Origin of the sequence: Anabaena sp. CCY 9402-a, from assembly GCF_963920945.1 — a bacterium.
In the GTDB taxonomy this organism is placed as follows: Bacteria; Cyanobacteriota; Cyanobacteriia; order Cyanobacteriales; family Nostocaceae; genus Trichormus; species Trichormus minutissimus.
On record NZ_CAWUDL010000052.1, the window covers coordinates 1 to 46,726 of the forward strand.

At 42.0% G+C, this 46,726-nt stretch carries 39 protein-coding genes; 26 read left to right on the top strand and 13 right to left on the bottom strand.

Annotated elements, in window-relative coordinates; all coding sequences use genetic code 11:
- Positions 1-718 precede the first annotated feature (718 nt).
- Positions 719-2,314 carry a S8 family serine peptidase gene (locus tag ACM0OR_RS18575; protein WP_414577922.1) on the bottom strand — a complete coding sequence of 532 codons (1,596 nt, stop codon included), beginning with the start codon at positions 2,312-2,314 and terminating at the stop codon, positions 719-721.
- Positions 2,315-2,488: 174 nt separating this feature from the next.
- Between ACM0OR_RS18575 and rpe the strand changes: the two genes are divergently transcribed.
- Positions 2,489-3,196 carry a ribulose-phosphate 3-epimerase gene (rpe, locus tag ACM0OR_RS18580; RefSeq protein ID WP_190706910.1) on the top strand — a complete coding sequence of 236 codons (708 nt, stop codon included), beginning with the start codon at positions 2,489-2,491 and terminating at the stop codon, positions 3,194-3,196.
- A 187-nt stretch (positions 3,197-3,383) separates the two neighbouring features.
- Here rpe and ACM0OR_RS18585 read toward each other — a convergent pair whose 3' ends face one another.
- The 3 genes from ACM0OR_RS18585 to ACM0OR_RS18595 all read right to left on the bottom strand — a co-directional run bounded on the left by ACM0OR_RS18585 (position 3,384) and on the right by ACM0OR_RS18595 (position 8,387).
- Positions 3,384-5,933 (bottom strand): CHAT domain-containing protein, encoded by a 2,550-nt coding sequence (locus tag ACM0OR_RS18585; RefSeq protein WP_414577924.1) that lies wholly within the window; start codon positions 5,931-5,933, stop codon positions 3,384-3,386.
- 107 nt (positions 5,934-6,040) lie between these two features.
- Complete coding sequence (locus tag ACM0OR_RS18590) at positions 6,041-7,222, bottom strand: DUF1822 family protein (protein WP_414577926.1); 1,182 nt, start codon at positions 7,220-7,222, stop codon at positions 6,041-6,043.
- A 4-nt stretch (positions 7,223-7,226) separates the two neighbouring features.
- Positions 7,227-8,387 (bottom strand): sigma-70 family RNA polymerase sigma factor, encoded by a 1,161-nt coding sequence (locus ACM0OR_RS18595; protein ID WP_414577928.1) that lies wholly within the window; start codon positions 8,385-8,387, stop codon positions 7,227-7,229.
- 263 nt (positions 8,388-8,650) lie between these two features.
- Here ACM0OR_RS18595 and ACM0OR_RS18600 point away from each other — a divergent pair, with 263 nt between their 5' ends.
- The 8 genes from ACM0OR_RS18600 (at position 8,651) to ACM0OR_RS18635 (ending at position 17,622) form a co-directional block, all read left to right on the top strand.
- The gene (locus ACM0OR_RS18600; RefSeq protein WP_414577929.1) at positions 8,651-8,833 is read left to right on the top strand and encodes a DUF1559 domain-containing protein; all 183 of its coding nucleotides are present in this window, start codon (positions 8,651-8,653) and stop codon (positions 8,831-8,833) included.
- Between the two features lie 220 nt (positions 8,834-9,053).
- Positions 9,054-9,278: a mersacidin/lichenicidin family type 2 lantibiotic gene (locus ACM0OR_RS18605; protein WP_414577931.1), complete on the top strand. Its 225-nt coding sequence runs from the start codon at positions 9,054-9,056 to the stop codon at positions 9,276-9,278.
- Between the two features lie 138 nt (positions 9,279-9,416).
- Positions 9,417-9,644 (top strand): mersacidin/lichenicidin family type 2 lantibiotic, encoded by a 228-nt coding sequence (locus tag ACM0OR_RS18610; protein WP_414577933.1) that lies wholly within the window; start codon positions 9,417-9,419, stop codon positions 9,642-9,644.
- A 221-nt stretch (positions 9,645-9,865) separates the two neighbouring features.
- On the top strand, positions 9,866-10,090 hold the full coding sequence (locus ACM0OR_RS18615) for a mersacidin/lichenicidin family type 2 lantibiotic (RefSeq protein ID WP_414577935.1): 225 nt from the start codon (positions 9,866-9,868) through the stop codon (positions 10,088-10,090).
- Positions 10,091-10,228: 138 nt separating this feature from the next.
- On the top strand, positions 10,229-10,447 hold the full coding sequence (locus ACM0OR_RS18620) for a mersacidin/lichenicidin family type 2 lantibiotic (RefSeq protein ID WP_414577937.1): 219 nt from the start codon (positions 10,229-10,231) through the stop codon (positions 10,445-10,447).
- Between the two features lie 120 nt (positions 10,448-10,567).
- Entirely contained in the window at positions 10,568-13,882 is a 3,315-nt protein-coding gene (locus ACM0OR_RS18625; RefSeq protein WP_414577939.1) for a type 2 lanthipeptide synthetase LanM family protein, read from the top strand.
- 6 nt (positions 13,883-13,888) lie between these two features.
- Positions 13,889-16,117 carry a peptidase domain-containing ABC transporter gene (locus ACM0OR_RS18630; RefSeq protein WP_414577940.1) on the top strand — a complete coding sequence of 743 codons (2,229 nt, stop codon included), beginning with the start codon at positions 13,889-13,891 and terminating at the stop codon, positions 16,115-16,117.
- Between the two features lie 20 nt (positions 16,118-16,137).
- The gene (locus ACM0OR_RS18635) at positions 16,138-17,622 is read left to right on the top strand and encodes a biotin/lipoyl-binding protein (protein WP_414577942.1); all 1,485 of its coding nucleotides are present in this window, start codon (positions 16,138-16,140) and stop codon (positions 17,620-17,622) included.
- A gap of 254 nt (positions 17,623-17,876) precedes the next feature.
- Here ACM0OR_RS18635 and ACM0OR_RS18640 read toward each other — a convergent pair whose 3' ends face one another.
- Positions 17,877-19,709 (bottom strand): ATP-binding protein, encoded by a 1,833-nt coding sequence (locus ACM0OR_RS18640; protein WP_414577944.1) that lies wholly within the window; start codon positions 19,707-19,709, stop codon positions 17,877-17,879.
- Positions 19,710-19,741: 32 nt separating this feature from the next.
- Complete coding sequence (locus ACM0OR_RS18645; protein ID WP_414577946.1) at positions 19,742-20,089, bottom strand: PAS domain S-box protein; 348 nt, start codon at positions 20,087-20,089, stop codon at positions 19,742-19,744.
- Between the two features lie 448 nt (positions 20,090-20,537).
- Between ACM0OR_RS18645 and ACM0OR_RS18650 the strand changes: the two genes are divergently transcribed.
- From ACM0OR_RS18650 to ACM0OR_RS18680, 7 genes are all read left to right on the top strand, one after another.
- Complete coding sequence (locus ACM0OR_RS18650) at positions 20,538-21,653, top strand: response regulator (RefSeq protein ID WP_414577948.1); 1,116 nt, start codon at positions 20,538-20,540, stop codon at positions 21,651-21,653.
- Positions 21,654-21,906: 253 nt separating this feature from the next.
- The gene (locus ACM0OR_RS18655; RefSeq protein WP_414577950.1) at positions 21,907-22,566 is read left to right on the top strand and encodes a response regulator transcription factor; all 660 of its coding nucleotides are present in this window, start codon (positions 21,907-21,909) and stop codon (positions 22,564-22,566) included.
- A 342-nt stretch (positions 22,567-22,908) separates the two neighbouring features.
- Positions 22,909-23,142 (top strand): hypothetical protein, encoded by a 234-nt coding sequence (locus ACM0OR_RS18660; RefSeq protein WP_414577952.1) that lies wholly within the window; start codon positions 22,909-22,911, stop codon positions 23,140-23,142.
- Positions 23,143-23,232: 90 nt separating this feature from the next.
- Positions 23,233-26,784 carry a filamentous hemagglutinin N-terminal domain-containing protein gene (locus ACM0OR_RS18665; protein WP_414577954.1) on the top strand — a complete coding sequence of 1,184 codons (3,552 nt, stop codon included), beginning with the start codon at positions 23,233-23,235 and terminating at the stop codon, positions 26,782-26,784.
- Positions 26,785-26,894: 110 nt separating this feature from the next.
- Positions 26,895-27,767 (top strand): Rpn family recombination-promoting nuclease/putative transposase, encoded by an 873-nt coding sequence (locus ACM0OR_RS18670; protein ID WP_414577956.1) that lies wholly within the window; start codon positions 26,895-26,897, stop codon positions 27,765-27,767.
- A 97-nt stretch (positions 27,768-27,864) separates the two neighbouring features.
- Positions 27,865-30,216: a CHASE2 domain-containing protein gene (locus ACM0OR_RS18675; RefSeq protein WP_414577957.1), complete on the top strand. Its 2,352-nt coding sequence runs from the start codon at positions 27,865-27,867 to the stop codon at positions 30,214-30,216.
- 27 nt (positions 30,217-30,243) lie between these two features.
- Positions 30,244-31,050 (top strand): DUF928 domain-containing protein, encoded by an 807-nt coding sequence (locus tag ACM0OR_RS18680; protein WP_414577959.1) that lies wholly within the window; start codon positions 30,244-30,246, stop codon positions 31,048-31,050.
- Between the two features lie 137 nt (positions 31,051-31,187).
- Here the strand turns inward: ACM0OR_RS18680 and ACM0OR_RS18685 are convergent, their stop codons facing one another.
- The 4 genes from ACM0OR_RS18685 to ACM0OR_RS18700 form a co-directional block, all read right to left on the bottom strand.
- Positions 31,188-31,709 (bottom strand): hypothetical protein, encoded by a 522-nt coding sequence (locus ACM0OR_RS18685; protein ID WP_190701580.1) that lies wholly within the window; start codon positions 31,707-31,709, stop codon positions 31,188-31,190.
- Between the two features lie 89 nt (positions 31,710-31,798).
- Positions 31,799-32,239: a hypothetical protein gene (locus tag ACM0OR_RS18690; RefSeq protein ID WP_323267802.1), complete on the bottom strand. Its 441-nt coding sequence runs from the start codon at positions 32,237-32,239 to the stop codon at positions 31,799-31,801.
- A 183-nt stretch (positions 32,240-32,422) separates the two neighbouring features.
- Positions 32,423-32,605, bottom strand: coding sequence for a CsbD family protein (locus ACM0OR_RS18695; RefSeq protein WP_190701575.1), 183 nt, complete (start codon positions 32,603-32,605; stop codon positions 32,423-32,425).
- A gap of 517 nt (positions 32,606-33,122) precedes the next feature.
- Positions 33,123-33,611 (bottom strand): hypothetical protein, encoded by a 489-nt coding sequence (locus ACM0OR_RS18700; RefSeq protein WP_323267801.1) that lies wholly within the window; start codon positions 33,609-33,611, stop codon positions 33,123-33,125.
- Between the two features lie 368 nt (positions 33,612-33,979).
- Here ACM0OR_RS18700 and uvrB point away from each other — a divergent pair, with 368 nt between their 5' ends.
- From uvrB to ACM0OR_RS18715, 3 genes are all read left to right on the top strand, one after another.
- Complete coding sequence (gene uvrB / locus ACM0OR_RS18705) at positions 33,980-35,977, top strand: excinuclease ABC subunit UvrB (protein WP_414577961.1); 1,998 nt, start codon at positions 33,980-33,982, stop codon at positions 35,975-35,977.
- Positions 35,978-36,200: 223 nt separating this feature from the next.
- The gene (locus tag ACM0OR_RS18710) at positions 36,201-36,698 is read left to right on the top strand and encodes a putative signal transducing protein (protein WP_414577963.1); all 498 of its coding nucleotides are present in this window, start codon (positions 36,201-36,203) and stop codon (positions 36,696-36,698) included.
- A gap of 236 nt (positions 36,699-36,934) precedes the next feature.
- Positions 36,935-38,575, top strand: coding sequence for a protein kinase domain-containing protein (locus ACM0OR_RS18715; RefSeq protein WP_414577965.1), 1,641 nt, complete (start codon positions 36,935-36,937; stop codon positions 38,573-38,575).
- Between the two features lie 143 nt (positions 38,576-38,718).
- Here ACM0OR_RS18715 and ACM0OR_RS18720 read toward each other — a convergent pair whose 3' ends face one another.
- Both ACM0OR_RS18720 and ACM0OR_RS18725 read right to left on the bottom strand, forming a co-directional pair.
- Complete coding sequence (locus tag ACM0OR_RS18720; RefSeq protein WP_323267797.1) at positions 38,719-39,060, bottom strand: hypothetical protein; 342 nt, start codon at positions 39,058-39,060, stop codon at positions 38,719-38,721.
- 1 nt (position 39,061) lies between these two features.
- Positions 39,062-39,640 carry a phycobilisome protein gene (locus ACM0OR_RS18725; RefSeq protein WP_414577966.1) on the bottom strand — a complete coding sequence of 193 codons (579 nt, stop codon included), beginning with the start codon at positions 39,638-39,640 and terminating at the stop codon, positions 39,062-39,064.
- A 123-nt stretch (positions 39,641-39,763) separates the two neighbouring features.
- Here ACM0OR_RS18725 and ACM0OR_RS18730 point away from each other — a divergent pair, with 123 nt between their 5' ends.
- Both ACM0OR_RS18730 and ACM0OR_RS18735 read left to right on the top strand, forming a co-directional pair.
- The gene (locus ACM0OR_RS18730) at positions 39,764-40,423 is read left to right on the top strand and encodes a HEAT repeat domain-containing protein (RefSeq protein ID WP_414577968.1); all 660 of its coding nucleotides are present in this window, start codon (positions 39,764-39,766) and stop codon (positions 40,421-40,423) included.
- A 210-nt stretch (positions 40,424-40,633) separates the two neighbouring features.
- A complete protein-coding gene (locus ACM0OR_RS18735) occupies positions 40,634-40,840 on the top strand; it encodes a hypothetical protein (RefSeq protein ID WP_190701594.1) in 207 nt (68 codons plus the stop codon).
- On the opposite strand, the gene ACM0OR_RS18740 is transcribed toward ACM0OR_RS18735, so the two are convergent.
- Positions 40,830-41,648, bottom strand: coding sequence for a pentapeptide repeat-containing protein (locus ACM0OR_RS18740; RefSeq protein WP_414577970.1), 819 nt, complete (start codon positions 41,646-41,648; stop codon positions 40,830-40,832). The two genes, ACM0OR_RS18735 and ACM0OR_RS18740, sit on opposite strands and share 11 nt — an antisense overlap.
- Positions 41,649-41,777: 129 nt before the next feature.
- Here ACM0OR_RS18740 and ACM0OR_RS18745 point away from each other — a divergent pair, with 129 nt between their 5' ends.
- From ACM0OR_RS18745 to ACM0OR_RS18765, 5 genes are all read left to right on the top strand, one after another.
- Positions 41,778-42,374, top strand: a complete 597-nt coding sequence (locus ACM0OR_RS18745) for a phycobiliprotein lyase (protein ID WP_414577971.1) — start codon at positions 41,778-41,780, stop codon at positions 42,372-42,374.
- A 171-nt stretch (positions 42,375-42,545) separates the two neighbouring features.
- A complete protein-coding gene (pgl, locus tag ACM0OR_RS18750) occupies positions 42,546-43,268 on the top strand; it encodes a 6-phosphogluconolactonase (protein ID WP_414577972.1) in 723 nt (240 codons plus the stop codon).
- A 309-nt stretch (positions 43,269-43,577) separates the two neighbouring features.
- Positions 43,578-44,468, top strand: a complete 891-nt coding sequence (locus ACM0OR_RS18755; protein WP_414577974.1) for an FHA domain-containing protein — start codon at positions 43,578-43,580, stop codon at positions 44,466-44,468.
- A 123-nt stretch (positions 44,469-44,591) separates the two neighbouring features.
- Entirely contained in the window at positions 44,592-45,335 is a 744-nt protein-coding gene (locus ACM0OR_RS18760) for a M50 family metallopeptidase (protein ID WP_323267810.1), read from the top strand.
- Between the two features lie 172 nt (positions 45,336-45,507).
- Complete coding sequence (locus ACM0OR_RS18765; protein WP_414577976.1) at positions 45,508-46,653, top strand: SpoIID/LytB domain-containing protein; 1,146 nt, start codon at positions 45,508-45,510, stop codon at positions 46,651-46,653.
- The last annotated feature ends 73 nt before the right edge of the window (positions 46,654-46,726 follow it).

Genomic DNA, 46,726 nt, shown 5'->3' on the forward strand with positions numbered 1-46,726 from the left:
TTGGCGAATTCCACCTTGATTATCGCTCCTTAATATTTAGATGCGTTCGCCCTGCGTTTAATAGGCATCGCAGACCAATTTTGTAATTATTTTCCGTCAAGAATAGCTCTCAAAAGACACATTCAGGGCATCATAGAGGAAGTGCAAATTTTTCGGCAGGGCTTATCCCGGATTTCTCACCAATTATTGCAACCTCAGTCCAGAGTCCGTAGGGGCGGGTTGATTGAAATATTCGTAAATAATTCGAGCATATCTGTGAACCCGCCCCTACAGTTTGTGAGAAATGCGGGTTATCTGAATATGGAATATCTAATCTTATTCATGTCTGTAATTATCTTAAAATTGATTTAACAGAAGCACAACAAGAGATACTACAATATTGCATTAAAGAGATTACATGAACCCGATAAATAGGGAAATATTATAGTGTTTTTCTTTCGAGTAAGGTACAAGAAATCCAGTCCTCATCCCCTCCCAACTTACGAGGCTACGGTGTACACACAAGTCTAATAACCTAGTCCTACAAAGTTTTGATCCCCCCTAACCCCCCTTAAAAAAGGGGGGAACTAGAATCAAAGTTCCCCTTTTTAAAGGGGATTTAGGGGGATCAAACCACATTTTGCAACCAGCACAAAGATGTGCATACACCGTAGGTTTACGAGGAGGGGATTTACATAAATCAAAAAAAATAATTAAAGAATAGCCATTAAATCATTATTCATTTACTAGAAACAGTCCACCATGCCAAACTATAGGCTTGAATTGGTTCGTTGACTTGCTGACGGAACTGCACACGGATTTTGTAGTTACCAGTAGCAGGAACGGGGCAAAAAATGTGTTCTACACTATCAACGTCACTCATTGAAGAACAAATTGTGCCAGCATCGGGATTTTTATTATCAGCTTTGACGAGATAGAGGTCTAAATTATTCAAACTGCGATCGCTAAATTTCTCTCCTAAATCATACATTTGGTTTTTGTTGGTATCTTGGAGTTCCACCAAACGATCCCAACTCAAAGTAATAGAGACAAAACTTCCCTGATTTAAGGGTTTTGCTAGGGTATAGTCAACAGATTTACTAGCATCTACTTGTCGATAATCCCACCCAACAGCCGGGATAGTAGCAGTCGGTAGCCATTGACCGGCACTAAATTGCTGATAAGCGCGAAAAACATTTAAATGACCCGTTCCCATTTGAGAATCCAAAGGAATTTTTGGGTTTTTATAAGCATCAGAACCTAGCCAATCTTGGTTTTGTTTATCAATCAGCGTCCGCGTCATCCCCAACAGTAAACCATCACCCTTATCTTGGATTTTCTCTGCGGAATTAAGTAACACAGCTTTCATCACTTGATGACGGCGACTATCAACACTCCAATTTGGTTGTTTGGTGCGTAGTTGTCTGTCGCCAAATTCTTGGAGTAAAGCCACCGTAGCGGTGACATGAGGTGCAGCAAAGCTTGTACCTGTAACCTTATTTAATTTGCCATCGGGATTAAGCAAAGGAATATTACTACCTGGTGCAACTATACCTATAGAGCGTCGCCCATCCAAATTAAATTCCTTGCCAGCCAATCGACCACTAACCCCTTGATTCAAACCCGCCAGATTAGAAACATCGACTTTATTAAAAATACCCCCACGACGGGATGAAAAAGCCACGTTTAATCCGTTAAAATTGTCTGTAGGGATGGGAATACCACCTTTACCCTGATTGCCTGCGATCGCGTACAAAACATCATGAACACGACTAGACCAGTCAACACATAACGTTAACAAAGCTTTGCCATCTAAAGTAGCATCTGGTCGGGGGTCGCGGTTGAGAGGTTCACCAAAGCTAAAGTTAATGGCACGAACATCACCAGTATTTTGCAAAGCTATATGTTGAGCTGATAAACACTCTTCCGGTTGACCCGTATTTCTTGTAGAACCGACAGCAGAAGAATAGAGTCTCGCTTGCGGCGCAACTCCAGGTAAACCTTTATCTCGACTGACCATAACCCCAGCTACATTATAAGCATGGGGGTCAACGCTGTTATTAGACTTAGCTGGCGCATTGCGTAAAAAAACCCCCGCCAAGGATAAAGAGCGATTTTTAGACACCGCCTTATCCCAGCCAAACATACCCGGACGACCAATTTCCACCTGACCGATCGCAATTTTCCGCCCCAGCAAATTATAAGGAGGTTGATGTAGCTTCAAAACATCAATACCATTAGTTCCTAAAGAACTTGGTAAAGCTGAAGCCAACACCGGCAAACTCAAACAAGAAGCACCTAAACCCCAAATTATCCAGCTTAATTTTTTATTCATAGTTAATAGTCAATAGTTATTAGTCATTAATTTGTCTATCTTGTATTCTTCCCTATCCCCTGTCCCCTGTCCCCTGTCACCTATTCCCTATCCCCAATCCTAAAAATTCTCAATATTTTGTTACCTATTTTGTTACAATACTTACAGACGAGGACGCTTAAGAACCCACTAGCCATGACCCAAAACCAATCTCAAAAACCCATTGTTATTTCTCCATCTATCCTATCAGCCGACTTCAGTCGTTTAGGTGACGAGATTCGCGCTGTAGATGCAGCTGGAGCTGATTGGATTCATGTTGATGTAATGGACGGTCGATTTGTACCTAATATTACGATAGGCCCTCTGGTAGTGGAGGCGATTCGTCCGGTTACAAATAAGCCTCTGGATGTCCACTTGATGATTGTCGAACCCGAAAAGTATGTAGAAGGCTTTGCCAAAGCGGGTGCTGATATTATTTCTGTACATTGCGAGCATAATGCTTCCCCACATCTACACCGCACTCTCGGACAAATCAAAGAACTCGGTAAGCAAGCTGGGGTCGTACTTAACCCTGGTACTCCTTTAGAACTGATTGAATATGTTCTGGAACTGTGCGACCTCATACTAATTATGAGCGTTAACCCCGGTTTTGGTGGTCAAAGCTTCATTCCTGGGGTAGTGCCAAAAATCCGCAAACTACGTCAAATGTGTGATGAGCGCGGTTTAGACCCTTGGATTGAAGTAGACGGTGGACTTAAAGCTAATAATACTTGGCAAGTGTTAGAAGCTGGCGCAAATGCGATCGTGGCTGGTTCTGCTGTATTTAACGCCAAAGATTATGCTGAGGCTATTACTAATATTCGCAACAGCAAACGTCCTACACCAGAATTGGCGAAAGTTTAAGGTTCGTAGTAAGGACTTTAGTCCTCAGAAAAATCAGGACTAAAGTCCTCTCTAAGAGACGCTACGCGAATACGACAAACTTGCTTATCCCTCAATTCAAATTTGATGACCTAGTAGTTTGCATTAATTGAAAAAGCATAAACAGTGTTAGGGTAGGAAATTTCCTACCCTAATTTTTTGTTGTTGCTTACAACCAGTTACCAACTAATACATAAGCAGCCCAATAAGCAGGGCGACTATAATTAGGATACTTTGTTAATAATTTTACTTGAGCGCGACGCAAGGCTTCTGCTTTAGTCACTTTACTATTGACTAATTCATTGTAAAATTCACCAATTAAGATGGCAGTAGATTGATCATCGATGTGCCACAGTGAAGCGACTGTGCTACGTGCGCCTGCTTTTATAGCTGCACCTGCCAAGCCTAATGTAGCACGATTGTCACCGGTGGCAGTCTGACAGGCACTCAAAACTAATAATTCTATGATTTGTGTATTAGTGTCACTCTGAGAGCGGAGTAAGTTATCGAACTGTAAAACATTGATAGAACCATCATTGGCTAGAATAAAAGTATCTTCCGGGCGAGAACTAAATTGTCCGTGAGTCGCCAAATGTAAGACATTAAACGGCACAGTATTGACATTTTTTTCTAGAGTGCTGCTGGTAAAGTCTTTATCTAGTAGTTTTTTGGTAGATGCTCCTGTTTGAGCAATGAGGTCAAATTCTAACTTGATTCCTGGTAAGGGTGGGAATGAGGAATACTCCGGCGGTGGTTGCACTAAACCCGCAGCCAGTACACTCACAGGTTTTTCAGCCAGAGCTTTGGGCGTTAATAGCTGAAGTCCTAAACTGAGAGCAACAGCGTATTTTTCTACTAAATATTTCTCACCGTCGTAAAGCGCAGTTAGGGGAATATTTTTTAATGCTCCGTCTAGTACAAATACCAGTGTATTAACTTGATTTGTGGTTAAATCAGATTCTATAGGTTTAATTAACCAGTTATAGACTTCTTGGGAAAGGGTTTGTACTTCCGCAGTTCTATCCGGTTCTAAAATATATTCCCGTAGTTCTGCTAAGGTGCGTTCTACTGCAACCTGAGATTTGTTAACTGTATAGTGACGCAGTGGTTGCTGAGGTATTTTCACAATTACTTGCAGTTGTTCTGGCAGAATAATTGGATAGAGTATGGCAGTGTTGGGATTTTCCTTGTCTACTACTTGATCTAACAGTACCCTCTGCCCTTGTAAACAAGCTTCTCTAAAAAAGTTATCCAGTTCTGCTAACTGTAACGCTTCTATGCGTGTTCTAGCTTTATCTAAGGTTTTAAGATCGGGTTTTTCGCCAGAATTTTGCAACAGTAACGCCACCGACTCACGATAAACTGGCTCTACATTGTCTCGGAAATTAAACTGGATATCTTGATTAACTGCTACTAAATCAATACGCAGCGACTCCAATGTTTCTATAGTTGCGTCGTAAGCTGCGATCGCTCCGGTAAAATTACCTTGGGCTTTTAATAGTCTACCCATCTGCCATTGCCAAAGATAAGCGATTTCCGGCGCGTTGCTGGTTTGCGCTAAAATCAAAGCCTTTTGTGTCAGGCTAATAGCCTCAGCAAATTGTTGCGTTTTCTCATACAAACTACCCAGATTACCTAAAGCATAAGCTTCGGCGCGGATATCGTTCAGATTCCTGGCTTGTTGTACAGCCGTAGCCAAGAGTTGAGCGATTTGGGATTTGGGAGTATTTAAACTACCCAAACTGTGAGCAAAGTTAATACGGGCGTAAATTGATGAGCGCGAAGGTGGGAGTTGTACTAGCAGAGATTGAATTTCTGGAATTAACGTTTGTGTTGCGGTGAGTTGTTTTTCTTCAACTAGCAAATTGAGATGATTGAGTTTTGCTTTAACTTTTGTAAGGGGTGAAGGTGATATTTCAAATGTTTGTTGATAGAATGCAATCGCCTGGGTATTTTTTTGTTGAATCCGAGCGTTATTTCCTAAACTGAGCAAACTTAAAGCCATATTTTCAGGTGATTTTAGCCTTTGATAAATTGCTAAACTTTGTTCTAAAGCCAGGCGAGATTTTTCTAACTCTCCCACATTTTCTAAAGTATCACCGAGGGAAAGCAAAACTGCGGCTTTAGCCAAAGAATCACCTTGAGGCTCTAAAGTCTGATTTACCTGTTCTAGTTTTTCAATAGCTTGCTTATTAAAACCTTGAGTGCGTAATGCTTGAGCTTGATAAACTAGTGCCAAAGCAATACCGTTTTTATCTTCTAGCTTGGTATAAATATCTTCAGTTTGTTTCCAAGTAATAAGAGATGCTTCTGGCTTTCCTGTCAAGAGTTGTAAGCGTCCTTGAATATCTAGAGTTTGGGCAAAGACTGCTAAATTTTTATTACTTGTGCCTTGTAAATCTAAGCTTTTAGTAATAGTTAATTGCGCCTGTTGCCAATCACCAAGTTGTTGATAAGCAAGGGATAAATTACTCAAAGCTACAGCTTGTTTTAAAATATCTCCTTGCTGTTGATATGCTTGGACTTCTTGCTGTAAAGCTTTCACCGCTTCAGCAAATTTACCACTTGCATATAATTGTTGGCTTTCGACAACTTTTGATTGTGAATCCTGATTTATTATATTTTGGGAACTATTTGCGAAAACTGGACGCATTAGAACACATATAAATATAGTTAACACAACCAGCAAACAAAAATTCATGAATTTCTTTCTTACCATTCCCCACCACCTTCAGCCAAGAAAACATATTGATTCTTCTCTGTGTCTCTGAGGTTAAGATAGATTCTTGTAGACCATAAAGACACAGATAACTACTTACGCTGCAACTAAAAACGTAAAATTTCGCGCTCATATTCTGCTGGTAAAGGTATGACTTCCCAAACTAACCCTTCACCCGGTTCTAACATTACTTCTACAGACAATTCTTCTACAGGCGTTGTTGCTGTATCTTCATTGTTAGGAAATGGTTGCAAGTCTTCCGTCAGTAGCCAGAGTTTAAACCCTACAGGAATCATATTGTCTGGATTTGCACTGCGTAATTCAAAACGCCAAATTTGTTCTTCTGGATTACCTTTGGGGAAAACTCGTAACTCGTAAGTGTTACCAGATACTAATATTTGTCGAGATAAGCCGAGAATAGACTCTTGGCTTTCCCGACTCCGCATCCCTGAAGACAAGGCTAAAAACTGCCGCCGTTCCCAGCCAAATTGTTGAGCAAAATTTGTTACACCTTCTTGAAGCCATTGCTTGATGGATGTTGATTGGATAATTCCTTGACGCAATTCATACAAACGTTGTCGCCAACCGCCGTGTGCTATCAATGCTCCCCAAAGAGGAAAGGGAACTTCTAGGCGGGGAAATTTGATATCTGCATTACTTAATCTTTGCAGTAAATTTTCTGCTTGGGTTTGGGGTAAAGGTGCTAGAGGTGCAACCGGCGCACGCGTGATTTCTTCAGGAGATAATTGGCGAGTTACCCAAAGTACATTTAGGTCTGAGATGAGCTGATCAGATTCTAAACTGTAAGTGCGATCAGCTACGCTGGGCGAAACGCCATCGCCTGCATCATAAACCCCCAAAGTTTTCAGTTGTTGATGAGTTGTATAGCCCACAATTCTGATCCACTCTTCATCAGGATTTACCTGTACTGTTAAGTAATAATCAGCCACCCATTCGGGAATATCTACCCATTCTTGAGGTACGCGCAACTCATCCACATCCATCGCTAAGGTAGGAATTAACACCAAGCGAGAGTTATCAAAACTGATAGCAGTACCATTGACTACTTCCCAAATATTCGGTAAAGCAGCCATGTTGGGATGCACTCTAGCATGGGGTGTAATTTCTCTATGCAACCAGTCTAAAAACGTAGTTAAACAAACTTGATTGATCCAAGCACGTTGAAAACCACCAGACGTAGAGTAATTATGCTCTAGATTTGGTGATGTCTGAATCATTTCTAGAACCAAGTCATTATCAACAGCGAAACCCACAGCAGCATCAAACATAATCTCAAGAGGTTCTATAGTAATTGTTGAGCCATTCTTCCAGACTTTTACTTACGCCATCCACTACGACGGATGTAGGGGAGATATGCAAATGATTTTGACTCCACTGTGTTAGGGTTGTGAGTAATGAGCGTTTAATGCTAGTAAGACGGCGAGAAACTGAATATTGCTTAATTTCTAGCTGTTGGGCAATTTGTTGTTGAGTCAGCTTTTGCTCGTAATAAGTTTGGAGTAATTTTTGAGACTGAATATCCAAAGCTGCTACAGCATCTATTAAAACTTGGTTTAATTGTGCTTGTTGTGTTTGTCTAGTTTTGGCTTCTTCTTGGGCAATAATTTCTGTAAGTAAGGATGCTGGTAAATCTGCGGGTAATGTATCTAATAAATTACCTGATTCTTGCCCATGAATAGGAGCATCTACAGACACAAACTTGGGGTAAAGAAAGTTTCGTACAGATTTAGCGCAGGTACTCAACCATTTTTCCAAAGTTTCTGGAGTCATTTGGCTTAAGCTTTGTCTATTGTATAGCTGAGTAATTGCTTCCCATGTTGCAGTATCCGGTTTTCCCAACTGACGGATAGTTTGGCTATCACTGGTGTAGAGTTCCTTAAAACATTCCCAAGCTAAGACATAACTATTGATAATTTGACTGGTACAACCAGCATTCTCTAAAGCATTTAGCAAACGTCTCCGACTAATTTTATGCAATAAAGCCCAGTCAGTGCAGATATCTGCTTCCTTTCCTAAACGTAGTGAGTCTTTGAGAAAACGCTCAAAAGCATATTCTGCATAACTTTTTAAGCTTGTGCTGTATTCAGGATTAAAATTTTTGAGAATTTTATGAATGCAGGAAATAGCAATCTGAAAACAATCAGCAACCGAAAATTGACTGATAAAGTTTACAGCTATTTTTCTAGCAACCCAGAAGCATACCTCCTGCAAATAAGCGGAAATATGCCCCGCCGCTAGAGGACTGGATTCCATTTGCCAGATTTTGTACCAATAAAGCACCCAGAAATGATCAGATGTTTGTTGCGGGTATTTTTCTAAGCATTTTTTTATACTTCGCTGTAGTTTACTATCTATCGTCCAAAGGCTGAACCTATCTGCATCAAACTGCACAAAGGTCGAGAAGACTTCAATAATGCCCTGTCGGGGTTGCATGAAATTTATGTGAGTATAGAAAATTTAGAGTTTACGAATTTCTACTTAATTGTAATACACAGCGTTCCAGGCATTTTCCACAATATTACCAACAATCTTCTAAATTACGCGATCGCACTAGACCCAGCAACTAACCTCAGCTAAAAGGTGCATAAACACTCAAAGCCATCGTAACAACTCCCAGAATAACCGAAGCCCAGATTCATACCTTAAAGCCAAGGTTAATTTCTGAAAATCATTGCAAAAAGCAAAGGAGTACAAACATGACAAATATTGACATGATCCGGGCGTGGAAAAATGCAGAAAATGCGGCAGGACTAGTTAAATTAACAAATACTAGCCTGGAAAATATTGTAGGGGGTAATCAAGAAGCAGCAAGAAGAAGTTCTTGCTCAAACAATCTTAAGCAACTGGCACTCGCAGCTCATAATTATCAAGATTCCTGACCTATTGAGGTAAGTTCTAAAGCTACTAGTTTTGGCGTAAAGATTAGCATATTGCTAAACAAGATGAGTGAGAATATTTAATTTAAGAAAATTTTCTTACTCAGTGCATAAAGACTCAAAGCAATCGTAGAAACCCCCAGGAAGACAAAAGCACAGGTTAATCCCTTAAAGCTAAAGTCTGTTTCTAAAAATAATTACCAAACATCAAAGGAGAAAAATCATGTCCAATATTGACATTATCCGCGCATGGAAAGATGAAGACTATCGCAATAGCTTGAATGACGAACAACGTTCTCAATTACCTGAAAATCCCGCCGGAATGATTGAGTTGCCAAATGAAGTTACACAAACACTCGCTGGTGGCGGATTTTCTAGAGGTGTTTTATGCACAGGTCTCAAGGGATTTACTAAGGGAGTTCTTTGTGACATCCTGACTTTCAAATAAAACAAATATATTGACACAACTAATGAAGAAAAAAGGTTTGTATTTGTGCTGTTTTATCCTTATGAAATAGAAACCTCATGCACAAAACTAGCTGTGTCAATTTCTCAAAATTATTACCAACATCAAAGGAGAAAAATCATGTCTAGCTTTGACATTATTCGCGCATGGAAAGATGAAGACTATCGCAATACCTTGAGTGGCGAACAACGTTCTCAATTACCTGAAAATCCCGCCGGAATGATTGAGTTACCCAGTGAAGTCACACAAACACTTGCTGGTGGTAAATTTACAGCAGGGTTTATCTGTAAAAGCCCAGTTACTATTTATACTTGCAGACGTGGTGTTTGCGAACTAATTTTGAAGTAGCACTACAGAGATATTGCAAATAGTGTTTCACACTATTTCCCTACTGTATTATCACAATGCCAAACAAGATGAGTGAGTTTAACTCCTAAAAATTTTCTCACTCAGTGCATAAAGACTCAAAGCAATCGTAGAAACCCCCAGGAAGACAAAAGCACAGGTTAATCCCTTAAAGCTAAAGTCTGTTTCTAAAAATAATTACCAAACATCAAAGGAGAAAAATCATGTCCAATATTGACATTATCCGCGCATGGAAAGATGAAGACTATCGCAATAGCTTGAGTGACGAACAACGTTCCCAATTACCTGAAAATCCCGCCGGAATGATTGAGTTGCCAAATGAAGTCACACAAACACTCGCTGGTGGCGGATTTTCTAGAGGTGTTTTATGCACAGGTCTAAAGGGATTTACTAAGGGAGTTCTTTGTGACATCCTGACTTTAAAATAAAATAAATAGATTGACACAACTAATGAAGAAAAAAGGTTTGTATTTGCGCTGTCTTAGCCTTATGAAATAGAAGCCTCATGCACAAAATTAGCTGTGTCAATCCATCAAAATTATTACCAACATCAAAGGAGAAAAATCATGTCAAATATTGACATTATTCACGCATGGAAAAATGAAGACTATCGCAATAGCTTGAGTGACGAACAACGTTCCCAATTACCTGAAAATCCCGCCGGAATGATTGAGTTACCCAGTGAAGTCACACAAACACTCGCTGGTGGTGGAATTACTGCCAGTTTTTTTCCTAGACCTTCTCAAGCAATTACTATTTGCTATTACAAAGTAAGACTAAAGTGATACAACAAGAAGTATTCATACAATTTTCCTAGTGTATTAACACAGTAATAAGCAAGATGGGTGAGACTTTTCGGTTCACCTTTTCCCAGCTTTTTTGAATATTATTTTGGAAGATAAACTATGCCTCATCAAAATTCTGTTATTAATAAACAATGGCTGCAAGCTCTGACATTAGCTGAACGTATTACCTTACTAAATATACTTAATTCTCCAACATCTCAACAGCAAATTAATCCCAAAACAGCACAACAAAGGATACAACGCTGGCGAGAACAAAACTCATTTATGAGTGATGCTGATTGGGTGCAGCGTCTAGCATTAGATGGGATCACCGAGGAAGAATTTTTGCAACTTTTGGGTGAGCCAATTGAGGCTATGTGCGATCGCGTAGCGTGTCGGGAGGACTCTCGCCTTTCTTCTCCAGCATGGGTGTCAGAAATAGAACAAGCATTTATGACATCAGCTAACTCTGATGCTCATATATTTCTGCCTTCTGATATGCTCAAAAAAGAAATAGCTGGTTTTTTATACATCGTCGAACCACTTATTCAACAAGGGTTTGAGCAACTCAATCAGGAAGTGCAGAAACTGATTCAGTGCCAGTCAGAGTTGCCGTTTGACGCTAACACTGTGATGAAAGTGTTGCTAGAAAATTTTCCTGAAAAATTGTTGCAAATATTACATCGGACGATGATTTTGGAAATCAATGTGGCGCGACTGCAAGGATTGTTAAATGGGGATACGCCTGGAGAAAGATTTCAAAACTTCATCGCCAATTTACGACAGCCTTCTCAAGCTTTGGCTTTGTTGCAAGAATATCCAGTTCTCGCGCGCCAAATCAAGATTTGTATTGATCATTGGGTGCAGTTTAGTTTAGAGTTTCTGCGCCATCTTTGTGCTGATTGGAGTGATATCTGCAAGCTCTTTAGTCCTGGAAATCAGCCAGGAGTGCTGGTAGAGTTGCAAGGTAGTGCTGGGGATACCCATCATGGTGGACGTTCGGTTTTGATTGCTAAATTTAGCTCTGGATTACAGATTGTTTATAAACCGAGAAGCCTAGCTGTTGATGTGCATTTCCAGGAACTACTGACTTGGCTTAATGATCGCGGTACTCATCCGCCATTTCAAACCTTAAAGATTTTAGAACGCGGTTCTTATGGTTGGGTGGAGTTTGTTACGGCTGCTGGATGCAATACAACCGAAGAGATTCAGCGTTTTTATGAACGTCAGGGTGGCTACTTAGCATTACTCTACGCCTTACAAGCAACTGATTTTCACAGTGAGAACTTAATCGCCGCAGGTGAGCATCCTATTTTAATTGACTTGGAAGCTTTGTTTCATCCTCACTTTGAGCGAGTAGAACTTGTCAAAACAGACTTACTGGCTTACAAAAAAATAGCTTTCTCAGTGTTGAGCATTGGATTATTACCACAGCGAGTTTATGGCAATGATGAGTATGAAGGCCTTGACTTGAGTGGTTTAGGATCTGCACAAGGTCAACTCACGCCTTATCGCGCTATTTATTTGGAAGGAAAGGGAACTGATGAAATATCTCTGAAGCGCAAGCGAGTAGAAATGCCAGGAAACCAAAATCGACCGACTTATAATGGCAAGGAAATGAGTGTATTAGATTATACGGATTCTCTAATTACAGGATTTACTAACATTTATTGGTTACTTTTGAAGCATCGAGACGAGTTACTGGCGGAAAATGGGATTTTAGCTCGCTTTGCAGAAGTTCATGTGCGGGCGATTATTCGTTCTACTTATATCTATAGCTTACTATTAACTGAAGGCTTTCATCCCGATGTTTTACGGAATGCTTTAGACCGCGATCGCTTGTTTGACAGACTATGGCTAGGAGTTGCCCAAGAACCTCATTTAACTAAAGTCATGGCTGCTGAACGTCAGGATTTGTGGGAAGGTGATGTTCCCCTATTCACAACTCGCCCTAATTCGCGGGATTTGTGGACTAGTTCTGGAGAGCAAATTACTGATTTTTTTGCCGAATCAAGTATGGCTTCAGTTAAACGTCGTTTTCAGCAACTTGATGAAGCTGATTTGACACAACAACTGTGGTTTATTCGGGCTTCTCTGACTACATTGGTAACGGTAGGGGAGCAAAATCAACAACCCAACTACTCTGTAATTCCAGTAGATCATCAAGCTAGTCGTGAACAATTACTGATAGCAGCACAAGCGGTTGGCGATCGCTTAGAGACGTTAGCATTATCTAGTGAACAGGATGCTACTTGGATTGGTTTACAGCTTACTCCGCAAGAAAAATGGTTACTCACCCCACTACACATCGATTTGTATAACGGATTATCAGGAGTCGCACTATTTCTTGCTTATCTAGGTGCTGTCACCACCGAAGAACGTTATACCAATTTAGCCAAATCTGCATTAAATACAATTCTCCGCCAAGTAGATGCTAGCCAATCTGATGTCAAATCTATTGGGATGTTTGATGGTTGGGGTGGAATCATTTATACTTTCTCCCATTTGGGTACACTTTGGAATCAACCTACACTGCTGAGGGAAGCCGAAAAGATTGTCCAACGTCTCCCGGATCTGATTGCCAAAGATGAACAACTGGATATTATTAGTGGTGCTGCTGGGTGTATCGGTGGTTTAATTGCCCTGTATCATTGTGCGCCAAGCGATCGCACCCTAGCTGCTGCCATCCAATGTGGCGATCGTCTCATCGCCTGCGCTCAACCGATGCAGCATGGTGTCGCTTGGAGTACGAATATATCAAATACAGCACCGTTAGCAGGTTTTTCTCATGGTGTAGCGGGGATAGCTTGGGCGTTGTTAGAGTTGGCATCATTGACTGGTGAACAGCGTTTTCAAACCACTGCCCTAGCTGCTATTGAGTACGAGCGTAGCCTGTTTGCTCCTGAAGTTAGCAACTGGCTAGATTTACGCAATTTTACGGCTCAAGTTTTAGAAAAAAATGACACTCAACATACTTGTATGACGGCATGGTGTCATGGTGCGCCAGGAATTGGACTAGCTCGCTTGCGCTGTCTACCACACCTGAGCGATCGCCAAATCAGTTCCGAAATTAACACAGCTTTGAAAACTACAATAGCTAATGGCTTTGGTAGCAATCACTCTCTGTGTCATGGAGATTTGGGCAACCTAGAATTACTATTGCAAGCCAGTCTCACCCTAGATGATCCTCAGTGGAAGACTCAAGTTGATCGCTTTGCTGCCGCCATTCTTGAAAGTATCAATCAACACGGCTGGCTCTGTGGCGTTCCCTTGGGAGTTGAGACACCGGGACTGATGACAGGACTAGCAGGTATTGGTTATGAATTACTGCGCCTAGCAGCACCAAATAGTGTTCCTTCAGTCCTAGGACTAGAACCTCCCAAGGTTAACAACTCAGTACAAAAACAAATCGATTATGCGATCGCTACCGAGTAACCGACAATGAAATTCCACCTGATTCAACAACATAGTGAAGAAGACTGCGGTGCTGCCAGTCTAGCAACAGTGGCTAAACATTATGGTAAAACTTTTAGCATTAGTCGCTGTCGGGAAGCTGTAGGTACAGGACAGCAAGGAAGCACCCTCTTAGGATTAAAACAAGGTGCAGAAGCCCTTGCTTTCAATGCACGAGCAGTAAAAGTAACTCTGGAGACTTTCAACGAAAAAACCCTTCCCTTACCAGCTATCATCCACTGGAAAGGTTATCACTGGGTAGTTTTGTACGGCAAACAGGGCAATAAATACGTCGTCGCTGATCCAGGTGCAGGTATCCGTTATCTAGAAAAAAAGTGGCTTTTAGAAGCATGGACAAACGGAGTCATGCTCCTATTAGAACCCGATCCAGTCCGCTTTTTTAGTCAGGAAGATGAACAAGAGAAAATTGGCGGTTTTGGTCGCTTCCTGCGGCGTGTTGCCCCTTATCGTGGCATTTTGAGTCAAACCTTGTTACTCAACTCTGTTTTAGGTCTGCTTTCCCTCGCTTCTCCCTTCCTGTTGCAAATTCTCACCGATGATGTGCTAGTGCGGGGAGACACCCAACTTCTGACTAGTGTTGCTATTGGTGTTATCGTTATGCACCTAGTCAGCAGCAGCCTACGACTAGCACAATCAAATCTTGTCGCTCACTTTGCTCAACGTCTACAACTAGGACTAATTTTTGAATTTGGACGGCAAATCCTCCGCCTACCTTTAAGTTATTATGAATCCCGTCGCAGTGGCGAAATTGTCAGCCGCCTAGAAGATATTCAACAAATTAATCAGTTAATTTCTCAAGCTGTTGTGAGTCTGCCCAGCCAGCTTTTTATTGCCCTGGTTTCTTTAGGCTTCATGCTGTTTTACAGTATAAAACTCACAGTTTTAGCAGGTGCGATCGCTCTTTTAATGACGCTCTCCACAGTAGTTTTCTTGCCCACCTTACAACAAAAAATTCGTAGTGTTTTGGTGTTATCAGCCGAAAATCAAGGTGTTTTGGTGGAAACTTTCAAAGGTGCGATCACCTTAAAAACTACTGCCGCAGCACCACAATTCTGGGAAGAATTTCAGGGTCGATTTAGTCGCCTTGCTAACGTTACCTTCCGTACTATTCAAATTGGCATTGTTAACGGTGTCTTCTCAAATTTAATTTCTAACATCGGTAGTATTGCCTTGATCTGGTTTGGCAGCACCTTAGTAATTCGGCAGGAATTATCTATTGGGATGCTCCTGGCATTTAATAGCATGAATGGCAACTTTACCAGCTTTATTCAAACTACTATCGATTTTGTTGATGAATTTACCCGTGCGAAAACTGCTACCCAACGGCTTACGGAAGTCATTGATGCGACCCCGGAAACTTTAGATAATCAGCAAAAGCCTTGGGTAAAAATTTCTAGCAACGCAGATATTACCTGTACTAACCTCAACTTTCATCATCCAGGTAGAGTTGAACTGCTGCAAGATTTTTCTATAACCATTCCTGGCGGTCAGGTAATTGCCCTCATTGGCAAATCTGGCTGTGGTAAAAGTACCCTAGCTAAGTTGATTGCCGGTTTATATCAACTCCAGTCTGGCAATATTCGCTTTGGCATTTATAACCTAGACGACCTGGCTTTAGATTGCTTCCGCCAACAAGTGGTTCTAGTTCCGCAAGACGCGCACTTTTGGAGTCGGTCGATTATGGAAAACTTCCGTTTAGGTTCACCTAATATTAGCTTTGAGCAGATTGTGCAAGCTTGCCAGATTGCTGGGGCTGACGAGTTTATTAGCAACCTCCCAGACAAATATCAAACGGTCTTAGGAGAATTTGGTGCAAATCTTTCTGGTGGACAACGGCAGAGATTAGCGATCGCCAGAGCCATTGTCAATAACCCGCCAGTGCTAATCTTAGATGAATCTACTGGCGCACTCGACCCAGTTAGTGAAGCCAAAGTATTAAGCCAGTTGCTCACTCACCGCCAAGGTCAAACCACTATTTTAATTAGCCACCGTCCCAAAGTTATCCAGCAAGCTGATTGGATTGTCATGTTGGAACAAGGGAAATTAAAAATTCAAGGTTCTCCAGAGGTTTTGTGTCGTCAACCAGGCGAGCATTTAGATTTTCTCGACGGGGTTGATTTATCGAGAGTCAATGGTTTCACCAAAAATTCTTGCAACTGTCATCCAAATGCAATTTCCCCAAGCAGCATTCGCTAATCTCTACCCAGAAAACTGTCATGGTTAACCAAATTAATGCAGACTCTCTACCTCTAGTTGAAAGCAATGAATTTCTGCCGCCGATTGGTAATTGGGCGAAATTAGGCGGTCTGGTTCTCGTCGGTGCTGTTGGGGTAGCGATCGCCCTATCTTCTATTATTGAATATAAAGTAACCGTTAAAGGGCAAGCGAGTATCCGCCCCACAGGAGAATTGCGGCTGGTGCAAGCAGCTACAGCCGGTCAGGTAACAAATATCTTTTTCAAAGAAAATCAGGTAGTAAAAAAGGGAGACGTGTTAGCCACTCTTGATGATTCCCGCCTGCAAACTCAAAAAAGTCAATTGCAAAGCAACATCCAGCAGACACAACTGCAACTGCTGCAAATCGATGCCCAAATTACTGCTTTGAATCGGCAAATTCAAGCGGAAACCGAGCGCAAAAACCGTGTAGTGACTTCAGCTCAAACCGCATTCCAGCGCACCCAACGCAATTATCGAGACCAACAAATTACTGTCCAGGCGGAAGTAGAAGCAGCCGAGGCGAATTTAAAGAGAGTGCAAAATGAATGGTCTCAAGCACAGGTGGAACTGCGTTCAGCTCGTGCTAACCTCCAGTCTACAGAAGCGGCGTTGAGTGCAGCTCAAGCGAAACGCGATCGCTATCAGAAAGTAGTCCAAGCTGGTGCTTTATCTTTGAATCAATTAGAAGAAGTGCAGTTAGATGTGGCTCAACAAAAACAAGCGGTTGAGGTGCAACGAGCTAATATGGAGGCGCAACAGCAAATTATTGCCCAACGACAACAAGCTGTAGCCGCAGAACGAGCCAAACTACGCCGCACCCAAACTGCTCTTAATCCCAGTAATTCTGAAGTTGCGATCGCTAAACAAACTATCGCCCAAGAAATTGCGAGCGGTGAAGCCACTCTCGCCACCCTCAACCGAGAATGGGAAGCTTTGTTACAGCAGAGGATTCAAATAAAAAATCAAATCCAGCGTGACACCAGCGAACTACAACAAGCCGAAAGCGACCTCAGCCAGACCAAGATTACAGTCACCGAAGACGGGATTCTTTCTCAACTCAACCTGCGAAATTCTGGTCAATCGGTGCAACTGGGAGAAGAAATTGCTCAAATTGTCCCTAGCAATGCACCCTTAGTCATCAAAGCCGCAGTTTCCCCTGATGATGTGAGTAAGTTGGCAAAAGGTCAAGAAGTACAGATGCGGGTTTCTGCTTGTCCCTATCCCGATTACGGCACTCTCAAAGGTATTGTCAGTCAAATTTCTGAAGACACTATCAAATCTCAAGTAAATCAGTCTCATCCAGCACAAGGTAGTGCAAGTTCTGTTTATGAGGTGATGATACTCCCAGAAAGCTTTTCATTTGGTAGAAGCAACCATCAATGTAATATTCAACCGGGAATGGAAGGACGAGCCGATATTATTTCCCGCAAAGAGACAGTCTTAAAATTCTTGCTCAGAAAAGCCAGGTTAATTGCAGACTGGTAATATTGTCTTCAGTGAACGACTTAAAGAAATAAAAAATATTCTATTGTGATCATTAATTGCGATTGTTCACAGTCAACAATCAATAATCAACGGTCAACAATCAATAATCAACGGTCAACAATCAACAGTCAACGGTCAACAATCAATAATCAACGGTCAACAATCAACAGTCAACGGTCAACAATCAATAATCAACGGTCAACAATCAATAATCAACGGTCAACAATCAATAGTCAACGGTCAACAATCAACAGTCAACGATTCTCAGTTAAATTGATAATCTCTTCAAAACAAAAATCATTGACGAGGTTTGTTAGCGTTTTAGCTAAACCAGCCTGGGATGATGGAATTTCTGCAATCAGTTGGAGAATGTGCTTAGAATTGACTCGCCTTGCTGCTTGATGTAATTGTTCTATCCATTCAGCAGGCATTTGGAGCATTGCATCACTTAATTCATTTACAGGAATCTCTGCCGATTGTGGCTGCGTAGTTTGTGCATTTGCATATATATATTTCACACCCAAATGTTCTGCCATCTTGTTAAAAATCACTTCAACTCGAAATGGCTTACGGACAAAATCATCACAACCTGTAGATAAAGCAACAATCCGGTCTTCTTCAAATGCACTACCAGTTAAAGCAATGACGACTGGCGGCGAATCAATCGCTGTCTTAATGCGTTTAGTTGCCTCATACCCATCCATTACAGGCATTCGCATATCCATCCACACTAAGTCAGGACACCAACTTTTACAAATGGCGATCGCTTCTTCTCCATTATTGACTTCCCGCACATCAAAGCCAACTGGTTGCAGCAACTTAATCATGATCTGGCGAATTTCTGGTTTATCTTCTGCTACCAGAATCCGATATTTTGGCTGTCCGGCTGCCAAAGCAATGACTTGCTGGCTAAATTTTGCTGTCTCCACTTCATCAGATCGAACTTGTTGGGTGTGGATATCGAACTTAAAAATTGTTCCCACTCCTACCTGACTGTTAGCAGTTATCTCTCCCCCCATGAGTCGGACAAATTTTTGACTAATGGGTAAACCTAATCCAGTTCCCTCTTGAGAATTTTGACCTGTTTGAGTTTGGACAAAAGGTTCAAATAACCTTTTCATGTCCATTAATTCAATACCAGATCCAGTATCTTCAATTTCAAATAATAGGCGTATCCCTGCGTCTATTTCTTCTGTATCTTGGCAGACGCGCAGAGTCACACTACCTGTTTGGGTAAATTTGATGGCATTACCTAATAAATTAATTAAAACTTGGCGCAGTTTACTTTCATCAGCGCAAATATATTGGGGTAATTCTGGAGCAAGTTTAAATATTAACTGTAATCCTTTCGATTGAGATTTTAAACTTAACATCTGGTACAGTGTTTCCAAAAGATATTTTAAATCAAAACCAGTTTGATTCAATGTGGTTTTACCAGCTTCTATTTTGGACATTTCTAGAACATCGTCAATTAATTTCAACAGATGTTCACCACTGCGGGCAATAGTATCTAAATACTCTTGCTGTTGGTTATCAAGAGAACCATATCTAGTCAGTAATTGGGTAAAACCCAAAATAATATTGAGGGGAGTTCGTAATTCATGACTCATGTTTGCTAAAAACTGACTTTTAGCAATATTGGCTACATCTGCTGCTTCTTTAGCCTGTTGGAGTGCTGCTTCTGTTTGTTTACGAGCGGTAATATCACGAATTGCCAAAACAGCACATTTTTCTCTTTCAACAAGTTCGATATAGCTGCCTGAAATTTCCAAAATTAGCGTTTCCTGAGATTGTTCAAACTCATATTCTGTTGCTTTTAATTGGTCTTGTAGTGCTATTAGCACCGGATGTTCTTCATTAGTAATTACTTGACCCTGCTGTTTTAGTGGTAGTAATTGAATTAGTGATCTACCCAAAATTGTAATATGAGGTCTACCAATTAAGCGATCGAAGACGGTGTTACACCATTGCACCTTGGTGTCCTCACCAGTCCAAACAATTGCATCATCAATAGCTCCTAATGCTACTTCCATTTTGCCTAAAGTTGAACGCAGCAGATTTAACTGAAGGGCAGGGTCTTTATCCATAAAAATAACCTAATTTAAAAGAATATTACTTTTTATAATGGAGAAATTGTTGCTGCAAAAAACCAAATTCCTCCTTGTTTCTCTGCTGTAATGAAATGTTCGCTTTCTACTTCTATCCCCTCCTTAGTTACAGTTTTGAGTAAAAGAGGATGATTGAGAACTTTCGCTTTTTCAGTCATCACGAAGCGGGAAAAACTCAGTCGGTGAGAATCATGGAGGCTTTGCGGAATAATAACTTCTAAAGGAAACCCAAGGATTTCTTCAGCAGTCCAACCATAAACAGTTTTGAAAGCCTCGTTTATATAAGTAATAAATCCTTCTTGGTCAGTAATAACTACTGGCAGTTCAGTTTCTAACTGCATTTGCTGGAAATTTTTCATAACTAGGCTTTGATGATTAAATGATATTGCTTGAGAATTAAACGATAACTTTAAATCATATACGTCTTTATATCTCATTTTATGCAAATTTATTGCACAGAAATACAGAAATTTAGAATTATTATGCGGGAAAGCTCCTTATAACTGAATTAACATAATATTAAGGGTTATATCTGTGCTGACTTTTCACGTCATGTGGAAAAGTCCACGGAAAATATAACTTCCAAATCAGCAATTCAAAGTCTCTCGCCTCGCAGGAGAGAGATTTAGAGAGAGGTTTTCCAGATACCGTGAAAAGTTAGATATCTGTGTTGACAAGTTTGCAATAAAGTAACTGGGGCAAGAAATTAGTTAATCTTTATTTATCACATAAAAAAATGTATAGTTTTCTTGAAATTTTTCACAATTAATCATGATAATTTCTTGAGTTTAATTCGAGCTAAATTTTATGGATGCTAGTCACTTACACAAGGGAGATATTCTCATAGTTGATGACACCTTGGATAACCTGCGCCTCTTATCGAAAATGCTGACTAATCAAGGGTATGAGGTGCGGTGTGTCACCAATGGGGCAACAGCATTAATAGGATCTCAGGCTCAACCGCCCGATTTAATTTTATTAGATATCACCATGCCAGGATTAAATGGCTATGAAGTTTGCCAGCAGTTAAAAGCAGACTCTCGCACCTGTGAAATTCCGGTAATTTTTATCAGTGCTTTAAATGAAACATTTGATAAAGTCAAAGCCTTCTCAGTTGGAGGTGTTGATTATATTAGTAAGCCTTTTCAGTTGGAAGAAGTCTTTGTGCGGATGGAAACGCAACTGACAAGTCGGAGATTGCAAGCTCAACTACAAGTGCAAAATTCCCGGTTGCAGCAAGCAGAAGCAGACTTACTTAAAGCTTTAGAACAAGAACGAGAACTTAATCTGCGACTTCAGGAAATGGCAACTATAGAAGAACGCCATCGCATTGCCCGTGATATTCACGATTCTCTAGGGCATTCGTTGGTAGCACTGAACATTCAACTGGAAGCAGCTATGGCTTTGTGGCCAGATAACTCTACCAAAGCTTATGAATGTTTGTTAGAAGCGAAACAACTGGGGTCACAAGCGTTAAAAGCAGTACGTGAATCTGTGGGGTTAATCAGGTCAGAACCCCTACAAAGTCAACTTTTAGCAACTGCGATCGCTAGCCTGACAGAAGAATTTCATCGACTAACTGGCATTTTACCAGAATGCAACATTCATATCCCACCAAACTTGCCCCATCCAGTGAATACAACTATTTATCGAATTTTACAAGAAGGCTTGACTAATATCTGTAAGTATGCGGAGGCGACAACAGTTAACATTCAGATTCAGAGTACAGATTCTCATACGGTACTCATGCTTCAAGATAATGGTAAAGGCTTCCAAGTAACTGAAAATACTAGGGGATTTGGTCTGAGGGGAATGCAAGAGAGGGTTACAGCATTAGGTGGTGACTTAGAAATTATCAGTAACCCAAATGCAGGCTGTAGGATTACTGCCATTTTTCAATATAAAAATACTAACAATTGCTAACAATTACCAGCCTTTTATTTTGTGGGTAAATTATATTTCAAAATCTAAAATTGTCCTTAGTAATTTTACTGTGGTTCTGGTAACTGATATACTGTTGTGTAGTGCTAAAAGTGGATATAAAAGTCATATCTAAATTTCTGAAAGAACTTGGCACACAAGCCGTTGTGTTATTCCCTATTCCCTACCTCTAAGAGTGATTTCAGTAATCAAACCGGATTTCTATCAATATCTAACCTATTGAATGATTTAATTTATGATTCGGGTATTGCTTGTTGAAGACCAAGAGATTGTGCGTCGTGGGTTGAAAACCTTACTAGAGATTCAATCTGACTTACAAGTAGTGGCAGAAGCAGAAAACGGTCAACAAGCAATTCATCAGATGGAAAGCCTGTATGCAGGAGATGCTAAACCCGATATTGTGTTGATGGACATCCGTATGCCTGTCATGGATGGGGTCGTAGCTACCCAACAGTTATGTCAGCAGTTTCCAGACACGAAAATACTGATTTTAACAACATTTGATGATGTTCAATACATCTCTGAGGCCTTACGTTTTGGAGCTAAGGGCTACTTACTCAAGGATACGCCCGCACAAGAACTTGCAGAAGCAATCCGTTCAATTTACAAAGGCTATACTCACTTTGGCCCCGGAATTTTGGAAAAGATGCTAAGTGTTGTACCCACTTCCGGGACAGAAGCACCAAAAGAGCAACCACCTGAACTTGCAGAACTCACATCCAGGGAACTGGAAGTTTTACAGCTGATTGCAACTGGCTACAGTAATCGAGAAATTGCTCAGGATCTCCACCTTTCAGAAGGAACTGTGAGAAACCATATTACTAATATTTTGACACGACTGAACTTACGCGATCGCACCCAAGCTGCTATTTTTGCCAATTCTTTTCTATCTTGAGTAGACCGAAAACTTGGGTAAGTTGACGAAAACATAAGGGTTTGAGCCTAGTTTTTTCTTAACATGGTTGTGTTTTTCCGCCGATTTACTTAGTTATGACAAATGTCATGGTTGAGTCATGACATTTATTAGATGTTTGCTAAGACTGCTTTCGAGTAACTTAAAACTATCAAAGAAAAGAACTCAGGCGAGCAAAAATTGCTCAACAAGGTCAGAATTTAGATAAAAGAAACAAAGTTCTTAATCTTGGATAAATAAAGTCCAGCTAAAGCTATACAAGAGACTGATTTTTTCGGAAACTGCATCTGCTAGTAAAACACTGAAGCAACAAAAAAGGTAAACATGAAAAATAACCTAAAAAAACTGAAAGATATCGATTTTCTCACTAAACTTACTCTTGGTGAGCAAGAACAAATCAATGGGGGTAATCTTGACCTTACATCTGATGGTGATGGTACTCCCGGTGGTAGGTCTCCGGGGTTCGGGACGATTCCAGAATCTCCACCACCAGAGGACGAGGATGATTTGTACCCAGGAACAGAAGAAGGTACAATCTTCCTAAAAACTACTCCCTAACCTTTTAATTTCAATTGTCCCATTAGTTTTTCTTTAAAAAATGCAGAGTTGTTTAAAAATAAAGTCCTAATATTTTTGAGGATGGCAATCATGGGTCTAAGCTGGTCAAATTCCTGCTGGCGATTTAGGGTAGCTAGTTTCTTAGTAGTGTGTGCAGCATACACTGCATCTGGAGATATTGCCAAAGCTCAGATTACCCCTGATTCCTCCTTAAGTCCTGAAAGTTCTCTGCTGACTCCAAATGTTAGCATAGACGGTCTTCCTGCTGATCGGGTTGATGGGGGAGCTATAAGAGGTACAAGCCTATTTCACAGTTTTCAAGAATTCAGTGTTGGGGATGGACAACGAGTCCTGTTTGCTAATCCTGGGGGAATTGAAAACATTTTCAGTCGAGTCACTGGAACTAACCCATCAACGATTCTGGGGACACTCGGTGTTAACGGTGGAGCGAATCTATTTTTAATAAATCCCAATGGCATTATTTTTGGCCCTAATGCCAGGCTTGACCTCCGTGGTTCTTTTTTAGCCAGTACAGCCCAAAGTATTAAATTTAACGATGGTATAGAATTTAGCACTACTAACCCCTCTGCTCCTCCTTTACTAACGCTCAATGTTCCCACTGGCTTGCAATACGGAGAAAATCCAGGCAGAATTCTCGTCCAGGGGCAAGGTAATGAACTAATAATGAATCAGGAGACTGGTCGGGTACTTCAGGTCAATCGTACTGGTGGTCTGGAGGTTGACCCTGGTCAAACCTTGGCTCTGGCTGGTGGTGAAGTCGTGCTGGAAGGCGGAAGTTTGAGAGCTGAATCAGGGCGAGTTGCCGTTTGGAGTGTTCAGGGAGAGGGTTTAATAGGTCTTACCCCAACCAATCCAGGGTGGGAATTGAGCAACCAGAGTGTGCAGAACTTCCAAGACATCTTCCTTTCCCAAACTGCTGCTATTGATACCAGTGGTGTTAGAGGTGGTAATATTCAAATACAAGGCCGGCGAGTGGCACTACAAGATGGTTCATTGATTTTATCTCTGACACGGGGTGACGAAAGTGGAGGAACTTTAAGCATCAGAGCTTCTGAGTCTATTGAAGCCAGTGGTACTGCTCCCAATGGCGAGGCTAGTAACTTTTTCACTGAAACATTAGGTCTTGGAAAAGCTGGTGATGTAGAATTTAACACCAAGAAATTGGTTTTTCAAAATGGGGCGCAAGTATCATCTAGCACTTTTAGTCAAGGACGTGGTGGAAATATTATTGTCAACGCCTCAGAGTTATTTGAAGCGACAGGAATCACGGCCACTGGCAATTTTGTCAGTGGCTTATTTTCTATTGCCCAGAGCAGTACTGGTGATGGCGGCACAGTTAAGGTAACAACTAAGCGGCTGTTACTCCGAGATGGGGCGCAGGTAAGTGCCACAACTTTTAGTCTGGGGCGTGGAGGAAGTGTACTGGTGAACGCTTCTGAGTCAGTGGAAGCTATTGGGATTGCGCCAATTACTTCTAGTGGCTTATTTGCTGGCAGTCTGAGTGCAGGTGATGGCGGCACAGTAGATATTACGACGGGGAAGTTGATACTCTTGGATGGCGCAGAGGTAAGTGCCTCAACTTTTAGTCAAGGTGATGGAGGAAATGTACTCATCAACGCCAAGGAATTAGTGGAAGTGATTGGTATTGATCAAACTGTCAGGATACCCAGTAGATTGACAGCACAGACTGAGGGGACAGGGAAAGGCGGTACAGTAGTTATTACAACAGGGAAGTTGATACTCCGGGATGGAGGACTGATAAGTGTCACAACTTTTAGTCAAGGTGATGGAGGCGATATATTCGTCAACGCCAAGGAATTAGTGGAAGTGACTGGCATTAATCAAACTGGCAGAATACCCAGCAGATTGACAGCACAGACTGAGGGGACAGGGAAAGGCGGTACAGTAGATATCACGACAGGGAAGTTGATACTTCAGGATGGGGGGCTGGTAACTTCCACAACGACCAAAGCGGGTATCGGGGGTGTTGTGCTTGTAAATGCGAGGGAGTCAGTAGAAGTTATTGGTCGAAGTGGCAATTTTCTCAGCAGTTTGGCAGCACAGACTTCTGGGACTGGCGAGGGTGGTACTGTAATAGTTAACACAGGAAGCCTAATTCTACTAGATGGGGCAAGGGTAACTGCCTCTACTTCTAATCAGGGTTATGGAGGCGATATACTCGTTAACACAGGAAGCCTAATTCTACTAAATGGGGCAAGGGTAACTGCCTCTACTTCTAATCAGGGTTATGGAGGCGATATACTCGTAAATGCCTCAGAGGTAATGGCAGCAGGTTTTGGGAGTGGGTTGAGAGTGCAGACTCAAGGTTCTGGCGACGGTGGTACTGTGACAGTGAATACGGGCAGGTTTATCGCTAGCAAAGGCGCACAAACTTTAGCTACCGTTTTTGAGAACGGTACAGGCAAGGGGGGAAACATTAACATCGAGGCTGACGAGATCCAATTAACCGGCACCTCTGACAATGGTGAACCCACCATTGTGTTTGCCAATACTCTTGGTGAGGGCGACGCAGGCGAAATCAGAGTTGACACGGCTCGATTAATCGTCCAAGACGGAGCGCAAATAGGGGTTGGGACTGGGACTTTTAGTAGCGGTCAAGGTGGAAATCTTTTTATCAAAGCTACTGATTCGATTGAACTAATTGGCACAGTTCCACAGATTCCCAATCGCCAGTTTTTTCGAGATCAGTCGGGTCAGCAGTTTCCTAGCGGTTTGTTTACTAGCTCTCAAGGTATCGGTACAGCAGGAAAGTTGAGGATTGAAACCGATAAGTTAACGCTGCGAGATGCGGCTACAATTAGTGTGAACAATCAGGGATTAGGAGATGCGGGTAATTTAGAAGTGGAAGCTCGTAACCTGTTGTTAGATAATCGAGCCGTTCTCTCAGCCACAACTACATCAGGTCAGGGCGGTAATATGACGCTCAAAATTGCCGATATCTTGCTTTTACGCCGCAACAGTCAAATTTCCACTACCGCAGGCATTGATCAGGCTGGTGGAGATGGTGGCAACATCTTGATTGATAGTGGCTTTATCGTTGCCGTTCCTAATGAAAATAGCGATATTACTGCTAATGCTTTTCAAGGGCGAGGTGGCAATATTAACATTAATGCTCGGAGTATTTTTAATCTGGAACAACGCCCATCAACTCCGCCTAATAATACTAACGATATTGATGCTAGTTCCCAATTTGGCTTAACAGGTACAGTCACAATTAATACACCCGATATAGATCCTAGTCGCGGTTTGGTACAGTTACCTAATAATCTCACGGATGCGTCACAACAAATTGTCTCTAGTTGTAACCCCGGTAATGCTGCTAGGCGTAGTTCCTTTACGGTCACAGGAAGGGGAGGAATTGCCCGCAGTCCGATAGAACCGTTTCAAGGTGATGTATCTACAGCACGATGGATAACATTAGATACAGTCGATGCTGATAAAAATAGTAATGTAATCAATGAAAGTCTGCCATCTTCCCCAGCGAAAATAGTCGAGGCGCAAGGCTGGATTGTCGATAAAAACGGTAATGTATCTCTAGTAGCTCAAGTACCGAATACTACTCCTCGTGGTTTGTCTGTATCTAGTGGTACTTGCTCCTGAGAAACATAGGTGACAGGTAACAGTAAAGAGGAAACAAGAGTTTTTCTTTCATTGATGGCGAGTGGTAACGCCACCAGTGCGGTTGCTCCTCAGTACAATCTGAATTATTTATGCGGCGAGACTCAATTTTTTACAAACTATTTCAACAATATCCCAACCTATTATTTGAATTGTTGACAAATCCACCAATAAATGCTGATGCTTATCGATTTGATTCAGTAGCAGTCAAAGAACCGAAGTTTGAAATTGACGGCGTATTTCTCCCACCAGAAAACGCAGGTGCAGGAGTGGTGTATTTCTGTGAAGTTCAGTTTCAAAAAGATGAACGGCTATATGAACGGGTATTAGCTGAGTCTTCACTGTATTTCTATCGCAACCGTGACAGATTTAGCGATTGGCAAGCCGTGATTATTTTCCCATCACGCAGTCTCGAACAAAGTGATATTCATCCCCATCGCTCATTTCTGAATGGCGGACAATTACATCGAGTTTATTTGGATGAATTGGGGGATATTCGCACCTTACCTGTTTGGGTAGCACTGATGGTATTAACTACGGTACAGGAAGAACAAGCACCAGAAGCAGCAAGGTATTTGTTAAGTAGAACTCGTCAGGAAATCTCATCACCTAAGAGTCACGCCATAATAGAAATGATCATGACAATTATGGTGTACAAGTTTGAGCAATTAAGTAGAACGGAGGTAGAAACAATGCTGGGAATAACACTCAAGGAAACGCGTGTTTACCGAGAAATTAAGGAAGAAGGTCGTGAGGAAGGTCGTGAAGAAGGTCGTGAGGAAGGTCGTGAGGAAGCAACTGTTAATATAATTATCCGACTGCTAACGAAGCGATTTGGTGAACTTTCTCCAGAAACGCGATCGCTAATTTCTAGTTTACCTTTGCCTGTCCTCGAAGATTTGAGTGAAGCACTGTTAGATTTTACCAGTGTTGCTGATTTGCAATCTTGGTTAGAAGCACGTTGACGACTCATTTACTGCATATACCCAGACAACAGTCGTACACAGTAGTGTAACCTTTCGTACTAAAGTAAGTTACATCGCCATATCTGGGGTACTGACGTTGGGTAAGTTAGTAGTTTTAAAGTTAGGCACAGGAAGTTTTGAGGCGGGATTTTCCGTCACATTGCAGATTGGTGATGAAAATGTGCGCCCAATTGTAGAAATTATTGGTGAACTACCACCAAACCCAGAAATTCCCCTTTGTTACCATCAATGGCAGTCTATTTATTGTCAACTTAAATTTTCTGGTCGTCCTATCGGTATTCCTAAGCAATCAAAACAAACCCTTTCCTTAGAAGATTGCGAAAAAGCGGCGGATAATTTAAGGTTTTACTTAAATACTTGGCTATCATCCCATAGTTTTCGTCCTATCCGTGAAAAATGGCTGGAAAAGCTTGTACCGGAAGACCATATCCGCGTACTACTACAAACCAATGACCTAAGATTGCAAAAACTCCCTTGGCATTTGTGGGATTTATTAGAACGCTATCCCAATGCCGAAGTTGCTCTGAGTGCGCCTAGTTATGAACAAGTTAGCCACAACTCACCGCCTAAATCACAGGTGAAAGTTTTAGCAATTTTGGGTAATAGTCAGGGGATTGATATCCAAACAGACAGTCAGTTGTTGAAAGAATTGCCTCATGCCAATACTACTTTCCTAGTTGAGCCATCAGGTAAAGACCTGACTGACCAGCTATGGGAACAAGACTGGCAGATTTTGTTTTTCGCGGGACATAGTGCTACTGATGGAAGCGGTAATCAAGGGAAAATTGATATTAATCAAACGGAAAGCTTGACAATTACTCAATTAAAGTACGGTTTGCGAAAAGCAGTGGAACGGGGTTTGCATTTAGCAATTTTTAACTCCTGTGATGGTTTGGGTTTGGCGCGGGAGTTTGCAGATTTGCATATACCCCAAATCATCGTCATGCGCGAACCAGTTCCTGATAGGGTGGCGCAAGAATTTCTGAAGTATTTTTTAGAAGCTTTTGCTCATGGTGAATCTTTATACATAGCAGTCAGAGAAGCGCGAGAACGGTTGCAAGGACTAGAAACGCAATTTCCCTGTGCTACTTGGTTGCCTGTAATTTATCAAAATCCGGCAACGATGCCTTTATTATGGCGAGAATTACACGTCAGCCAGAATAGTCAGCAAATAACATCTGTAGCCAAAACCCCAACTAGGAGAGGTATCAAACTACGACAAGCTTTTTCTGGGGTCATGCTTGTCAGCATAGTCACAACAGTATTATTAATGGGAGTAAGGTATTTTGGTTTACTGCAATCTTGGGAGTTAATGGCGTTTGACCATATGCTGCGTTTGCGTCCCCAGGAAAAACCAGATTCTCGCATACTGGTAATTGAAATTACAGAAGAAGATGTACAAGCTCAGTCTTCCAATAGGCGGGGGTCTCTGTCTGACGAGGCTTTAGATAAGTTATTAGCCAAATTAGAGGCGTATAAACCACGAGTGATTGGTTTGGATATATACCGAGACTATGCTGTACAGCCAGCTTATCCAAAGTTGGCGGAACGCATGAAAAATAGCGATCGCTTTGTGGGAGTATGTCAAGTTAGTAACCCCCAAACTAGCAAACCAGGTATCAAACCACCGCCAGAAGTTTCTCCCGACTCTCTCGGCTTTAGTGATATTGTCATTGATGCGGATAATGTGGTACGTCGTCATCTCTTGGCTTTAACTCCCCCTCCCTCATCTCCCTGTACTGCATCTTATGCTTTAAATGTGCAGTTGGCTCTACGTTATTTATATACTGAAGGAATTCAGTTACAATTTACCTCTGATGGAGCATGGCAATTAGGTAAGCTAACTTTAAAACCTATTGAGGCTCATACCGGAGGCTACCAAGGGATTGACGCGTTAGGACACCAAATTTTACTCAATTATCGCTCCTTTCCTAACTTAGAAGCGATCGCCCCCCGCATCACTTTACAAGAAGCATTAACTAGTAAACTACAAGCAGATGCAGTTAAAGACAAAATAGTTTTAATTGGCACAACAGCCGAAAGTTTTCGAGATTATTCATTGACTCCCTACGCTTCAGCAAAAGGTCAGTCACAGGAAATCGCCGGAGTTTGTTTACAAGCACAGATGGTGAGTCATTTGTTGAGTGCAGCTTTGGATGGGCGGCCTCTGCTAAGGACTTGGAATCTCTTGGGTGAAGTGTTTTGGGTTTGGGTTTGGGCTGTTATTGGAGGCGTACTTGCTGCATATCTGCGACAACCCACTTATTTAAGCTGGGCAGTTGGGGGGGTATTTCTGAGTTTGTACGGGTTTTGCTTGATATTATTAATACTATACAGTTCTTGGATTCCTTTTGTACCTGCGGCGATCGCTTTAGGAGGTAGTGCTGTCATTGTCATGACCGTCATCAAGCCTATCAAACAATCATAAAAATATATTTTTGCTTGACCACAAATTATGAAAATCCTTCAATTAACTATAGCCTTGGGGATACTATTGACTAGTAATATATCCTACCCTCTAAAACTTCAGGCTTTACCAGTTAATCATCATCTTGCTTCAGTCAAATTTATCCCACCACCGCCACCACCAGACCGTAGTGCAGCCGGTTCTAGAAGTGGGGCTGCAAGCCGTGGATGCGATGCAGGGAGTCAAACAGTAACAGCCTTAGTCCCAACCTACCAACAGACTATTAACCAAGGTCAGCAAGCTGTTGTTCCCATAACTCAAGTTTGGGGGTTAACAAACGCTGAAAATCCTGATTTTTTCTTTTTTGTTCCCTACAATGCTTCATCTATCGCCAATATAGAGTTTGTTTTGCAAGAACAAACTCAGAATAAAAGTAAAACTGTATACCGCACATATCTGACACCACCAGAATCACCAGGAATTATGAGCGTTCATTTACCCCCAGGTGCAGCCTCATTGCAGGTAGGTACAATGTATCACTGGTTTTTTAAGGTACGGGTTCAATGCAACCAAAAACAACCTCTGAAACTGGATTATGCAGAGGGTTGGGTGCAACGGGTTAACCAAAATTCAACATTAACAGAACAACTAAAACAAGCAGAACTCCAACAGAAAGTAACGCTTTATGCCACAAATGGTGTTTGGTATGATGCTATTGCAAGTTTGGCAGAATTACGCCTTACTAATCCCAAAAATGAATCTTTACTAGCAAAGTGGACAACTTTACTTCATTCAGTTGGCTTAGAGGAAATAGCTAATCAACCACTGATTAATTGTTGCAAACCCAGAACGTAGTAATGAGTGCTGAGTGGTGAGTGCTGAGTGCTGAGTAATAAGTAATAAATGGTGAGTAATGAGTGTCGGAGGTCTTTCGACTCAGCACTCACCACTCTGCTCAAAGTCTCGCTACGGCTAACAGAACTTCGCACTCTTTATTTGCGGCTACCCAACCACTTGGCGGCTGCTATACCGATAATCCCTGCAACTACAGGATTGCTGAGGAACTTGATAATCCCTGGCTGTTCGGCTAGAACTTCGCGGAAAATGTCAGGGTGATTGTGATATGCGAAGGATGCAAGCCGACTGACATCATCCGCATTCATCCGGCTGGCGTGGTGTGTGGAAAGACCTAATTGCTGTTCTAGGTGGCGGTCGTCTAAACCTCTTTGCTTGAAATGTTTGAAAAAGGCGCGTGCGACATCATCCCGTTCGTTGGGTTTAATTTGGGCGATCGCTTTTTGCAATTCGGGCTCCATTTGACTGGGGGGAATCCGTTCTGGTTGCAAGGAACGATTGAACAAACTACGACGTTGATCTGGTGTTGTTCGTTGAGCAAAATCATCAAAGGTTTCGTATTGAGTCCCAGAATCACTACTTACATCATCTAGAGATTCAATATTTCCTCCAGCTAAATCCTTCATGATTTGCCGTCTGTATTCTTCACTGCTGGTCACTTTTCTGATCTCCTTGGGAAAATGGGGACTAATCAATTCAAAATTCAAAATTAAATACTGTCACCTGTCGCCTGTCACCTATTCCCTTCTTAGGTATACTGAATCTGATTGGTTTGAGTATCGTATTTGGCAGTTACAATTAGCTTTTTGTCAGGCCCGTAAATCAGAACAGTTAAATTTTGATTGGGGAAATTCTTCCGAAAACCTTGTGCTAAAGATTTGGCTAAAGGTTTCACTTCGTTAGGACGGACTTGAGGAGAAATCACAACGCCTAGTTTGTTGTTATCACGTACATAAGCATCTTGGACTAATCCCCTAGATGTTTGTACAACCCAGTTACCAAAACTTTGTCCTGATGGGGTGTTACCTCTCTCTAACTCTGAATAAGTTATATCTCTACCAATGGCTGGAGGTGAGGTAATACGGTCACTTTGCGTTATTGTTCCGCCACCGCAAGCCGTAACTATCATCAACACCAAAATTAAAACAAAAGTCGTCAAAAATTTGCGACTCTGCTGTAGCAGAATCATATTTTTTCCTCCCATTAAAATCTTTACTAGACAATTTTCTAAAATTTTGAATTTTTATTTATTTAAATATGAATTATATGCTCAAAACCAGTGTAGGAAGGTAGAGATATGATATACATATCCCTACAGTCAATGCTATATCTCCACCCGGAAAAGCCTTCAAATACTTAAAACAAACTAGAGTTAATCAAGCTTCTTCTTCACGTTATCTTTGACATCTTCGACACCGTGACGTACTTGACTTTCGGCTTGCTTGGCTTTGCCCTCAGCTTGATCTTCAGGATCACCAGTCACATTTCCGAGTGCTTCTTGAGCTTTCCCTTCAATATTTTTACCTGTAGCTTTCGCTCTTTCTTCTAAACTCATTTTGCACTCCTAAATTTATGAATGATTAGCTTCAAAGCAATAAATTAACTTTGAATTTATTTGGTTATCACTCTATACAATCTAACTTTATAAATTTCTGCTAACTTCCTCCACAGGATATATTGTTGACCTATACACAAAGACATAAAACCAACAAACATATATAGCTTTTCTATCTATTCTGTGATAAAAATGAAAATTGAAAAACTAGCTTTTCCTATATATTGCATCAGCTTTTTATCCTAACAATAAATTAATTTCTTGATGTTGCAAAAAATCTAGCTTGGGTTTCCTGACGTCAACCTAACACCAATATCTATGTTGAGTTTCCGAGTCCATGTTGGGTTGCGCTGCGTTTAACCCAACCTTCTATCTTAGATTTTTAAGCGCAACCGCAGGCTACGCCAACGGAAATCAAACCGGATACCTATATATATTTTCTCAATCAAAAACCCAGTCACTATCAGCAACTGGGTTAATAATGGATTTATTAAAATTGATTCGATTCTTTGTTTCTCTAATCTATAAAACCCATCAGACTATCAGAATCATCTGTCTCGTTGGGAGCAACTGGACGATTACCCATTACAGAATAGTTGCTAGAAATAACTAGCGCACTAGAAGAAATTGGACGAATTCCTGACAAGTTAATACTGTCCATAACTTGGAACGTATTAGCACCAATGGGACGGATTCCCATTATATTTATTGTCTCAACTACTTCCAAATGACTTACACCAATAGGACGTATTCCAGCACTGGAAAATGTATGAGCAACTTCTAAATCACTACTAGTAATAGGACGCTCTCCAGCAACGGCTAACGTTCCTACCACTTCTTGTTTATTCGATTTTTCTAACTGCACTGGTAAATTAGCACCTTTTTCGACTTGTTCTTGATTCGAGCTATGACCTTGGTTATTTTCGACTTCCACCGTTGTTTCTCCTTTAAGTTTGGCACGTCTTTGCCGAGGGCTGACTGTTTTGCCATTAGTGCTGATGGTCATAACTAGACACCTCTGGTTTCGTAACTGAACTTTACAATATTTAAGGAAAACTTAAAATATTTCCTATATAACAGAGTTTAACCTTAAACAACCTTGCATAGATATAAGTATCTTCAAAACTGAGATATAAGTAAATTTAAATTAAGAATTTTTGCAAAGTAAGATTACTGAATTGAAAAGGGACTGAGGAAAAGAAAGCAGGGGAAGCAGGGGGAGAAAAATACAATGGCCACTCAGCACTCACTACTCATCACTCACTACTCATCACTCATCACTCATTACTCATTACTCATTACTCAGCACTCAGCACTCAGCACTCAGCACTCCCTAACGCTACTATGAGATAGGGTATTTCTTAGTACAAATGTATGACAGAATTTGGTCTGCAAGCTCCCTTTAGTCCGACTGGTGATCAACCACAAGCGATCGCACAGTTAGTTGCTAGTATAGAAGCGAATAACCGTTACCAAACCTTACTAGGGGCGACGGGAACAGGTAAAACATTTTCCATAGCAGCAGTAATTGAGAAGGTGGGTAAGCCGACTTTAGTTTTGGCGCACAATAAAACCCTAGCTGCACAACTTTGTAATGAGTTGCGGGAGTTCTTCCCCAATAACGCTGTTGAATATTTTGTCAGTTACTACGACTACTATCAGCCAGAGGCGTATATTCCTGTTACCGACACCTACATTGAGAAAACGGCGGCGATTAATGATGAGATTGATATGCTACGTCACTCAGCGACGCGATCGCTATTTGAACGGCGTGATGTAATTGTTGTAGCATCAATTAGCTGTATCTATGGTTTGGGTATCCCCGCCGAATACCTGAAAGCGGCTATACCCTTACAAATTGGGATGGAAGTAAATCAACGCCAGATTTTGCGGGATTTAACTTCAGTACAGTACAGTCGTAACGATATCGAAATGGGACGGGGACGTTTCCGTGTCCGGGGTGATGTCTTAGAAATTGGCCCCGCCTACGAAGATAGGATTATTCGGGTGGAATTCTTTGGCGATGAAATTGACGCAATTCGCTATATTGACCCCGTAACGGGTGAAATTATCAATAGTTTACAAGCTGTGAATATTTACCCAGCGCGTCACTTTGTTACCCCAGAGGAGCGTTTAGACGTCGCCTGTGAAGACATTGCGGCTGAATTAAAACAACAAAAAACAGGACTAGAAGCAGCTGGTAAGTTAGTAGAAGCGCAACGCATAGACCAGCGTACACGTTATGACTTAGAAATGTTGCGTGAAGTTGGTTACTGTAACGGTGTAGAAAACTATTCCCGTCACCTAGCAGGAAGACAAGCCGGAGAACCGCCAGAATGTTTAATTGATTATTTTCCTAAAGATTGGCTGTTAGTAATTGATGAATCTCACGTTACTGTACCGCAAATTCGCGCTATGTATAACGGCGACCAAGCGAGAAAGAAAGTTTTAATTGAACATGGTTTTAGACTACCTAGTGCGGCTGATAACCGTCCTTTAAAAGCAGAGGAATTTTGGACGAAAGTCAATCAATGTATTTTCGTTTCCGCTACTCCAGGGAATTGGGAATTAGAAATTTCTGAAGATAGGATAGTTGAGCAAGTAATTAGACCTACTGGTGTAATTGATCCAGAGATTTTTGTGCGTCCCACAGACGGACAAATTGATGATTTGTTGGGAGAAATTAAAGATAGAATTGATCGCCAAGAACGGGTATTGATTACCACTTTAACTAAACGCATGGCGGAAGACTTAACCGAGTATCTGCAAGAACACAGCATTCGGGTGCGTTATTTACACTCAGAGATTAATTCCATTCAGCGCATTGAAATTTTAGAAGATTTGCGAGAGGGTAAATTTGATGTTTTGGTAGGTGTAAACTTACTGCGGGAAGGTTTAGATTTACCAGAAGTTTCCTTAGTGGTAATTATGGATGCCGATAAAGAAGGATTTTTACGAGCCGAACGTTCTTTAATTCAAACTATCGGGAGAGCCGCGCGTCACATCCGAGGACAAGCGATTTTATACGCTGATAATTTCACCAACAGCATGGTGAAAGCTATTGAAGAAACTGATAGACGGCGGGGAATCCAAATGGCACATAACCGAATGCACGGAATTACACCGCAACCAATTGTAAAAAGATCGGGTAATGCGATTTTATCTTTCTTAGATATTTCTAGAAGATTGAATGCAGGAGATTTTAAAGTTGTAGAAGAAAATTTAAGTGAATTGCCATTAGAGCAGATTCCTGAATTGATTACCCAACTGGAAACACAGATGAAAGCCGCAGCGAAAAACCTAGAGTTTGAAGAGGCGGCAAAATTGCGCGATCGCATCAAGCAACTGCGCGATAAAATGCTAGGACGTTAATAAAATTACCCCGGTTGTGGAGAAGAATCGGGGTTTTCACTCAAAACTAGAGCGATCGCTTGCCAATATCAATCAGTTAAATATCTTTGCTACTTTTCTCTACGGTATTTACATAGCTTTATTATAATTTATTTCGAGATAACTTATAATTCCTGATTTACACCTATACTGCAATTCCAGAACAAATAAATCTTGCTGTATTCAATATATTACACAAAACGGCATGGTTAATAATTTTGTCACAGTATCCACTTTTAGTAACTATATTGATGCTAATTTAGCCAAGCAGCTATTAGAATCACAAGGCATTCAATGCTACTTAGCTAATGAGTCTACCGTTAACATGGCATGGCATCTAACAGTAGCAGTTGGCTGGATTAAATTACAAGTTAATCAAACAGATTTAGAACAAGCCAAAAAAGTTTTAGTATCTTCTGAGTTCGAGATAGAAGACTCAGCAGACGAATGGCTGCAAAATGATGAAGCTGATGATGATATCGAAAAAATATCTTGGGCAGATGAAACCGCAGATAGAGCATTTCGCACATCTGTAATTGGTCTAATTTTACTCTTCCTACCCATTCAAATTTACTCTCTATGGTTACTGGTGCGTTTATTAGTTTCCCGTCGTCAAATCAGTTCCAATCGACGTATTAAAGTAATTGTTGCCCTGCTACTTGATTTACTAAATCTTTATATACTCTGGGAAATATTATTTTAGATGGGCATTATTTTCCGCCTACTGTATTATTGAGAAGAAAAAACTATAGTCAACCACAGAAGGGTTTGACTAAGACGGGAGATACAAAAAATCAATTGTCCTGATTGCAGCAGAACTTTGAGCTAGTTAACTAATACAATCAATATGGACAGGCTTTTGATTTGGCTCTCTCCCGACAACCAGAAAATAGTACCGTATTCTCATCGTGGAATCAGGACTCAGGACGCAGGCTCTTTATGGTAGCAGGTAAAATTTTGCAGGGTGGGAAATACACCCTTATCCAAGAAATTGGACGCGGTGGCTTTGGCATCACGTTTAAAGCTACTCATCACTACTTAGAACAGGAGGTAGTGATGAAAACAATTAACGAAAAACTGCGACAACATTCTGAGTTTGCGAAGTTCGAGCAACAATTCCAAGATGAAGCCCGAAGGTTAGCTACTTGCGTTCATCCCAATATTGTCAGAGTCAGCGACTTTTTTGTGGAAGACGGACTCCCTTATATGGTGATGGAATATATTCGTGGGGAAACCTTGGGAGATGCGTTTATCTTGCCAGGAATACCCTTACCTGAAGCCACAGCTATTCATTACATCCGACAAATCGGCGCAGCATTGCAGGTAGTTCACAGCAATGGCTTACTGCATCGAGATGTTAAACCAGATAACATTATTCTTCGTCAAGGCACTCAGGAAGTCGTCCTAATTGATTTTGGCATTGCCCGTGAATTTAATAATGGCGTGAGGCAAACTCACACAGGGATAGTATCTGAAGGCTATTCCCCTATTGAGCAGTATTTAACCCAAGCGATGCGTACACCCGCTACAGATGTTTATGGTTTGGCAGCTACTTTGTATGCCTTATTAACAGGACAAGTACCCTTACCAGCATTATTACGCGATCGCGAACAAATGCCAGCCCCCCGCGAACTGCAACCCCATCTCAGTGCATCTGTCAATCAAGCCGTCATGCGTGGAATGGCTGTAGAATCTCGCTTTCGTCCCGCCACCGTTGCTGAGTGGCTGCAACTACTACCAGGAAGTGGTATAAACGTTGCCCCGCAAGTTATACCCACCTATGCAGTCCCTACTATTAATTTATCTGTTCACAATCTCGAAAATGCGGCTAACGGCAATATTTTCAGTAGTGTGAAGAAAACCTCGCCATTAAAAAACATCGCCATCATGGTTCAGAAGCTAGCGACTTCTAAGGTTTTCTTGGGTGTTAGTGTAGCTTTAGTTGCTGCTACCGCAGGTTTTGGCATCACCAATATGTTTTCTGATTCTCAACCCAAGTCACCTTCCAAACCATTGTTTGAAGAACGCCCACTAGAATTAGGGGGTAAAAACACTACCCCACAAGAAAACAACAATATCCGCAAATCTTCCACTGTTGATTCTGGCGAAACTACACCCACTGCCAACTTTAGACGACGCAGACGTAACTTACCTGAACAACAGACTGAACCTGCAAATACCAACAGCAGTGCTACAGAACAATCACCACAACCCAACATTGGAGAATCACCAAGCGTCAATTCTGAAAAATCTTCTCCCTCATCTAATACTGATGCTTCACCATCCCTAGTAGAGACGCTGCGGGAAATTCGTTCCTCGCGCAAAGCTAACCCCGCCAACTCTTCAGAAAATTCCCCACCCCCTAGTAGCCAGAATTCTACCCCGTCCCCAGTTGATAAACAGCCTAAACCTGTGATACTACCAAGCGCACCACCTACGGAGTCTAAAAATCCCGATTCTTCTTCTGTGGTAGTGCCAACTGTGGAAGTTAAACAAAATTCATCGACTGATAGCCAACCAGCAAAAGTACCATCTCAGAAAAACGACAAGCTTTTAGAAACCCAACCAAGCAATAATTAACAAGGCAAAATAATTGATTCAATTTTGCTGGCTACGTCAATGAGCAAGTGCGATCGCATCGCTGAGGACGTTTTCGATTTCCTGTGTGACGGTGATAGTATTTCGTGAAGATTTAGCGAGCTAACATTAGTAAAAATGTCAACTTAGGACAACTCTTCCTGATTAAATAGTTCTAACAAACCAATTGTGCCTACAAAAAAAGTATAAATACCATAATGTAATGGTGTCCTGTTTTTGGCAGGTGCATAAGTAGTTGCTATTACTGCTTCTAAAAAATGGGTTGTGATAACAATTCGCCCTATCCAAAGAATTATATTTAAATGATTTAAAATTTGCTGGTTATTTATTAGCAGATAATCATTCCATAATTCTAAGAGAATTGCTCCAGTCGTAACCACTATAGATATGATTTTTATAAAAATAAATATCTTGGGGTTGACTTTTTGAAAAACCTGATTATAAAGAAATAGTTTGATATTAACCATATTAAAATCGCTTTAATTGCTCAATCAAATGATCGAAATAGGGGGCTATCTGGGCTTGTTGGTCTGGTTCAACTCGCTTTAAACTGGCAGTCTTAATGCCTTCTAGTCCTACCACCATTGCATCTAACGGCACTTGCAACTCTTGATACAGCAGTTGCATATAGTGCAATCCTTCCGTGCTGGTGTAGTCAGTATGCTGTCCAGCGATGCCATAGGTAATACAGCGCAGGAAGTGCCAAAAATCACGCCAGCAGGCATCTGCCCTAGCGGCTGGGTAGAGTCCGCCACCGGGTTGAGTGATGTTAGGGAATGTTGCCAATACCTGGGTTCTGGCTTCATCTACAATTTCATTGACGCGATCGCGTAGTTCCCTAGTAACTGCAATGACTGCTGTAGTTGATGGCACAAGCTGCTGAATTTGCTGTAAATCTTCATCTGTGAGGTAGCGTCCCTCATCATCTGCCGCCTGGAATCGCTGAATTATTGCCAGTGAATGGGTACTCTGCCAGGTAGCAAAACTGACAATCCGAGCTTTCTGGATCAATTCTTGAACGGCTGCACTTAGAGTTGGCTTCGTCACGTTGCTTTGCTCCGAAATCAAGGCCATGAGACAAAATATATTTTCCCATGTTTTGGGGCGATCGCTGGATATGAGACATCCGCTTCAGACTAAAGTATAAGAAATCATCTACTGTTCGTTGCTATGGAACTCCACGAAATCGAAACCAAATTGCAAGACGCGGATTTTCAATACCGCCTCAAAGCAATCTCTGCCCTCCAAGATTATCCCACCGATGTCGCTGTTCCTTTACTGACCCGCCATATCCAAGACCCAGAGTTTCTGGTGCGAACATTCGTTGCTAGGGAGTTGGGCAAGCAAAAAACGTCTGAATCCTTTGCTGCCCTGCTGCAAATTATGAAGTTTGATAACACGCCCAATGTGCGGGCAGAAGCTTCTAACTCCCTATCCTTATTTGGCAGGGTTTCTGCCTCTCATTTAGTGCAGACATTTTTGCGAGATGATCACTGGTTGGTGCGTCGCAGCATTCTAGCAGCCCTTGTAGAAATGGACTGCCCTGAAGAAGTGCTGGAGGTTTGTGCTTTGGGACTACAAGGGGAAGATGCCGCAGTGCAGGAAGCAGCCGTAGATGCGCTGGGTTGGTTGGCCAATTCCCGTCAGTCTGAGGCTGCTTTGTCTCAACTCCTGATGCTGAAAAATTCTGAGGCTGAATATATCCGGGTACGCGTTGCCTATGCCATAAAACATTTTGATGCCTCCGAAGCCAAGGAAGCCCTAGTAGAACTGAGACAGGATGCTGATTACCGAGTAGTGGGAGCAGCAATGGAAGATTTAGTCCCGTAAATCTTTCTTTTACCTTTTACCTTTTGCCTTTTAACTTTTTACTCGTTCTGTAAGAGACACCTATAATGTATCCATGCGCTCGGACAACAATTCGACATAAAGGTCTAGACGTATTGTATTAATGTTTACAGAATTTAATATTTAGACTGGCAGAATTGGTCAAGAGCAAACTGTTACTGAGTATTTTTGTTTGCACGAAAGGAGAAAGACATGGCTGAAATTCCCACCGGCGGTGAAATGCTCTGGAAAATGGAAGGGGACGATCGGGTCTTATACCTGCGGCATAATTCGTCTGAGCAGTGGCGGCCGTATGAAGAGTTTCCGCAGTATGTTTTACCCGATCCTCAAGGATTTTCTAAAGGGATTGCTACCTTTCTGGCATTGCTGAAGAAAGATTGGACGGCAACTAAATCTTAATAGATACACTTTCCAAGCTGGCGCGTGTAGTGCGGCGGGTTAAAGCATGAGGTGTATCTAGTTCTTGTGCAGGCTGACTAAGGAGGCGCGATCGCATTTCGTCACTTAGCCCCTGCACCTGGGTAAAATCTGCTCCGGCAATGCTCTCTAACTTCTCGAACTCAACGCCAGTCATATCTGCTGCCCGCAAATCTGCACCTGCCAAATTAGCACCATTCAATCGAGTATTACGTAAATAAGCCCCCGCCAACCAGGCTGTCCGCAAGTCTGCTTGACTTAAACGCGCCCCCTGAAGATTCGCAAGAGTTAGATCAGCACCCCCCAAATATGCCCCCAACAAGCTTGCACCTTGCAAATCGGCATTCCGCAAGTTGGCTGTATTCAGCTGCGCCCCATTCAAATTGGCATTTGGGCCGATCGCCCCAGAGGATTTATAGGCAAAGCCTTCTGGAAAGAGGGTCTGGCTATTATATTTAGCCCCTAGCAACTTAGTGCCTGTCAAAATCGCTCCGCGCAAATCTGCACCACTGAGATCAACTCGGTACAAACAAGCTGAGAGTAAATTCGCATCCCGCAAAATAGCTTGGCTGAGATCCGCTCCCCGTAAATCAGCTGCACTGAGATCAGCTGCACTCAGATCGGCTTGACTGAGATTTGCTCGAATTAGAGTGGCTCTATGAAAATTGGCTTTTTGCAGTTCCAGCCCACTGAGATTGAATTGGTATAAATCTTGCTGACACAGAGCAAGTCCCGCCTTGAGGACAGCCAAAACGTCTTGGGGTGTCTTGAGAGTCTCCCTGCTGATCATGAGTTGAAATCGTGAGATTATTTAGGGGTATTGTACCGCGACATATATACAATCATGTTCTTTGGGTGTTGAGTAAATAATTACTAATTCGTAATTCGTAATTACATTTATTTTGTTTGAGGATGACCTATGGCGTTGATCACACCGATGACGATGATGGACTTTTTTCGTAAGAGTGAAGGAGTCTGGTTTACCCACCGCACGGTGCATCACTTTGATACGGTAGCTGATGAGTCGGGAGAATCAAAGTTATATGTGGGGGTGATTACACTAGATGATCCACGGATCAATATGATTTGTGAACAGCAAAGCATCGATCCAGTGGCGGCGAAGGGAGGAGCTAGCTTTATGTGGCAAGCACACGATAGTGACCAAGAACCTAATCCTGAGCAGGCTGCTGTGTTGATTGATGTCCCAGATGATGAGACAGGGCGATCAGGCAAATTGCTCCGCAACCAAGGGTATGTGGAAAAGATTCCCGTGGTTAGTCGTTACTGGTTTGGCAAAGACGGGATTTTATCAATTGATACAGAATATGACAGCAACCAGGGACAGGAACGCTGCTGGTTTATGACAGATGATTTTCGAGTGCGCGTCAGTACAGTGCGGATGATGAATGGAGTATATTTGATGACCTATTGCTCCGAACGACGCTGTTTAACTGAGGCGAGTTTAGCAGAAATGGTGCAACACAACTTGTCTAGGGTTGGAAACGCTATTCACTAGTTAGTACAACTGACTACTGACAACTAACCAAAGAAAGTGATAAGCATGAATTGAATTGAATTGACTTATTCTGTCCTACCTCCTGATGTTAAAAGTTTCAAAATTTCAACAGGGGAGTTGTTATAAGTTAGGTATGGTATTGCTGGAAGCCGGTAATGTGATGATAAAGCCATGAATAAAACGGTTGAAGTCCTACCGGATCAATCAGCGTTAGTTGCGCGATCGCTTGATTTGATCCTGACCAAGTTAGATACTGCCATTAAAGAGCAGGGAAAATTTACGATCGCCTTATCTGGCGGTAGCACACCTAAGCCGTTGTATGAAGCGATTGCCCAGCAACAATTACCTTGGGATAAAATTCATGTGTTTTGGGGCGATGAGCGTTATGTCCCCCCAAATCATCCTGATAGTAATGAATTAATGGCGCGTCGTGCCTGGCTAGATCGGGTTGATATCCCCGCCGCCAATATTCATGCTGTACCCACCTTAGATAACGATCCAGGGCGATCTGCTGCTAAATACGAACAACACCTGCAAGCATTCTTTCAATCTGCACCGGGAGAATTTCCCGCTTTAGATGTGGTTTTGCTCGGCATAGGTGATGATGCCCACACGGCATCTTTGTTTCCCCATACAGAAGCTTTAAAAGTAAGCGATCGCTTAATTACTGTGGGTAACAAAGACGGCAATCCCCGTATCACCTTTACATACCCATTCATTAATGCGGCTCGCACTGTCATATTTGTAGTGGCTGGTGCGAATAAAAGACCCGCTCTAGCTCAAATCTTTGCCCCAGAAGCGGATGAATCCACCTACCCATCCCGCCTAATTAAACCCCAAGGGGAACTTTTGTGGCTACTTGATGCCGCCGCAGGTGCGGAACTGCCAGCTTGATTTTTGTATCACAAGTAGTTGTTAAAATCGAAAGCTAGAGTTACTCTTTTGCCACAATTCTGATTCTTTTTGAAGAAGGCAGATTGTAGGAGGTAGGGGAAGCAGAGGTGCAGAGAAGCAGAGGTGCAGAGGTGCAGGGGAAGCAGGGGAAGCAGGGAGCAGGGAGCAGGGAGCAGGGAGATTTTATCCCAATCCCCAATCCCCAGTCCCCAATCCCCAATCCCCAATCCCCAATCCCCAGTCCCCAATCCCCAATCCCCAGTCCCCAACACTATATTTTAGGATGCTCTTGAACAAAGGCTTAAATCAATGACTATAGTCTGCCCTAATTGCAATCACTCAAATCCAGACGGCGCGGTTCAATGTGAAGCTTGCTACACTCCGTTACCCGCTACTAGCCACTGTCCCAATTGTGGTGCAACGGTACAGTCTGATGCCGCCTTCTGCGGTCAATGTGGCTTTAACCTACATTCAACGGCTGTACCTGCTGCTGCTACTGTCGTCGCTACTGTTGCTCCTGACATCCCTGTAGAAGTCCCAGCATTGGTTACGCCTGATCCAATACCAGATCCAATGTTAGAATTATTACAACCTAATGCTTTCGGTATTGACCCTGGGGTTTCACCCTTACCACCTACAGAAATGGCTGCACCTCCAGTTGCCCCTCCTGTAATGCCTAATCCAGTAGAAGCAGAAATTACACCACCACCAGCACCACCAGTTGTAATACCTGAAGAACGTGAAGAAGCTATTCCCACTGCACCTCCTGAGCCAGCACCAGCACCAGTTCAAGTAGTGGAAGAACCAACACCAACACCAGCACCACAGCCTGTAGTTGCACCACCGTCTCCAGCTAGAACCCAATTACAGCAAATCACAGCCTTATTAGTTCATGTCCAAAGCGACAGAGAAATTGAATTGCCACCAAGTCTGTCTGTAATTCACATTGGCAAGCCCAATGACCGTATCCCTCCAGATATAGATGTTTCAGGATTTTCTAATTCGGAAATTGTTTCCCGCATCCACGCTGATATTCGCATGGAGGGAGATTCTCACTATATAGAAGATGTCGGCAGTTCTAACGGCACTTACATTAATAATTTGCCCTTATTACCAGGTAACAGACACCGCCTCAGACCAGGCGATCGCATCAGCCTTGGTAAAGGAGATTTAATGACATTCCTCTTTAAACTCGCTTAACTATAGGTATAAAGGTTGAGGGGTAGAAGGGTGTAGGTATTTACAGCCCTGAAACCCCTACAACCTAATAACCGTCCAAAATAGTAATAATTACGAATTACGAATTACGAACTAAGAATTAGTATGAGCGAACCAGGAAAAGATTTTTATAAATTATTTACTAACGAAGCTCCACCAGTGGTTGAACGTATGGAGCTAACTTGGCTAGTAGGCGCAGCGATCGCTACAGCCGTCCTCTGGCAAGTGCCGGGAGGTAATTATATTTTATACCCTTTTAGTATTTTAGCTACGTGGTTTCACGAAATGGGTCACGGGCTGATGGCCTTACTATTAGGGGGAAAATTTCAGCAATTACAAATTTTTAGTAATGGTTCTGGGGTAGCAACCTATGCTCTCCGTTCGTCATTAGCTCCCCTTGGCCCGTTCTTAGTCGCCGCCGCCGGGCCAATGGGGCCACCACTAGCTGGCGCAGCTTTAATTTTAGCGTCTCGTAATTTTAAAACTGCCTCCTTGAGTCTCAAAATTCTCGGAGGTTTTTTACTAGTTTCTACATTAATTTGGGTACGTTCCCCGTTTGGATTTGTGGCAATTCCTCTATTGGGTTTAATGATTTTAGGCATTGGTTATAAAGCCCCCCAATGGATGCAAGGATTTGCCATCCAATTTTTAGGCGTACAAGCCTGTGTGAGTACCTACCACCAACTAGATTATTTATTTAGCAGCACAGCTGGCCCTTTAGGACTTTCTGATACAGCCCAGATGCAAAAATATTTGTTGTTACCTTATTGGTTTTGGGGTGGATTAATGGCGATCGCATCCTTAATTATTCTCGTACAAAGTCTCCGCATAGCCTATCGTTCCGTATAGTCATTAAAAATCTGACACGAGAAATGCTGATTTGTACACAGGAGACTAACTAAAACCCATTGCATAATTATGAAGGAGGTGGCAACCTCCGACATCGGGGAATTGTCTTATCTTAAGTTATGGACATCATCGTCCAGAGCTACCAACAGATACTTGTGATTAGATAATCAGCATGAAATTTCAACTGTTATTCGGCTCTTTATTATCCCAGCTTAAAATACGTCATTGGTGGTTAGGTGCTTTATTGTGGATAGCTTTGGTTGCTCCGGCGCAAGCTTCTGTGATTCTGCGTGTAGCTATTGAGAGGGGAGTCAATCAAACTAAAGTTGGCAGTTCCACAACGGCGATTGTCAAAGACAGTACCGGGCGAACTCTAGGACAATTACCAGCCATGAGTGCTTTTTATGCTCAAGCCGTACCTGGAGGTGTGGCTTTAGATAAATGGCAATCTGGGTTATTTTGGATTGAACCATCAGGCAAAGGATTCGTATATATTGGCGATCGCTGGTATCGCGGTAGAACTCTAGTTGTCCCCACAGACAAAGGTATCGATGTCGTTAACTGGGTAGATTTAGAAGAATATCTCTACAGCGTCATCGGCGCAGAAATGAGTTCTAGCTGGCCACAAGAAGCCCTCAAAGCTCAGGCGATCGCTGCCCGTACTTATGCACTTTACAAGCGACAAGAACAGCGTAAAAACCCCGTTTATGATTTAGGTGATAGTCCCGATCGCTGGCAAATTTATAAAGGCGTAAGTAGTGAATCTGCCGCCACTTATGGCGCAGTTGATACTACGGCTGGGCAAGTATTAACTTATCAAAATAATCTCATTCTCTCAGTCTTTCATGCTTGTTCGGGAGGACATACCGAAAACGTAGAAGATGTTTGGGGAAATCCCCTGCCTTACCTCCGTGCAGTAGAAGACTACGATCAAAACATCAAAGAATGTAATTGGCAACGCACCTTTTCACCTACGGAAATTAGTACCAGAATCGCTGGGGTGGGCAATGTTCAACAAGTAGTTCCGGAGGCATTTTCGCCTTTTAAGAGTGTAAAAGCTTTAAGAATCGTTGGAGATAAAGGTACAAAGATACTGCGCGGCGAAGAAGTCCGCACAGCACTCAAACTGAGAAGCACTCGGTTTAATGTCACCAAAGCAGCCGATGGTAATTTTCTACTCCAAGGCTTAGGTTTTGGTCACGGTTTAGGCATGAGCCAATGGGGAGCGTATAATTTAGCCTTACGCGGTGCTAACCACCTCCAAATCCTCGGACATTATTATCGCGGTGTCGCCCTCACACCTATTAAGGCGAAGTGAGTTGTGAGTGCTGAGTGGGTGAGTGCTGAGTGCTGAGTGCTGAGTGCTGAGTGCTGAGTGCTGAGTGCTGAGT

Bases quoted from the DNA above. Each gene is read 5' to 3' on its own strand.
- ACM0OR_RS18620 (WP_414577937.1), top strand. From the start codon at position 10,229: ATGTCAAATATTGACATTATTCACGCATGGAAAAATGAAGACTATCGC.
- ACM0OR_RS18650 (WP_414577948.1), top strand. From the start codon at position 20,538: ATGGATGCTAGTCACTTACACAAGGGAGATATTCTCATAGTTGATGAC.
- ACM0OR_RS18765 (WP_414577976.1), top strand. From the start codon at position 45,508: ATGAAATTTCAACTGTTATTCGGCTCTTTATTATCCCAGCTTAAAATA.
- ACM0OR_RS18715 (WP_414577965.1), top strand. From the start codon at position 36,935: ATGGTAGCAGGTAAAATTTTGCAGGGTGGGAAATACACCCTTATCCAA.
- ACM0OR_RS18755 (WP_414577974.1), top strand. From the start codon at position 43,578: ATGACTATAGTCTGCCCTAATTGCAATCACTCAAATCCAGACGGCGCG.
- ACM0OR_RS18660 (WP_414577952.1), top strand. From the start codon at position 22,909: ATGAAAAATAACCTAAAAAAACTGAAAGATATCGATTTTCTCACTAAA.
- ACM0OR_RS18585 (WP_414577924.1), bottom strand. From the start codon at position 5,933: ATGGTAAGAAAGAAATTCATGAATTTTTGTTTGCTGGTTGTGTTAACT.
- ACM0OR_RS18700 (WP_323267801.1), bottom strand. From the start codon at position 33,611: ATGACCATCAGCACTAATGGCAAAACAGTCAGCCCTCGGCAAAGACGT.
- ACM0OR_RS18670 (WP_414577956.1), top strand. From the start codon at position 26,895: ATGCGGCGAGACTCAATTTTTTACAAACTATTTCAACAATATCCCAAC.
- pgl (WP_414577972.1), top strand. From the start codon at position 42,546: ATGAATAAAACGGTTGAAGTCCTACCGGATCAATCAGCGTTAGTTGCG.
- ACM0OR_RS18615 (WP_414577935.1), top strand. From the start codon at position 9,866: ATGTCCAATATTGACATTATCCGCGCATGGAAAGATGAAGACTATCGC.
- ACM0OR_RS18665 (WP_414577954.1), top strand. From the start codon at position 23,233: ATGGGTCTAAGCTGGTCAAATTCCTGCTGGCGATTTAGGGTAGCTAGT.
- ACM0OR_RS18710 (WP_414577963.1), top strand. From the start codon at position 36,201: ATGGTTAATAATTTTGTCACAGTATCCACTTTTAGTAACTATATTGAT.
- ACM0OR_RS18690 (WP_323267802.1), bottom strand. From the start codon at position 32,239: ATGATTCTGCTACAGCAGAGTCGCAAATTTTTGACGACTTTTGTTTTA.
- ACM0OR_RS18760 (WP_323267810.1), top strand. From the start codon at position 44,592: ATGAGCGAACCAGGAAAAGATTTTTATAAATTATTTACTAACGAAGCT.
- ACM0OR_RS18640 (WP_414577944.1), bottom strand. From the start codon at position 19,709: ATGGATAAAGACCCTGCCCTTCAGTTAAATCTGCTGCGTTCAACTTTA.
- ACM0OR_RS18645 (WP_414577946.1), bottom strand. From the start codon at position 20,089: ATGAAAAATTTCCAGCAAATGCAGTTAGAAACTGAACTGCCAGTAGTT.
- ACM0OR_RS18575 (WP_414577922.1), bottom strand. From the start codon at position 2,314: ATGAATAAAAAATTAAGCTGGATAATTTGGGGTTTAGGTGCTTCTTGT.
- ACM0OR_RS18695 (WP_190701575.1), bottom strand. From the start codon at position 32,605: ATGAGTTTAGAAGAAAGAGCGAAAGCTACAGGTAAAAATATTGAAGGG.
- ACM0OR_RS18680 (WP_414577959.1), top strand. From the start codon at position 30,244: ATGAAAATCCTTCAATTAACTATAGCCTTGGGGATACTATTGACTAGT.
- ACM0OR_RS18635 (WP_414577942.1), top strand. From the start codon at position 16,138: ATGGTTAACCAAATTAATGCAGACTCTCTACCTCTAGTTGAAAGCAAT.
- ACM0OR_RS18720 (WP_323267797.1), bottom strand. From the start codon at position 39,060: ATGGTTAATATCAAACTATTTCTTTATAATCAGGTTTTTCAAAAAGTC.
- ACM0OR_RS18600 (WP_414577929.1), top strand. From the start codon at position 8,651: ATGACAAATATTGACATGATCCGGGCGTGGAAAAATGCAGAAAATGCG.
- rpe (WP_190706910.1), top strand. From the start codon at position 2,489: ATGACCCAAAACCAATCTCAAAAACCCATTGTTATTTCTCCATCTATC.
- uvrB (WP_414577961.1), top strand. From the start codon at position 33,980: ATGACAGAATTTGGTCTGCAAGCTCCCTTTAGTCCGACTGGTGATCAA.
- ACM0OR_RS18630 (WP_414577940.1), top strand. From the start codon at position 13,889: ATGAAATTCCACCTGATTCAACAACATAGTGAAGAAGACTGCGGTGCT.
- ACM0OR_RS18625 (WP_414577939.1), top strand. From the start codon at position 10,568: ATGCCTCATCAAAATTCTGTTATTAATAAACAATGGCTGCAAGCTCTG.
- ACM0OR_RS18655 (WP_414577950.1), top strand. From the start codon at position 21,907: ATGATTCGGGTATTGCTTGTTGAAGACCAAGAGATTGTGCGTCGTGGG.
- ACM0OR_RS18740 (WP_414577970.1), bottom strand. From the start codon at position 41,648: ATGATCAGCAGGGAGACTCTCAAGACACCCCAAGACGTTTTGGCTGTC.
- ACM0OR_RS18735 (WP_190701594.1), top strand. From the start codon at position 40,634: ATGGCTGAAATTCCCACCGGCGGTGAAATGCTCTGGAAAATGGAAGGG.
- ACM0OR_RS18605 (WP_414577931.1), top strand. From the start codon at position 9,054: ATGTCCAATATTGACATTATCCGCGCATGGAAAGATGAAGACTATCGC.
- ACM0OR_RS18610 (WP_414577933.1), top strand. From the start codon at position 9,417: ATGTCTAGCTTTGACATTATTCGCGCATGGAAAGATGAAGACTATCGC.
- ACM0OR_RS18745 (WP_414577971.1), top strand. From the start codon at position 41,778: ATGGCGTTGATCACACCGATGACGATGATGGACTTTTTTCGTAAGAGT.
- ACM0OR_RS18595 (WP_414577928.1), bottom strand. From the start codon at position 8,387: ATGCAACCCCGACAGGGCATTATTGAAGTCTTCTCGACCTTTGTGCAG.
- ACM0OR_RS18730 (WP_414577968.1), top strand. From the start codon at position 39,764: ATGGAACTCCACGAAATCGAAACCAAATTGCAAGACGCGGATTTTCAA.
- ACM0OR_RS18590 (WP_414577926.1), bottom strand. From the start codon at position 7,222: ATGTTTGATGCTGCTGTGGGTTTCGCTGTTGATAATGACTTGGTTCTA.